Here is a 57,671-nt window from a genome sequence, read left to right as displayed (position 1 = left end):
CGGATCCCGTCAACTGCGCGCTGTCCTTCGGCTACACGATGCTGGAGGTCGCCACCAGGGGAGCGGTCGACGAGGTCGGGCTCGACCCGTTCATCGGGTACCTGCACGACGTGCGGCCAGGCAAGGCGTCGTTGTCCCTGGACCTCATGGAGGAGTTCAGGACGATGCTGGTGGACCGCCTCGTCATCACGCTGTTCAACAAGAAGCAGCTGAGCGAGCGGGACATGGAGACCCTGCCCGGAGGGGAGGTCAGGTTCACGGAGGAGGGACGGAAAGCGTTCCTCTCCCACTGGTCCACGGCGCGGGACCGGATGTGGCACCACCCGGTCCTGGACCGGGAGGTTCCCGCGTCCACCCTGCCGCTGCTCCAGGCGCGGTTGTTGGCCCGGCACCTCCGAGGTGACACGCCGACCTACACCCCGTGGTCGGCGGGCTGAGGGGTGGAGTTGCTGATCAGCTACGACGTTGAGACCGCTACGCGGGAGGGTCAGCGGCGGCTGCGCAGGGTGGCGAAGATCTGCGAGGGCTACGGGCACCGGGTGCAGAAGTCCGTCTTCGAGGTGGTGTGCCGGCCGCAGGACTGGGTGTTGATGAAGCACCGCCTGGCAGAGGTGATCAACTCCGAGCGGGACAGCATCCGCGTCTACCACCTCGACCGGGGTTCGTTCTCCCGCGCGGAGCACATGGGGGCGTCGCGGCTGGCGCCGCACGAATCGCCTCTGGTGTACTGACGGTGCTTTCCGGAGACTGGACAGGAAGGGCAGTCGTGACAGGGAATTCCGCTGGTGCGCTCGCAGGCCGGCCGAGCCGGCCCCAGGGTGGTGCGGATCCGCGCCGTGTGCGGTGTGGAGTTCGCGCGGATCGGAAGCGTCACACGAAACGCCTGGACTCTCCTAAGCAAATCCCGGGCGTGTCGTCATCTTTGTCTGGTTTGCGGGAAGCTCGTCGCAACACGAAATGGGAAAACCGCTGTTCACGCAGCGTTGCACCGGGCCTCCGGGCCCGGTGAGGATCGCAACAGCAACATGCTGAGGTAGTCGATCGCCGCGCCCCGCGTTGCACCGGGCCTCCGGGCCCGGTGAGGATCGCAACGAGTCGGCGACCTGGGCGACACGGTCGGCGGCGGCGGTTGCACCGGGCCTCCGGGCCCGGTGAGGATCGCAACCGCAACGTAGTCACCACCGCGTGGGACGGAATCAAGTTGCACCGGGCCTCCGGGCCCGGTGAGGATCGCAACCCACACCCCCGTGATGCGCGGCTCCAACAGGACCTGGTTGCACCGGGCCTCCGGGCCCGGTGAGGATCGCAACTCTTCGGACAATCCCCCAAGCAGGTAGTTCACTGCGGTTGCACCGGGCCTCCGGGCCCGGTGAGGATCGCAACGCCCACGTCACGCCTGGCAGGTCGCAGGGTAGGCTCGTTGCACCGGGCCTCCGGGCCCGGTGAGGATCGCAACTTGCGGCGCTCAGCCAGGCTCGGCGGCTCGCTCCCTGTTGCACCGGGCCTCCGGGCCCGGTGAGGATCGCAACTTGCTCTGCCGGACACGGAGCCCGCCGGTGTTGCAAGTTGCACCGGGCCTCCGGGCCCGGTGAGGATCGCAACCTGAGCTGCTTCGCACCGATCGCATCCCTGCGGGCAGTTGCACCGGGCCTCCGGGCCCGGTGAGGATCGCAACACCGAACGCCTCTACGGAACCGGGAGGTACCCCAGGTTGCACCGGGCCTCCGGGCCCGGTGAGGATCGCAACGATGCCCCGGTGGTGGCGCTGAGCCAGCTGAACCGGGGTTGCACCGGGCCTCCGGGCCCGGTGAGGATCGCAACCACGGCAGTAGCAGCGAAACAAGCCGGGCGGCACTGGTTGCACCGGGCCTCCGGGCCCGGTGAGGATCGCAACCCTCGCACAGACCGCGGTTCGGCGGATCGCGTACGACGTTGCACCGGGCCTCCGGGCCCGGTGAGGATCGCAACCCTTCATGAGACTCGGGACGCGAAGCGCCCATCTGATGTTGCACCGGGCCTCCGGGCCCGGTGAGGATCGCAACCCCGGCCCTCGCCGAGCACGCGAACTGGTCGGTCCGTTGCACCGGGCCTCCGGGCCCGGTGAGGATCGCAACCATTCGAATATCGGCCATGCGTCCCGCCGCGCCCTCGTTGCACCGGGCCTCCGGGCCCGGTGAGGATCGCAACGCCGTGGCCGGCACTGACGGAGCGGCCTGCGCGGCCGGTTGCACCGGGCCTCCGGGCCCGGTGAGGATCGCAACTCGCTACCTGCGGGTATGTGCTGAGCGAGATCATGACGGTTGCACCGGGCCTCCGGGCCCGGTGAGGATCGCAACCCCAGTCGGCGCGTGGCGCGTCGGCGGGGAGTACCGTTGCACCGGGCCTCCGGGCCCGGTGAGGATCGCAACGTCGGCGAGGACGACGCCCAGCGGACCCGCGCCGCGTTGCACCGGGCCTCCGGGCCCGGTGAGGATCGCAACGCTACGCCGTCAAGGGGGGGGCGGCGCCGCCACCCCGGTTGCACCGGGCCTCCGGGCCCGGTGAGGATCGCAACCTCGGGCGTGGGGTCGGTGGTGGGGCGGGAGGTCGCCAGGTTGCACCGGGCCTCCGGGCCCGGTGAGGATCGCAACCTCGCGGCCAGCCAGGTACTCGTCGATTGTTTCCAGGGACTTGCACCGGGCCTCCGGGCCCGGTGAGGATCGCAACGCTGCGGCGGACCGCAGGTAGGACCGGGCGATGTCGAGTTGCACCGGGCCTCCGGGCCCGGTGGGATCGCAACTTGTTGATGCTGCCTTGGTGACTACTAGGTGCGCGCGTTGTACCAGTCTTTTCCTGACGGGACTGCGAGGCGCCGAGGCGCCCTCCAAAGGCACGACACGGTGCCTCGCGCTTTTTCGTGCGGATCGTCGTAGGCGTCAGACCCCCTCCGCTGCCCTCGCGATGAACTCTCCCGCCTCCTTCGGCGGGGTGAGCTGCGGGTCAGCAGGGAATGCGGCCGAGCAGGCGGCAGGTAGGACGCACACGAACTGATCACCACCCACCACCACGGTCACCGCTTTCCCGCCCAAGGCGGGCAAGGTGCTGACCATCAGCGATGCCACGGGTTCCGGCCCAGGCACGATCGCCGTCACGACCGCTTCCCCGTCCGCCACCAGCAGGGCACCGGCGACCCGTCGGGCCTGCATCACCGGCAGGCCCACGGGTTCCTCGGGCGCGTGTTCAGGGCGCAGGACAACGCCGAGCCGGCTGGTCTCCACCAGCACGGACACCGGCCCACACCGGGCGGGCATCCATCCGGTGATCCGTCCCAGCGCGTTCCCCGGCACGAGAAGCACCGGCTCCGATGTGGTCACCGCGCACCCCGCCTCAGGTAGGGCCGTACCCGGCTGGAACGACGAGGGAGAACGTAGGCACGGACTCGGCAGGACCGTGCTGGCGGAATGCGGGGAAGCACCGTGGTCACCGACTCCGCCACATCGACCGGGTTCACGCTCACCACCCCCGCCGGCATCGTCCGGCTGCCTCGTCCAGCACTCGCGCCAACTGACGCACCGGGCGGGGACCCAGCAGTAGCGGCCACCCCCACCCATTGCCGGCCAGCGCCAGCCGGGCGCCCCCGGTACCCGCACCGGGAACGGCGAGGGACGTCATCGCCAGGCGCAACACTGAGGACCCGACGTGCAGGGGGATCGCGAGATTCCGGCGATGGAGCAGGGCCGTGGAGAACTGTCGGGCGGCGTGCGGCGCCACCAGCCCGACGGTGCCGGCGGCGAGCAGGACCGCCGCCGACTCGTCAGCGGTGAGGGTGAGCACGACGGTCGTGGGTTGTCCGGTGGGTGCCACTGCGGCGACGCTGGCTCGCCAGGCGTCTCGGGGCAGGGTGCGGTGGGGACTGGTCACGGGCTGGGCTCCGTCCAGATGGGAAGGACTCCGGTCAGGGCCGGGATGGGGGCGGTGGCCGCGGGATCGGGGGGAGGTGCCACCGCCCCCGGCCGTCGCCCGCGCGTGCGCGGGGCGGGCGACGACCGTTCCCGGCGCGCGGCGGCGGGGCGCACCGTCGCCGCGCGGTGCCGGCCCCCGAGGGGAGGTGGGGCCGGACGGTGGAAGGGGGCGGCGGTGGTGTCGGGGTCCGCCGCCCCCGGCCGGGCGCGCCTCGGGGAGTCGGGCGGCGCGTCCGGCCTGTCCTGGGCTCGCGTCGCGAGCAGTACGGCTACGGGGATCGCGTGAGTGGGTCGGGAGGAGTTGTGTGGAGGTGTGCGGTAGTGCTGTCGCCGATCGTCTCCACGTTCTCCCTTACGTCCGATGAGGATCGCGGTGATGACCAGGAGACCGGCGATTCCCAAGACAACCGTCCCTGTGAGTAGCAGGAAGGAGGGAGATCCGGGCATGGAGTAGCCTCCTGGTCTGGCGATTTGGTACTTGAACCGACAATCGGATCAGGTCTGGTTCATGGAACATTGTTCCACTTGTTCCACCATAAAATCCTGTTCCGATCGGTGGAGACAATCGCCCGATGAGGTGGAAGGCGAACGTGATCACGCCGCGTACGCTGCCAACATGAAGCGGACTTCCAAGTTGCGTACGCCGAGGGCTCGGGCCGTTGGGCACGCGCTCAGGACCGCGCGCGAGGACGCAGGAGTCGGCGTGCGGGAGTTGGCCCGCCGGCTGAGTACCTCACACACCTGGGTTGGCCGTGTGGAGCGGGCGGAAGTCATCCTCACACCCGAGCTCGTGGCGACAATCGTCGGAGCGCTGGAACTGCCGCGTGACCAACGGGAGGCGCTCATCAGCCAGACCCGGGACCTGCCAGCCGCGTCCCCGTGGACCCCTTCAACGTCCCTTCCTGGGCAACTTGCGACACTCATCGACTACGAGCGCGAAGCAGCTCGAGTTACCTCCGTCGCCACCCTGATTCCCGGTCTCCTCCAGACTCGGGACTACGCACACGCGATGATCTCAGCGGGCACTGGATCGTACTCGTCGAAAGACCTGGTGCTGACTCGAATGGGCCGGCAGGAGGTGCTGAGAGGAAAGAACGCCCCGGAGTACACAGCGTATGTGGACGAGTCGGCGTTGATGCGCCGCGTCGGCGGGCCAAGAATCATGTACGACCAGCTTGATCACCTTATCGAGCATCCACATGCCACGATACGGATCGTTCCCCTCACGATGGGCCCACAGCCTGGGCTTCCGGTCGGAGCGATGGGAAATTTCGGCCTGCTGGAGTTCGTGGACGCTGCGCCCGTCGTGTACCTGGAGCATCTGACGACGGGAACCTACCTCGATCGTCGAGCTGACACTGACGCCTACGCGACTGCGGTCGATACGCTGGCTGGGGTGGCGTTGTCTCCTGACGACTCGGTCAAGACCATCGCCACATACCGTGACCAGTACGAAGGGCAGGCAGAATGACCACGCAGGAACTCACCGGGTGGCGGAAGGCGCGAGCGAGTGGCCCACAAGGGGACTGCGTCGAGGTGGGCGGGGCGCCCGGCGTAGCGGGTATCCGGGACAGCAAGAACCGGGGTGGTGGTGTTCTGGTCGTTGATCGTCAGGTCTTCGCGGCGTTCATCGACGCGGTGAAGCGGGATTGGGTGTGACTCGGCGGGGCGCCTGTGTGGGTCCCTTGCTGTTCTGGGGGAGCTGCGTGTGGTGCTCGGTTGGTTGATCGAGAAGGGTGGGCTTCATGGTGCGGCAGGGTATGACCGGGTGGCGTAAGTCAACTCGCAGCGATGACCAGTCCAATTGTGTTGAGATTGGTGGGGCGCCGGGCTTGGCTGGTATCCGGGACAGCAAGAACCGGGGCGGTGGTGTTCTGGTCGTTGATCGTCAGGTCTTCACGGCGTTCATCGACGCGGTGAAGCGCGACCGTCTCTGACCCCGCGAACGACGTTCTCGGCGCGGCCCTCGCACTCCTCGTGCGGGGGCCGCATCCCGTTCCGCCTCCTGGCCAGCCGTCCCGAGCGGACGGGAAGGACGGGAGGAACGGGAAGGTTGCGCTCGCTGCCGACGCCGTGCTGCCGGGCCGGGAGAGGCGTCGTGGTCCTCAGGATTCGGCGGTTCCCGGTGCTGCGACGCGCCGAGCGCTATGGCGGGCCTGGGTCCCACGCCGCCCGTCGAGCTGTCCCCGAGGTCCGTCGGCACGGAGGTCCATCAGCCCGGCTACTCGGCCCGGGGTGGGCGGTGCCCGGTAGGAATGCGAACGGGGTGTGGACGGTGAACCCGTCCACACCCCGTCTCGGCCGTTGTCAGCGCGTGGGGCGCACCAGGCGGTCGGTGCCCACGCGGTCCCGCAGTACCTCGGGCACCAGCACCGAACCGTCCTCCTGCTGGAACTGCTCCAGGATGGCGGGCATCAGCCGGCTGGTGGCCAGGGCGGACCCGTTCAGGGTGTGCACGAACTGGGTCTGCTTCGCCTGCGGCGCGCGGAAGCGGATGTTCGCCCGCCGGGCCTGGTAGTCGCCGGCCCAGGACACCGACGACACCTCCTTGTAGCCGTTGGCGTGCGGCATCCACACCTCGATGTCGAAGGTCCTGCGCATCGTGGCGCTGGTGTCACCAGCGGCGAGCTTCGACGTCCGGAAGTGCAGGCCCAGCCCGCGCACCAGTGCCTCGGCGGCGTCGACCATCGACTCGAAGGCCTCGGCGGCGCCGTCCGGGGTGGTGAACTGGAACAGCTCGACCTTGTTGAACTGGTGTCCGCGCACCGTGCCCCGCTCGTCGGAGTGGGTGCCGGCCTTCTCCCGGCGGTAGCAGGGCGTGTAGGCGAAGACCCGGCGGGGGAGCTCCGCCTCGGTGAAGATCTCGTCCTGGTGGGCGGCGAGGAGCGCGGTCTCGGAGGTCGGCAGCAGGAACTGCGGGCGGTCCGACACCGGGTTGGCGATGTGGTAGACGTCGTCGCTGAACTTGGGGAACTGCCCTGCGGCGAAGCCGGCGCTCTCCAACAGCATGTGCGGCGGCAGGACGAAGGTGTAGCCGGCGGCGTTGTGCTGGTCGATGAACCAGTTCAGCAGCGCCCATTCCAGACGGGCGCCGTAGCCGGTGTACATCCAGTAGCCGGAGCCGCCGAGTTTGGTTCCCCGGTCGAAGTCGACCAGCCCGTACTCCTTGGCGACCACGGTGTGGTCGATGAAGTCCCCCAGGGCCGGCTTCTCGCCCCACACCCGCAGGACCTCGTTGTTCTCCTTGCCGCCCGGCACGACGTCGTCGGCGGGCATGTTCGGCAGGCCGGCCATCTCCTGGCGGAGTTCCGCGCCGACGTTCTCCAGCTCGCTCTCGAGGGCGAGCAACGCCGCCTTGGTGTCCGGGGGCGGGGGCAGGGGCTCGCTCGACTCGCGCTTGGCCTTCGCGTAGGCGCGTGAGGCCTCCTTGCGCTTGCGGCGCTCCTCCTCGATCCGCTGGAGCAGCTGACGGCGCCGCGCGTCGAGGTCGACGATCGCGGACAGGGACCGATCCACCTCGGAGCTGTCGAGTCGTTTCGACAGGGCGGCCGCGACGGCCTCCCGCTCACGGCGGATCAGGTCCAGATCAAGCATGGCGTTCCTTCGTCAGCTCAGGTGCGAGAGTGCGTGAACTCGCCTTCAGGTGGCGGAAGCGGACCAACCGGGCTCCCTACCATGTCGAACGATCGGAAAGTCTAACGGGAACACCGCTCAGGTCCGGCGGCGGGTTGAGACCGGGTACCCGATCACCGGCAGGGTGGTTGACCTCGGCCAACGCCGTGGTCCAGGCTTCGCGTGGCTGGCGTCTGCCGCCGCGCTGGGGCCCCCGAGTGACGGGGCCGGCGGCAGGCGGTGCCGGGTTGCCCCGGACTCCGGGCGGGTCGGTCTCGCGGCCCGACGGATCCGGCTGGCGCGTCCGCTGGTGTCTCAGTCCAGCGGGTTCTGGGCGAGGAAGTCGAGGACGGTGTCGCTGGCGGCGGGGCGGGCCTCCAGGTGGACCCCGTGCCGGGCTCCGTCGAAGATCCGGACCCGGGCGTCGGGGACGCGTCCGGCGATGCGGTGCGCGTTCTCGGGTGGGGTGAGGGCGTCGTCGCCGCCGTGCAACACCAGGGTGGGAGCGGTGATCCGGGGGAGCAGGTCCCATCCTCGGTGGTCGGTGCTGGCGATGAAGTGGCGGCGCTGCGACCGCCGGGAGTTCGACGGGGTCACGCTCTCCACCAGCTCCGCGTGGTCCCGGACCCAGTCCGGGGTGAAGAACAGTTCGGTCAACGCGGCCCGTCCCGCCGGGGTGGATACCGTTCGCAGTGCCTCGTTCGCGGCCTCGGACCGGGGGACCTCCTCGGTTCCGCCGGGGCCGGTGGCGGCGAGGACGAGCGCGCCGATCCGGTCGGGGGCGAGGGTGGCCAGGACCTGCGCGATCCTCCCGCCCATGGAGAACCCGTAGACGTGGGCCCGGTCGATGCCCTGGTCGGTGAGCACGGCGAGGGCGTCCCGGGCGAACAGGGCGGTGGAGTAGTCGGTTTCGGCGCCGTCCTCGCTGCGGCCGGTGCCCCGGTTGTCCATCAGGATGACGCGGTGCCGGGCCGCCAGGTCCGTGGCCAGCGGGCCCCACATGCGGGAGTCGAGGGACTGGCCGGGCAGCAGCAGCACGGGGTCGCCGTCCCCGTCGCCGTCGTACCAGATGCGGGCGCCGTCAGCCGTCGTCGCGTGAGCCACGTCGGGACAAGGTACACGGCCGCACCCGTGTTCCCGGTGGCCCGGGAGGAACGGGAACGGCCCGGCGCCGGGCGGGAACACCGACCGCCTTGCGCGAGGTGGGGGCCGTGACGTCGGCTGGACCGGCGCCCGGAGGGGCTGGTGTGGACGAGGGCCGGGCCGTCCGAGCGGTGGACGGGGTTCGCTGGTGACCCTCACGTGCTGACCGCGCTGGTCCACCAGCGGCTGTGGACGCGGACGTCCGTCCGAAGGCGGGCCACGCGGGCACCGACGGGATCGACCCGAAGGCCGGGCTGCGGTGGGGGAGCCGGACTCAGGTGGCGCCTGGTGGGGAGTCGCCGAGCACGGCGTCCAGGTCCCGCAGGGCGTCCGCGCCGGCCACCGCAACTGAGGACGTTCCCGCGTCGAATTCGGCGGCGAACCGGTCGGGGCCCAGGGCTCCCCTGGCCCGGGTGGTGATGCGGTCCACGTCGAGGCGCTCCGCCGCCGGGAGGGGCGTGCCGATTCCGGCGCGCAGGCCGGTGGCCACGCCGAGCAGGCGCGCCGCCCGGGTGGCGTTGCCGGCGAGGGAATGCCCGCCGGCCAGGCCCTCCAGGGCGAGCGCGGTGGCCCGGGGGTCGGCGAGCCGCCTGGCGGTGGTGAGCCCCTCGGCGTGCAGGCGGAGCGCCGCCGCCGCGTCGCCGCGCTGTTCGGCGACGAAGCCGAGTTCGGCGAGGATCAGGGTGCTCGCCGGTTCGAAACTCGTCGTGCGGTGCCAGTCCGCCAGGTCGAGCAGCAGGCGTTCGGCCTCGTCCCAGCGGCCTTCTCGGCGCGCCCCCAGCGCCAGGCCCGTCTCCGCGTACAGCCGGCCCGGGGTGAAGTCCTGTTCCAGCGCGACGGTCCTGGCCCGTTCGTGGAGGTCCCTGGCGCGGGTGTGGTCGCCGGTGAGCAGGGCGATCCGGCCCAGCCAGGACAGCTGGTAGGAGACCTCAGGCCACAGCCGGAGCCCCTCGGCGCCGCGCAACCCCTCCTGGTGCAGGCGTTCGGCGCGGGGGTAGTCGCCGGCCAGCTCGGCCAGGGCGCCGAGCACGAACGCGCCCTGGAGCTGCCCCCAGCGGTCGCCGAGCCCCCGGAAGAGTTCACGGCTGCGGGTGGCGGCGGCGTGGGAGGCGGGGAAGTCGCCCCGGCCCATCCGCTGGTTGGCCCGGTCGGCGAGGGCGGCCGCCACACCCCAGGTGTCGCCCCGCGCCTCGATCAGGGTGAGCGCCCGGTCGGTGAGCTGGCTGCCGGCGACCAGGTCGCCCAGGGTGGAGGTCACGTAGCCGAGGAACCACAGCGCCCGGCCCCGGGCGAGGAGCGCGCTGCCCGTCGTCGCCGGGTCCTCGGAGGACACGGCCGGTGCGGCTTGCCCCGCCGGGTCGGCGTCCCCTGGTGGGCCGGCCGGCACGGCTCGACCGGCCGGGTCGGCCTCGCCTGACGGGCCGGCCGGTGGTAGCGGTGCGGGGCGGCGGGTGCCGTCGGCCCGGTGCGCGGGGTCAGGGCGGGCGGGTGCGGTGCCCGCCGGCGCGGGCGGTGCTGGTTCGGGGTGAACGCGGGCCCAGCCGGGGCGGAGCCCGGGGTCGACGGGGTGCCCGTCGAGGTCGAGCAGGCCGGCCAGCCAGGCCGACGCGGTCTCCCCGGCGGGGTGGTGGTCCGCTCCGGGCACGGCCAGCGCGGCCCGCAGCGAGCGCCGGGCCTCCGCCGTGCGCCCCCGGAGGAACCAGGACCAGACCAGGGAGGTGACCAGGCGCAGCGCGGTGTCGACGTCCCCGCAGCTGGTGGCGGTGTCCAGGGCGTGGCGGAGGTTCGCCGTCTCCGCGTCGAGCCGGTGCAACCACCGGCGCTGCTCCGGGCCACGTACCCCGTCGTCGGCCCGTTCGGCCAGGCCCAGGTAGTGGGCGGCGTGCCGGCGGCGCACCGCGTCGAGCTCGCCGGCCTCGGCGAGCCGGTCGCGCCCGTAGGCGGCCACCGACTCCAGCAGCCGGTACCGGGGGAGTCCGGTGCCGCCGTCGACGGGGGTGACCAGGGACCGGTCCACCAGGGTGGTGAGCAGGTCGACGACCTCCTCGCGGGCGACGGTGCCCCCGGGGCCCACGTCCTCGGCGGCGGCCAGGTCGAACCCGTCGCGGTGGACGGCGAGTCGGCGGAGCAGGAGGCGTTCCGGCTCGCTCAGCGGTTCCCAACTCCAGTCGAGGGTGGCGCGGAGCGTGCGCTGCCGGTCGGGTGCGTCGCGTGGGCCCCGGGTGAGCAGCCGGAACCGGTCGTCGAGGCGGCGCAGCAGTTCCTCGGGGCCGAGTGCGCGAATCCGGGCGGCGGCCAGTTCGAGCGCGAGGGGGATGCCGTCGAGCCGGGTCGCGACGGCCGCCAGGGCGCGGGCGTTGCCGTCGGTCAGGGCGAAGCCGGGCGTGGTGTCGGCGGCGCGGTCGACGAGGAGGCGCACCGCGTCGCTCCGTTCGGCCCCGGCGCGGACCTCGATCTCGGCGGCCGGGGCGCTGGCCGGGGCGGGCAGGCTGAGCGGGGGGACCGGCCACACCCGTTCCCCGGCGAGCCCGAGCGGTTCCTGGCTGGTGGCCAGGACGCGCAGCGAGGGCACCCGGGCCAGCAGCAGCGCGGCGAGGTCGGCGACGGCGGCGACCAACCGTTCGCAGTTGTCCACCACCAGCAGCCAGTCGCGGTGGTGCAGCGCCGCCGCCAGCCGTTCGCCGGTGCGCGGGTGGTGGGGCTCGTCGGAGGCGCCGCCGAGGACGTCGCGCAGTCCGAGAGCCGAGGCCACCGCCTCGGCCACCCGGTCCACCGGGTCCCCGTGATCAGGGCCGGGAGCGTCCAACCCGGCCAGTTCGACCAGCCGGGCGGTGACGGGTGCCTCGGTGTCGGGGTCCTCGGCGGGTGCGGCGGGTGGCGGTCCGCTGGTGGGGTGGACCGGCGGCGGGTGGTCGGGGTGCTGGGTGGACAGTCGGCGGGCCACCTCGATCGCCAGCCGGGTCTTCCCGACCCCGCCCGGTCCGGTCAGGGTGACCAGGCGCTGCTGGCGGAGGACGGCGACGAGCTCCGCGACCGCCGCCTCCCGACCCACCAGGGTGGTCAGCGCGGTCGGGAGGGGCGCCGCCGTGCCCGCCGCCGGCGCGGGTGGGGAGGGCGCGGCGAGCGCGGGGTCCTGCCGGAGGATCGCCCGGTGCAGCGCGGCCACCGGTGGGCTCGGGTCCACGCCGAGTTCCTCCCGCAGGCGGTGCCGCAGCTCCTCGTAACCCGCCAACGCCTCCGCCTGCCTGCCGGCCCGGTAGAGGGCGATCAGGTGCCGTTCGCGGAGCCGTTCCCGGGTGGGGTGGCGGGCGACCGTCGGCGTGAGTTCGACGGCGAGCCCGGCGTGGTCGCCGAGCCGGAGCCGGGCCTCGGCCCACTCCTCCGTCGCGACCAGCCGTTCCTCCTCCCACACCGACGCCGCCGCCACGGCGGCGGGTTCCGCCGCCAGGTCCGCCAACGCCGGCCCCCGCCACACCGCCAGCGCCTCCCCGAGCCGGCCGGCGCGGACCTCGGGGTCCCTGGCCGCCCGGGCCTCGGCGACCAGGCCCCGGAACCGCCGCAGGTCCAGGTCGGACCCGGCGACGGCCAACAGGTAGCCGGGGGGTTGGCGGACGACGAGGGCCCCCGCCCCGGGCTCCGCCCGGTCCAGGGCGCGGCGCAGCTGGGACACCTTGGTCTGGACGGTGTTCACCGGGTTGCCCGGGGGGCGGCCACGCCACAGCCGCTCGACGAGCGCGCTGGTCGGCACCGGCCGGCCCTCGCCGAGCAGGAGCACCGCGAGCAGGAGCCGGACCTTCGCCTCCGGCACGGTCACCGCCGTGCCCGCGTCCGTCCACACCGCCAGTGGCCCCAACACCCCGAAACGCACCAGCGGACCCTAGCCGTCGTCCCCGTCACGACCGGGTCGTGCGCGCACCCGGGGGAAACCGTGCGCGTGGGCGACGAGGGTGGTCGTCGAACCGGGGAGGGCATGGCTCCACCAGGACCACCCGGGTGCGGTGTGGACGGACGAGGCACACCGCCCTCCCCGGCGCCGACACGACGAACGACGAGGACGAGGACCATGAGTGACGAGCGGAGCACGCCAGCCCCGGTGACCCTGATCGGGCTGGGCCCGATGGGGCGGGCGATGGTGCGGAGCCTGCTGCGCGCGGGGCATCCGGTGACCGTGTGGAACCGCACGGCGAGCAGGGCCGACGAGCTGGTGGCCGAGGGGGCGACGCTGGCGGCCAGCCCGGCGGAGGCCGTCGCGGCCAGCGAGGTCGTCGTGCTGAGCCTGACCGACTACCAGGCCATGTACGAGGTGCTGGCGTCGGCGACCGGCGCCCTGGCGGGGCGGACCCTGGTGAACCTGAGTTCGGACACCCCGGAGGTGACCAGGGAGGCCGCCCGCTGGGCGGAGGGCCACGGCGCGCGGTTCCTGACCGGTGGGGTCATGGTTCCGGCAGTGATGGTCGGCACCGACGCCTGCTACGTCTACTACAGCGGCGAGCGGGACGTCGTCGACCGGCACCGCTCGACGCTGGCCGTCATCGGGGAACCCCGGTACGTCGGGCAGGACCCGGCCGCCGCCCAGCTGTTCTACCAGGCCCAGTTGGCGGTGTTCCTCACCGCGCTGGCCGGGCTCCTCCAGGGCACCGCGATGGTGCGCTCCGCCGGGGTGAGCGCCGCCGACTTCGTCCCCCAGGCGTTCGGGACGTTGACCCAGCTCCCGGCGATGGTCGCCGGGACGGACGAGGAACTCGACTCCGGTTCGTACCCGGGAGACCAGAGCACGGCGACGATGATGGGCGCCACCGCCGACCACATCCTCCGGACGAGCGCCGCGCTGGGCCTCGACCTCGCGCTGCCCGGCGCCGTGCACTCCCTGTACGAGCGGGCGATCGCCGCCGGTCACGGCGGGGACAACTGGACGAGCCTGTTCGAGATCGTCCGAGGCACCTCGGCCTGAGCGGCAGCAGCGGCGGCGTCGGGCGCCCCGTGGCCTGGGGGAGGGGCCCGGTCAGCGGACGGTGGGGAACCTCGTGGTGGGCTCCTCACCCCACTCGGGCGGCGGCTGCTGGCCGCCCGGCGGGCGACCGGGTGGGGGACCGTCGACCACGCGACCCTCGCGCGGGGGGCCGCCGTCCCCGGGCCGCCCGCCGCGGGGCTGGCCGCCTTCCACCGGGCGCCCGTCCCGCGGCGGTCCACCGGGCCGGCGCTCACCCCGGCCGGGCTCGCCGGGCTGACCGCGTCGACCATCAGGTCGTCCGCCCGGTGCCCGGTCACGGCCCGGGCGGACGACCGGCAGGTGCACGGTGTCGGCCTCGGAGTCCTCGACGGCGGGCCGCCGGGGGGCCGGGCGGCCCAGCGCCTCGGTCACGGCCTCCTCCGGTCCGGGCGGTGGGGTGCGCAGGGCGGTGGTGGGCGCCGCCGACCCCGCGGGGGTGCGCAGCGCGGTGGTCGGCGCTTCGGGCGTGGGCTGGGCGGGGAGCGCGGTGGTGGCGTCCTCGTCGGCCGGTGGCCTGGGCATCGCCGTCGTCGGGGCGGCCGGGGGCGGCACCGACGACACCGGCCGTGGCGGGGTCGGCTCGGTGTGCTCGCGGGACGCCGGGGCATCGCCGGCACCGGCCGCCTCCTCGGCGGGAGAGGGGGACACGGCGGCGGGCACCGGCCCGGTGGCCACCGCCCACCGCAGCGCCGGCACCCCCGCCGCCCAGTCGGTCAGCTTGCCCATCGGCGCGACGCCGAACCGCATGACCAGGTAGGCGACGAGCGTGCCCAGCACCAGTCCGGCGATCACGTCGTGCGGGTAGTGCGCGCCGACGAACACCCGGGAGAACGCGGTCACCACGGCGGAGACCAGCACCCAGGTCGCCACCCGTCGCCAGGCCATCGCCAACCCGACCGCCGCCGCCGTGGCGAAGGTGGTGTGGTTGCTGGGGAACGAGTAGTCGCCGATGGGATCGCAGGCCACGATCATGACCACGTCGATCGACTGGCAGGGTCTCTCCTGCCCGACCCCGGTCTTGATCGCCTCGCTCACCAGGTAGGAGAGGGCCGTCGCCGCGAGGGCGAGCAGGGCCAGCGGCAGAGCCCGGCCCCCGGCCCCCCTGGCCCGCCACCAGTTCAGCAGGAGCAGCACGACCAGCATGATCGGCAGCCCGTCGGTGATGATCTCGGAGGCGAGGTGCACCCAGTCCGGCGTTCCGGACGCGAACTCGACCAGCCCCCGGTACAGGCTCGCGCTGATGCCGGGGACGCCGTCAGGGGTCTGTGCCATGCGTGTCCGTTGTCCAATCTCGGTCGGGCGGCGGTCCGCGCTACCGGCGGGGGCGTGGAACGGGGCGGGTGCGGGACCCGGCCGATGATCTTGACACAGTCGTGGGTGCCGTCTCGGCGGGCGGGGTTCTGGTGCTCCTCGTTCTCCGGGGGACGCGTGTCGTCGTCCCGACGTTGCCCGCCCCGTGCGGTGCCTGGGGCCGCCGGCCCGGGCCGCCGACCTCTCCTCCCAGGATCTCGCGCTTGCCGGATCGGTGGTCGGCGGGGTCGCCCAGCGTGAGCGGGCTGGCGGGCCGCCGCCCTCGTGGGTGCCAATCCCGTCGCACGGACGGGGGTGGGCGGACGGCCCGTGGTGTCCGCAGGGGAGGCCGAGGTGCGGCGGCCGTCTCCCCTCCGCCGCGCGCCGCACCTGGCGGGTGGGGATGCTCGGCCCGGGCCGCCGCACCGGTGAGGGGATCAGTGCTGGGCGTCGGCGAGGGTCAACAACAGCGAGAACGTGAGGTTCCCGGTCGCCAGGAGTCCGCCGAGCACGGCGGTCCAGTCGACCCGGTACTCCCGCCCGGTGAGGGCCGACAGGACGGCGCACGCCAGTGCCGAACCCGCACTGACCAGGGAACCGACCGGGAACACCCAGCTGGCCACGGCGAGACCCAGCGCCACCGGGCCCAGCCAGGCCCCGCGCCCGGGGCGTTGCCCGGCCGGCCGTACCCGGGTTGCTCCCACGATCCGGCCCCCTCCACCTGCGGTTCCCCGCGCCCGGTTGGAGCGGGGTGGACGTCCTCGGCGCCCCACCGTGGCGTCCCGGGCGGGGAGCACGGCGGGCGGAGGCGTGCGTCTCGCGGTCGGTCCGGCGAGCGTCGTCGCGAGTGTCCGCCGCCGGGGATGGGGTCGCGGTGAGGGCACGCGTGCTCCTCGGCCGATGACCTCCACCGGGTGGTGGGTTCCGCCATTCCGGGGGGTGGGTGCGGGTGCCGGCCCGGCGGTGTGATCGGCGATCGGCGGGACGACGACACCCGAGTGGCCGGCCGGTGGCGGAGCCGGGGGCGAGCGGTTCCGCGCTTCCACGGCCCCCGCCGGGCGGGCCACCGCCGTCCACCGCACCGGCTCCCAGGGGCGGCGCGTGTCCCCGTCCGGACGTCGGCCTCGTGGCCAGGGTGTGGGGCGAGGCCGGTGGGAGCGGCCCGCTCCCGTGCGGCACCGCCGGGTAGTCCGGGCCCGCCGGGGAGCCGGCGTGTCGGTGTGCCGCCGCGTCCCGGGAAGGGGACCGTGCCCCCGGCGAACCCGGCGAACCCGGCGAACCCGGCGAACCCGGCGAACCCGGCGAACCCGGCGAACCCGGCGAACCCGGCGAACCCGGCGAACCCGGGGACCCGTGGGGCGGGCGGGGCCGGAGCATGATGGAGGCCGACGTGCTTGTTCGGCGCCGACCACCGGGACGACCGGTGCGGTGCCAGCCCCGGAAGGTGACGGGAAGGGGACCGCGATGGCCGTGGACTGGCGGGACTACGACCGGGACGAGTTGGCTCGGCAGTACTCGCCGAGCTCCCGGGTGGACGACATCGGGCCCTACCTCGCCGACTACGCCCGCCGCAGCGACGAGGCCCGCCGGGACCTGGTGGTCCACCGCGACCTCAGCTACGGGACCGACCCCGAACAGGCCTTCGACTACTTCCCCGCATCCAGGGCGGGCGCGCCGCTGCACGTGTTCGTCCACGGCGGGTACTGGCAGGAACTCAGCCGGCACGACTCGGCCTTCCCCGCCCTCGACCTCGTCCCGGCGGGCGCCGCCTTCGTGGCACTCGGATACGGGCTCGCCCCGGCCCACGACCTCGCCGAGATCGTCGCCTCGGTCAGCCTCGGCATCCGTCGCCTCTGCCAGCACCGGTCCGAGCTCCCGGGGACCCCCTCGGAGGTCCACCTGAGCGGGACCTCGGCCGGGGCGCACCTGGTGGCCAGCGCCCTGCTCGACGTCGAGGGCTGGCGGCGCGACGGTCTCGACCCCTCGCGGGACGTCGCCAGCGCCACCCTCCTCAGTGGCGTGTACGAGCTGGAGCCGTTGCGCCACACCTACGTCAACGACGCCCTGGGCCTGGACGCGGCGGCCGCGGCCGCGCACAGCCCGCTCCTGGCCCTCCGCTCGCCGCTCCCGCCCCTCCTCGTCGCCCTCGGTCGGAACGAGACGGAGGAGTTCGGCCGGCAACACCGGGAGTTCGTCGACCGCGCCCGCGCCGTGGGCACCGAGGTCACCGACGTCGTGGTGCCCGGGCGCGACCACTTCGACCTCCCCCTCGACCTCGGCCGGCGGGGCACGGTCGTCGGGGACGCGGTGCGGCGGCGGATGCGGTTGGGCTGAGCCGGACCGGCGAGCGGTGCTCCGCTCGGGTGGCGCGGAGTCGCGTCGTACCGGGGGCGGCGGATCGGCCCCCGGGGCGCACCGCTTCCGGCGCCGTGGAGCGGGCCCCGCACCGGCCCCGGTCGCGCCAGGGCGGCCTGGGTGTCGCCCTGCCGGATCGAGGCACGGATGGCGGGTGGGGTCGGGGTCGGGTGGACCTGGCCGGGTCCGGTCCTGCCGCCCGCCACCGGGAACCGCCGCCAACCGGAACCCCTCCGCCGGCCGCCATGCCACCCGGCCGCCGCCTCGGGAGGTGATCGGCGCCGCGCGGATTCGCCAGAAGCCCCGGGATCTCGCCCGCGCACCGTCGACGCGGGCCCGCTGGGCGCCTCGGTGGGGGCGATGGTGGATCGCGGCACCACGGCGCGGAGCGGGGGCGGTGTCATCCGCCGCCCGGCGTCCCCGGCGGGGCGTGTGGGCGTGGAACGGCTCGGGACCGGGGGCCAGGGCGCGGCGAGGTGGTGGTGTGGAGTTCGGTGGCTGGTTCCCGTCCGCCATGTGACGCAGCCCTCATGCGGACGGCTCCGCCGAACGGCCCACGCCGGCCGGTGGCGGGGCGAGCGGGCGGGGGCCGGACGGCGGTAGGGCTGCGGAGAGCGCGGATGGGCCGTTGTGGTCAACCTTCGACGCCATCGGGGCCACGCCAGGGTGGTCCGTTCGTTCGACCACCGGCCGAGGAGCGTGAGCCAGCGGTGCCGGCGGTGGGGAACCGCCGATCCGCGCGTCGGAGTGCGAAAATTGGCACCCATCATTTGTCCAGATGAAACAATAAATTTAGCGCATATCTAATCTTGACGTTTGGGAGCGCTCCCACTTACGCTCGGGCGGCCGTGTGGCGGCACGGATCGGAGGTGGCGACCAGCGGACTTCCAGCACATTCAAGACCCTCGCGATGCGTGGTTCACCCCTGGGTGAGCCGTCCTCTGGAACCGGTTCGGCGTTCTGCGGTCAGGGTGTTGACGTGACTGGCCATGCGGACCCGGCGACGTTGCTGGGAGGCGGGATTCGTTCGACGACCGCATTGGTGCTGACCGGGGCGAGGGGGAAAGTGGTGACCGTGGTTCTTCCTGACGGTAGGGTTGCTGTTCTTGAGGGCTTGAGTCCGAAAACCGAATTCACCGTCGAAATCCAGGACCTGCTCGCCAGGTACCTCCGGACGAGCGACCGGGAGAGGTGGGGAACCGAGGTCGGGGCAGTGGTCTCGGAGGTCCTGCCACCCCTGCGCGAATTCGTCCTCCGAGGGCGGCCCATCCCGCCCGGGGTGCTCCGCCGCATCGAGATCACCTCGGACGGGCTGGTCGAGGCCGGGGTGCCCCGGGGAGAACTCGCCGACGTCAGTCGCCGTGTCGCCGCCCGAGGAGCGGGGCGGCTCATCCACCGGGGCGGGGGAGTCCCCCGGCGGTTCGTCACCGAGATCTGCAGCCGAGTGGTGGTCGCCATCCACGACGTCATGTGGGCCATCCTCGGTGGTCGGGCGCACCCGCCGGCGCCAGCCCCGCGCCGGCCGGAACTCCGCGAGGTCGACGGCCTGGAGCTGCGCATCCTCGCGATGGTCGCCCGAGGGTTCTCCACGGTGGAGACCGCGAAGGCGCTGCACTACAGCCGCCAGGCGGTCAGTTACCACCTCGGGCGGTTGATGGCCCGCTTCGACGCCCCCAACCGCACCGCCCTCGTCGCCGCCGCCTACGAACACGGCCTGCTCCCCCGAGGAGCCGCCGGCCGAAGCCGGCGGTACTGAGCGGGACCCGACCGGCCGCGAGGGGGCGGCCGGTCGGGCTCCACCCCCGCCTCAGGCGGGGAGGACCGCTCCTCCGCAGTGCGCGAGCGCCCGACTGACCGCCGCGAGGTCGGCGCACCCCTCGCCGGCCATCGTCTCGGCCAGCCTGTCGTGGAACCGCGACAGCAGCGCCGCCGCCTCGACCTCGTCCACCCGGCCCCTGGCCAGGGCCGTGGCCAGCGCTCTGGTGAACCCGTCCGCCGTCACCTGCGCCGAAGCCCAGTAGAACGCCGCGCCCACCGCCGCCCGTGTCGCCGAGCCCGCCGTCGTCGACGGCACCCGGTACCCCGCCTCGGTGTCCCGGAGGAACGCGAAACCCGTCCCGGACGCGGACATGCGCAGCCACGTGTGGTCGTCCTCGGCGACGTGGGTGGCGGGGAACGGGCACCGCGTCGCCAGGTCGATCCGCGTCGAGACGGTGGAGGTCAGGCTCGTGTAGCCGAGTTCGGTGCCGATCCTGATCCAGGCGTCCGGTCCCTCCGGCGGCCCCTCGCGGTGCGAGTCGAGGATCTCCCGGATCGACGGGGTGACCCGCTCCTCGGGGACCGGTCGGCCGTGCTCGTCGATGACGGTGAAACCCGAGTACACGAAGTCGACGGTGGGCCGCTCGGCGAAGACGCGGCGGGTCCTGCGGAGCCGGTGCGGGTGGGCGAGGTCGTCGGCGTCGAGGAACAACACGAACGGGGCTCCCCTTGCCGCCGCCCAGGACACGCCCCGGTTGCGGGCCGCCCCCGGCCCGCCGGTCGTCTCCGCGCGGAGCACGACGAGGCGCTCCGGATCCCCCGCCCGAACCGCCTCCAACCGTCGCCCCACGTCCGGGTCCGGGGAGGCGTCGTCCACGATGACCGCTCGCCAGTCGCGGTCGCTCTGCGTGAACAGGCTGGCGACGGTGCGTTCCAGATACTCCCAGGACTCGTCGGACCGGGCGTGGTGCGGGATGACGAAAACCGGGCTCGCGCCGAGGTCGACCATTTCCGATGCTCCCGAAATACCTGTTTCCTGGGGGTGGGAGCACAACCTACGGGTACTCGGTGTTCCGCTGTCAAACAACGTTAACAGAAGCTCTAACCTTCGCCTTCGGCTGCCCTTTCCCGGTGCCGGCCGACCTATGGTGGGGCGATCGCCGGTTGAACCGCCCCAGGAGGAGGAATCGTGACGCACCGAATCTGGGAAATGACCGGTGTCGATGCCATTCTGTTCGACCTTGACGGTGTCCTGGTGAATTCGGCGCGCGCGATCGACGTCGCGATGCGGCGCTGGGCCGTCGAGCGCGGGCTGGACCCCGACGCCATCGCGTCGTTGGCCCACGGCCGCCGTGACGAGGACCTGGTCCGCTTGGCCGCCCCCCACCTGGACGTGGACCCGGAGGTCGACCGCATCGCCGAACTGGACTTCGAGGTCATGGACCAGGTCACCGCCATCCCCGGCGCCTCGGCGCTCATCGGGCTGCTGCCACCCCTGCGGTGGGCGGTGGTCACCTCAGGGGCGGCCTCGATCGCGTCCGCGCGACTCGCCGCCGCGGGCCTGTCCCGCCCACCCGTGGTGGTGACCGCCGAGCAGGTCGCGAAGGGCAAACCCGACCCGGAGGGATACCTGCTGGCCGCCGAGCGACTGGGTGTGGAACCCACCCGCTGCGTCGTCCTCGAGGACGCTCCCGTCGGGTGGGACGCCGCGACGGCGGCCGGGATGAGGTGCGTCGGCGTCGGCTGGGAACTCGCCCGGTCGCGACCGGAACTGGCCGCCTGGGTCGAGGACCTGAGCCCCGTCCGCGTCACGGAGGAACCGTCCGGCCTGCGGTTGACGGGTAGGTCGCCGGCACCGGCGACCGCCGGACGGGCGGAGGACTGAGGAGGCCGTGGTGGATGACGTGGTCGACCTGCTGGTGGTGAAGGTGGGCGGGAGCCTGGTCTCGGAGAAGGCCCGGCGCGACCACCTGGACCACGACGCCCTGGCGGGGTACGCGGCGCAGATCGCGGACCTGCACGCCGCCGCCCCCGGGCGCGTGGTCCTCGTCGTGGGCGGCGGATCCATCGGGCACGGGGCCGTGCGGCACCTCGACGCCGACGACCCCCTCGCCCCGTTGCCCCTCACCCGTGCGACCTTCGACGTCAAGTGGTCGTGGGTGCGGGCGTTGCGGGACCTCGGCTCGCGGTGCTTCCCCGTCCAGGTCGCCGCCATCTGCGTGCTCGGCCCCCGGGGGCCGGAGGTCAGCTTCGGGACCGTGCGACGCCTGCTCGACCACGGCATCCTCCCGGTGCTGGCCGGTGACAGCGTGCTCTGCGCCGACGGTGCGCTGCGGGTGTTCGGCAGCGACCACGTCCCGGCCGTGGCCGTGCGTGGCACGCCGGGTCGGACGCGGGTCGCCGTGCTCACCGACGTCCCGGGAGTGCTGGCTGGCGGTCCCGGCAGCCAGGAGGTGATCCCGGAGATCACGCCGGGGTCCTCGGCCGAGGCGTTCCGGCGGATCTGGCCGGCGGCGGCGCACGACACCAGCGGATCGATGGGGGGCAAGCTGACGGCGCTCCTCGACCACGCCCGCGACGGCGCCGAGTGCTTCGTGCTTCGAGGCGATCCGACGGCGCCGGACCTGCGGTTCCTGCTCGAAGGGCGCGGCAGGTGGCCCGACGTGCCGCACACCCGGATCGTCGCCGACACCACCGGTTGAGCCGTCCCGTCAGGTGATCACCGGGCGCGGACGCGTGTCCTCCCGGGAGGGGTGCGACGCCGGTGCCGACGCGGCGCGCGAAGCGGAGGCACCCCCGACGGCGAGGGGCCGGGCCGGCCCTGGCCATCACCCGGTGGGGAAGGGCTTCTCGAAGGATCCGACGACAGCCCCGGGAAGGCGGATTGGTGGGGCACCGCCCACGGGCGACGGCACCCCACCCGAGCGGGGCGACCTCAACGGACCGCGTCCACCGCCTTCGCCGAACCCGTCGCGCGAGCCGACCGCACCGCCGTGACCACGCGGTCCACCACGGTGTCCAACGGCAGGGTGGCGTCCACCTCGACCCATCCGTGACGGGCCGACCACTCGTCCAGCAGCGACAGGATCGCGCCCTGGTGGCGCAGGAAGTTGTCCCGCCCGCAGTCGGGGTCCATGCCGCACTCGTAGGGCACCAGGTCGTGTTCCTTCCGCCGCCACGCGGCCTCGGGCTCCAACCGGAGGTAGAGCACGAGGTCCGGCACGGGCAGCCCGGCGACGACCGACTCCACCCAGCCCCGGTCCATGCCGTAGACGATCTCGCTGGCGGCGTGCTTCATCCAGTAACCGTCCAGCACACCGACGGCCTCGTCGCCGGCCTCGTCGCCGGCCGGGGGCTGGCTCCGTTCGCCGAGCAGGGCCATGCCGATCGACCACATCAGGAACAGGAACCGGGGCGGATTGGGCATCTCGGCGACGCACAGCCGCAGGTCGGACACCGGCGGCCGGAGGAACCGGGTGGCCGGGTAGTCGGGGTTGTCGACGATGCGCCACCGTTCGACGAGCTGCGCGGGTTCACCCGCCTCGACGAGCCGGTCGACCGCCAACGAGGTCACCGTCGACTTCCCCGCGCCGTCGCTTCCCACAACCGCGATGATCATCGTTTCTCCTGCCGTCAGTTCCAGGGGGTGAGCGTGGGTGGCCCCTCCGGGCGGTCGGCGCGCAGCGAGGGCGCGTCCCGACCCGCCAGCCAGGCGGCCAGATCGGTGGCGGTCCCCGTCACGGTGACCGGGTCCTCATCGCCGTACGACCAGGTCCGCCCGCCGTCCGAGGGCACCAGTCGCACCGCGACGCCCTCGGGGAGCCGCCAGGTCATGAACTCCACCAGGTGGTCGGTGAACGCGGGCGGCCACTCGCTCGTCCGGTACCCGCAGTCGAGGTCCACGAGGTGGATCTCCACCTCACGCCACACGGCGAGGGCGGTTCCGGCGAGGTCCCCGTCCCGGTAGCGGACCGGCCGGGCCCAGTCCTGGGGGGACACCCGGTCCCAGGCCGCCAGCAGCCGCCGCAGGCCGGTCGCCAGCGTGTCCCGCACCTCCCGGTCGGTTCCTCGTGCGGCCGCCTCGATCGCGGCGTCCCTGCCCGGACGACCCCCGTCGTAGACGTCGACGAGTTCGTCGCGCAGCGCGTGCTCGGCCTGCCGTCCCATCGCCGAGGTGAGCTGGCCGAGGTGGACCAGGACGTGGGCCCGTGACCACCCGGGGAGCGCGCTCGGGGCCCGCAGGTCCGCGTCGGACCAGCCCTCGCTGAGCGCGATCAGGAGTTCGGCCCGCCGCCGCAGCCACGGGACCAGCGCCGAGGGCTCACCGTCGCGCGGGGGGTGGACCTGGCCGTCGGGCGGGGCGGGCCGGGTGGAGGGGCGTTCGGCGGACGGGCCGGTCGTGGTCATGGGTTCTCCCTGGTCGGTCGGGGATGCGGGGCGCGGGTCCTGGGGAGGGACGAGGTGGCGCGCGGTCCTCGTCGCGCCCTCGCCCCGATCCCCGTTCCCGGCGGCGCCAATCTCGCACGAGCCTGGACCGGGCTCCGAGCCAGCCCGGGTTCGGCCGTCCAGAGTGGCCGGTGCGGCCATGTCCCCGTCGTCGCCGAGGAGGACCGCCCGGCGAACCGGTGCCGTTCGTCGCCGACCGCACGCCCGCGCGGCACGGTCCCCGTGGCACCGCCGGACCAGCCGGGTGGGGCGACCGACGGCGTCGCGCCCTCCGGTCGCCAGCCGTCGGCTGGGCAGGAGCGGACCGGCTGCCGCATCCGCCCCCCGGGCTCCGAGGAGCAGCAGTGGATGTCGGGGACACCGGGGCCCGGGTGGCGCGTCATCCCGGGTCCGCCGGGTGGCGGGCCGGCGCGGCGGGCCGCCCCCGTCCCCGGCCGGGGGACCGCGTCGCCGAGTCCGCATCGGGCTGTCCTCCGTCGTCCGCGCCAGGGGGGTCCGCGCCATCGGAGGAGGCGGTGGGTCGGCGGCCTACCAGCAGGAGCACCGTCGCCAGCGCGCAGAAGCCCACGGCGATCAGGAACACGGCGGGGCTGTACCCCGGGACCACCAGCGGTGCGAGGATGCCGACGGTGGAACCGACCTGCACCAGCGCGGTGTACAGCGCGGCCCCGCCGCCCATGCCCGACGCCAGCGCCTCCCCCAGGATCACCAGACCGATGCTCTGGAAGCCGGCCGCGAACACCGCGTAGACCACCTGGGACAGGACCAGGACGGGGTAGCCGGCGTCGACGACGATCATGAGGAACGACGCGAGCCCGACGAGCGAGACCACGACCAGCGCGGGTCTGCTGCCGAACCGGTCGCTGGCGGCGGCGATCGGCACGAGGACCGCGAACTCCACGACGGCGGTCACCGCGAACAGCGCGGACACCCCGCTGGAACCGATCCCCGCGTCGTTGGCGTACAACGGCAGGTACACGCCCCGCAGGCTGTCGGCGGCCCGCAGCGACAACACCGCGATCGCCGCCGTCACCACCAGCGCCCGGGAGGGACGCCACCGGGCCCCGGCCGCCGCCGGACCGACCTGGTCCGCCTGCCGCTCGGGAGTCGGCCGTCCGGACAGCGGGAGCCAGGCGACGGCCACGTTGAGCAACGCCAGGCCGACCGCCACCCCCACCGGCCCCAGCAGCGGGCTGGTGGTGACCCGTTCCGCCTCGGCGGCCACCGCGAACACCCCGAGGCCGGCGACGTACCCGGCGACGTACCGGATGCGCAGGGAGCTGACCGTCCGCGCCACCGAACGCGACGAGTAGTGGTGCGCCATCGCCACGTACTGCGGGTACACCAGGCTCATCGCCATCACGGCCATGCCCGCCGGGTAGCGGGCCGCCGTCTCGGCGGTCACCGCCAGCGCGACCAGGCCCAGGGCGGAGACCCCGGCGCTGCCCGCCACCGCCCACCGGGAGGAACCGCGGCGCAGCACCCGGCCGACGGTCAGGTTCAGCACGGCGGCGGCCAGGGCGTTGAGCACGAAGAACAACGCGATCTCGCCCTTGCCCGCTCCACGGTCGGCCAGGAACAGGGGGAGGGCGACGCTCACCAGGCCGGTGAAGGTCGCGTTGGCGAGCAGCCCGATCCCCACCGCCGCCGGCAGCGCGCGCCCGACGCGGGTCCCGCGCATCAGGCCGGTCCGACGTCCAGCCGCAGCGGGAGGATCGCGGCGCCGTCCGTCTCGGCCCACCCGAGGCGTTGCCGGCGGATCCCCGCCAGCAGGACCATCCCCCGGCCCGGCCCCGGACAGCCGCCCAACCGCCGCCACGGGATCCGCACCCGCAGCACGTCCCGGCCACCGGTGCGCTCCGCCGAGCGGCCGACCGGTTCGGCGTCCGCCGGGGAGGTCAGCGAGTAGTCGTCGAACCGGAGCTCACCGGTCGCGGCGGTGTGGAAGAACTCGAAGCGGTGGTCGCCGAAGTTCAGCGACAACGCGGTCATGTGGCCGTCGGCCGCGGCGGGGGTGGACAGCACCACCGACAGCGCCCCGTCGTCGGCCGACAGCTCACCGACGACGTCGAAGGGCCCGGTCCGGCCAGGGCGGAACACGCTGCGGTCCAGGTCGGTGGACGTCCCGGCGCCCACGCTGATCCTCGTCGGCTCCGAGGAGCGCGGCACGGCGACGGTGGAGCCCCCGATCGCCGCCAGCACCTCCTCGTGCTCCCGGGTGCGGACGACGAGCTCAGCCGGCCGCCAACCGGGGTCGACGAGGAACCCCTCCACACCGTCCCACCACAGGTCCACGGGGAAGAACCGGTCCGAGGGCGCGGGCAGGGAGCAGCCCGGGGGCACCGGGTCCCGGCCCAGCAGGTCGACGGAGAGCGCGCGGACGAAGGACACCACGTCCTCGGCGCCGAACCGCGTGACCAGCTCGGCGAACACGGCGACGTCGAACCCTGGGAGCGCGCACATGTCGGCGACGGCGGCGATCTCGTCGAGGCGCACGGTGCCCAGCGGCACCGGGAGGACCGCGCGGATGTAGTCGCCGTAGAGGTGGCACGCCTGCACCACCACCGCCGCCTCCGGGCGCAGCACGCGGGGCGCACCCGGCATCCCGGTGCCCTCCACCAGGTGGTCGACCAGGTCGCCGTGCAGGATCCGGTGTTCCCCCAACGTCTCGTGGTGCACCCACTGACCGGGGTGGGCTCGCGGGTCGCAGTCCTCCGGCGTCGTCCTGGTGCGCCACCTGGGCACCGGGTAGTAGGAGTGCACCTCGACCATGCCGTGTTCCGGAGCGACCAGTCGCGCGTACTCGTCGAGGATCTCCCGAGGGCCCTTCGGCACCAGGCCGAACCGGTCGGCCGAGGTGACGAAGCCGGCCGGGTCGGCGACGACGACGTCGAGGTCGCCGCTGTGGCGCACCGCGCGTTCCTCGCCGGTCAACGCGAGCAGGGTGAACCCCTTGAGGGGGACCATCGAGCGGGAGCGGTCCCGGCCCGCGGTGGCCTCGTCGAGGACCGTCGCCAACGCGGCCCGCCGGTCCATCGCGGCCCGGATCCCGGTCAGCCGGTCGGTGAGCGCCGAGACCAGGTCCGGTGGCACGCGCACCGACTCGACCCGCACCCGGTGCAGGAACCGGGCGTCGAGCCGGTGCGCGTGCAGCGCATGGGCGAAGGCGGTCGTGTCGACGTCATCGAGGGTGGGACGCGGTACGTCCCCGCCAGCCGACCAGGCCAGCGCGTCCACGAGGGAATTCCCGGAGCTCACCGTCGCAGCGTTCCCCGGCGGGGCGGACGCGGTCAATTGGTGCGGTGAGGTGTTGGAGAATCGCTCAATGTTCGTGGAGCCCGACTACAGCGACGCGGCGTAGAGTTCCTCGACCAGGGTGGCGTCGGGCCGGTCGATCGGATCGTTGGCCAGGTTTCCCGAAACCCCCGAGACGAGGGAGTCCAGATCGGATTTCCGGAATCCGTGGTCGGTGAGCCGGGACGAGATACCGATTCTCCTGGTGAGTTCGCCGACGGCGTCGGGAACCGAATCCGCCGCCACGAACCGGGCCAACCGGTCGAACCGTTCCGGGGCGTGCGAATAGGCGCGTTCCATCCAGGCCGGGTACACGCAGGCCAGTCCTCGGCCGTGCGAGATGTCCACCCGGGGCACCGCCCCCATGCCCTGTTGCAGCCGGTGCGGCAGGCAGGTGCTCGCCGTGGCGACGTTGCACCCGCCGAGCAGCGAGGCCAACGCGAGCCCCTCCCGCACCTCCGGGCCGGTGTCACCGGCCACCGCCTTCGGCAGGTGTTCGGTGATCAGCTCCACCGCCGCCTCGGCGAACCGGTCACTGATCGGGTTGGCCCGGCGGGCGACGTAGCTCTCCACCGCGTGGGCGAGGGCGTCGAACCCGGAGTCGGCCACGACGGCGGTGGGGGCGCTGACGAGGAGGTCGGGGTCGACGATCGCGGAGACGGGGAAGAGGTCGTCGCCCCGGACACCCGACCGGAAGGAGACGGCCTCGTCGGTGATGATCGCGCCCTTGGTCACCTCGGAACCGCTGCCGGCGGTCGTGGGGACCGCCACCACGGGCAGGCTCCCCGGGGTCCTGGGCAGCACCGACCCGATCAGCGGGCGGACCGAGGTGTGCGGGACGGTGACCGCCGCGGCCTTCGCCGCGTCCAACGCGCTGCCCCCACCGAGACCGACGACCACCTCGCACTTCTCCCGCCTGGCCAGCCGCGCCGCCGCGTCCACCTCCGCCGCCAGGGGGTTGGGGGAGACCCCGTCGAACAGCACCACCGACACCCCGGCCGAGGTGAGGCTGTGCAGGGCGCGGTCCAGCACCCCGTGTCGGCGCATGGCCGTCCGGCCGCACACCAGCAGGGCCTGGCGGCCGTGCGCCGAAGTGATCTCCCCCAGTTCGGCCAACCGGCCCCTGCCGAAGGCCACGGAGGTCGGCACCAGGTGGTCGAAGGTCAGCATCTCATCTCCCGTCGTCGTCATCCCGCAGCGCGTCGAGCACCGCGCAACCGCCCTCGGCCAGGTACCGCAGCGCCGAGCCGCCGCCCGTCGACGTCGGCCCGGACCAGGGGAGCTCGGCCACCGTGTCCCCGCCCAGCAGCACCACGTCGTCCCGAGCTCCGGCGAGCCGGGTCAACACCTGGTCGCTGGCCCGCCGGTGCCCGGCCCGGTAGGCGCTGGGGGGACCCGCGACCACCGCGCGCCCCCCGCCCCCCACGAGCCGGTCCAGGGCGGCGAGCGCCCAGGGCAGCACCGTGAAGTCGACGACGGCGTACCCCGGGGGCACGCCGTCGTCCGGGCGGCGCGGGTCGAGCCGCAGCCAGCGGGCTTCGCCGTACCCCCCGGAACCGTCGGGCCGGGCCACCGCGACCTCCTCGGGCAGGTGCAGAGCGTCGGGGGCGGCCGCCGCCAACACCTCGGCGGCGACCTCCACCGCACGGGCGGGGGAGTCGCCGAGCACCGACTCGGCCACCGGGTGGCCCCGCGCGGCCAGCAGGCAGTTCAGCACGGCCCCGCCGGGGATGACCAGGTCGTAGGCGCTGCCCAGCCGGCGGAGGCCGACCTCCACCTTCTCCTGCTTGCGCCCGCCCACGACGGCCACCGAGAACCGGGTGGGATCGCGGCCAGCCCACGGTCCGAGCAGCGTGAGCTCCCGGACCAGGCTGTCGGCGGCCCAGCCGGGCAGCAGACCGAGGAGGCCGGTGGTGGAGGCGTGGCGGCGGTGCGCCTTGGAGAACCCACCCATCGCCACCCGCTCCCCGAGCGCGGCGAACTCCACGGCCAGGTCCGGGTCGTTCCGCTCCTCGCCGGCGTGCAGCCGCGTGTTGCCGAAGAGCGCGATCTCCCCGTCCCGGAGCGCCGCGACCGCCGCCCGCGCCTCGGGGCCGGTCGACCAGGGCAGGTACCGCACCGGGCAGCCCAACCGGCCGCCCAGGTAGGTGGCGAGGTCACCGAGGTGCCGGGCGCTGCCGTCCGCGTGCCGGCCCTGGTGGGTCAGCAGGGCGACCCGGGCGCCGGCCCCGCTCAGCCGAGCCAGGTCCGCCAGTTCGGTGTCGACCCGGCCCAGGCCGCCCGGCCCGTCGGCGACGTTGAAACCGGCTGAGAAGATCCACCGTTGACCGGCGGCGAGCGGTTCGTCCGCCAGCAGGCGCACCCCGGCGAGCCCCGGTGGGATCGCGGAGGCCCCCGAGGTCACGGCGCGTACGCCCGGAGCCCGGTGGTGTCCGGCAGCCCCACCATCACGTTCATGTTCTGCACGGCGGACCCCGCCGCCCCCTTGCCCAGGTTGTCGATCACCGACACCACCTTGATCACCGACCGCGCCGGGTCGTGGTCGACGCCGAGGTGGCAGTAGTTGGTGCCGACCACGTTGGACAACCTCGGGTAGGCGCCGTACTCCTTGGCGTTGGCGCCTCCCCGCTTCTCCAGGTCGTTGACCAGCACGAAGTGTTCCCCGGAGTGGTCGGAGCCGTACCGGCCCAGGTACCGCGCGGTCAGCGCCTCCCGGCTCAGCCCGTCGCGGTGCTCGGGTGGGACGAGGACGGTGATCTGGGCCAGGATGCCGCGCGCGAAGGCGCCGTGCGCCGTGCTCATGACCACGTCGACCGGTCCACCCGCCAGGCGCCCCAGGTGGAGCTCGAGCTCCCCGCTGTGCCGGTGGCCCTCCAGGCTGTAGGGCAGCATCGACCCGAACACCTCGGCGTGGTGCAGGTCCCGGGTGGGTTTGGCGCTCGCCCCGGTGGTCCCGTTGACCGCGTGGACGTGGACGGAGCCGGCGGACCCGAGCAGTCCCTCCTCGGCCAGGGGCAGCAACCCCAGCAGCACCGAGATGACGTAGCACCCCGGGTTCGCCACCAGGCGGGCCTCGGGGAGGCGGTCGCGAACCAGTTCCGTCACCCCGAACACCGCCTCGGGCAGCAGCTCCGGGCTGCTGTGCGGGCGGGCGTAGATCCGTTCGTACAGCGCCGGGTCCGGGAACCGGAAGTCGGCGCTGAGGTCGACGACTCGGGTACCCCGGCGCAGCAGTTCGGGTGCCATCCCCATCGCCTCGCCCGCCGGGACGCAGAGGAACACGACGTCCAGCGCACCGGCCCGTTCGACCAGGGCGTCGAGGTGGACGAACTCCAACCCGCTGCCCAGCAGGTTCGGGTGGACGGCCGCGAACGACCGCGTGGTGTCCCTGGCGGCGGGGACGATCTCACCGACCTCGGGGTGTCCCAGCAGCAGCCGGCACAGTTCCCGTCCCGCCCAGCCGGTGGCCCCGACGACCCCGACCCGCAGCCTGCCTGTCACCGCGACATCACCCTTCCCTCGTCCCTGTCCTGATCACGACCTTGCCGACGGTCCCGTCCGCCCGGTCCGCCAACGCGAACGCCTCCGCCGCCTCCGCCAGCTCGACGGTGTGGGTGACCAGTGCGCGGGGATCGACCAGTCCCCGCTCCACCCAACCGATGACCTCGGCGAAGTCCTCGGGCGTGGACAGCGCGGACCCGGTCACGGTGAGTTCCCGGCCGACGAGCGCGTTGGCGTCGACCGCCGCCGGGCCGGGGAAGTAGCTCACCACCACGACCTGCCCACCCGGCCTGGTCATCGCCGCGGCCTGGTCCAGCACTCCCGGGTGGCCGGAGGCGACGAAGGTGACACCGGCCGGGCCGGCGCGTTCCGCTACGGCCGCCTGGTCCTCCTCGGCCGCGTCCACGTAGCGGTCCGCGCCCACCGCCCGCGCGAGCCGTCCCTTGGCGGGGCCCAGGTCCACGCAGGTCACCGTCGCCCGCCACGACCGGCGCACGGCCAGCACGCAGGCCAGACCGATCGACCCGGAGCCCAGGACCGCCACCGACGGGTCGGGACGCGCGAGACCGACCGCGTGCCGACCGATCGTCAGCGGCTCGACCAGGGCGCCCGCCACCGGGTCGACGTGCTCGGCGAGCCGGAAGGTCATGTTCTCCCGCAGCACGACGTACTCGGCGAGGGAACCCTCCCAGCCCCGGTGGCTCAGGTTCGCGCGGTCGGAACACAGGTGCGCCGCCCCGCCCCGGCACGCCGCGCACCGGTCGCACGGGGAGAAGGCGGCGGAACAGACCAGATCCCCCGGGGCGAAGCCGGTCACCTGGGCACCGACCTGTTCGACCACCCCGCAGAGCTCGTGCCCGAGCACGACGGGGGCGGTCTTGTAGGGGTGCGTGCCCCGGTAGGCGGCGAGGTCGGAGCCGCACACACCGCTGGCGAGCACGCGGACCAACAGCTCCGCCGGGCCCATCGCCGGGATAGGGACCCTGCGGTTGCGGATGCTCCGCACCCCGTCGAGCACGGCGGCCCTCATGGTCGCCGTGGTCACCCGGGGACCCCGCCGCCCGCGGTGACGGCCGCCCCGGCCGGTAACGCCCCGGGCGCTGTTCCCCCGAACTCCTCGGTGGCCAGTTCCACCACCCGCTGACCGATGCGTTCCTGGGTGTCCACCGTCATCGCCCCGATGTGCGGGGTGATGACCACGTTGTCCAGTTCCCGCAGGAGCGTGCGGCCCTCACCGGCGGGCACGTCGGTCGCCGCGCCCGCGAGGCGGCCCGCCCGCAGGGCGTCGACGAGGTGGTCCTCGTCCACCACCCCGGCCCGCGCCACGTTGACGAGCACGGCGTCCCGGCGCATCATCGCCAGCTCCGCCGCCCCGATCAGCCCCCGGGTGTCCTCGGTCAGGGGCAGGGCGAGGCAGACCACGTCCGAGGTGGCCAGCAGCTCGGGCAGTTCGGTGAGGACCACCCCCAGCTCGGCCAGCTCGGCGGCCCGACGCGGACCGGGGCGGCCGACCGTCCCCAGCCGCCGCATGCCGAAACCCGCCCCGATGCGGGCGATCCGGGACCCGATGGCGCCGACCCCGACGATGCCGAGCGTCCGCCCACCCAGCTCCACCCCGAGCAGGTCGTCCTTCCGCCACGCGCCACCCCTGACCTGCCGGTCGGCCAGGGCCACCCGCCGCACCACCCCCAGCAGCAGGCCGAAGGCCAGCTCGGCGACCGCCTGCGCCGAGGCGTTCGGGATGTTGACCACCCGGACACCGGCGAGTTCCGCGGCGACCATGTCGATGTTGTCGGTCCCGACCCCGGCGCGGATCACCAGGCGCAGCGACGGCGCCGCGGCGAAGACGGCGGCCGGGAGCCGGACGCCGCTGCGGAGGACGACGACGTGGGCGTCGCCGACCAGTTCCCGCAGTACGTCGGGTTCGGGTCGCAGGCGGACGACGACGGTGAAGTCCTCCCGGAGCCGTCGGATCGCGCTGTCCGCGATCGGGTCGAGCACGAGGACGGTGGGGCGGGGCCCACCACCGCCGTGGTCGTCGGGAGCTGTGGGCACGGTCATGGTGGCCTCCCCTCAGACGCGGTACGCGCGCCGTTCGGCCTCGTCGATCTCGGAGTACTCCATCAACTCGAACACCTCCGCGAGGGAGGCCAGCTCGCTCTCGGTGCGGTGCACGCTCTGCTTGGCGAAGATCTCCCGGCACACGCGGCGCATGGCGCTGACCGCCGCCCGCATGCTGTGGTTGGCCCAGATCACCGCCGACACGCCGGCGGCCTGGAACTCCGATGACGGCGTGCTCGCGTAGGTCGTCGGCGCGATGACCAGCGGGAGGCGCTCCCCCCACTCACGGCAGAAGTCCAGGATCTCGGTGGCGTCGGACCGCCGGGAGTGGATGAAGATCGCGTCGGCACCCGCCTCGTGGTAGGCGTGGGCCCGGTCGAGGGCCTCCGGCAGACCCCGGCCGGCGATCAACGCCTCCACCCGCGCCACCAGCACGAAGTCCGAACTCCGCTGGGAGTCCTTGCAGGCCCGGATCTTCGCCGTGAAGTCGCTGACCTCGGCGAGGGTGTGGGAGTCGCCGACGAAGGAGTTCATCTTGGGGAAGATCTTGTCCTCGAGGCACACCCCGGCGACGCCGAGGCGTTCGGCCTTGGCCACGAACCGCCTGGCGGTGTTGAAGTTGCCGTAGCCGGTGTCGCCGTCCACGACGATCGGGACGGTCGTCGCCTCCACCATCGCCTCCACCACGCCGAGCAGCTGCGACCAGGACGCCTCGTCGCTGTCCCGCACCCCCAGCGCCGTGGACATCGACAGGCCCGACGCCCAGATGGCCTGGAAACCCTCGACCTCCGCGATTCTCGCGGAGAGCCCGTCGTGGGCTTCCATGAGATACGTCAGTTCCTTTTCCCGAATCATCGTCCGCAGTCGCGAAGCGCGACTCGACGTCCCGGTGTCCGTTCCGTTTTCCCGCACGCTCGTCATAGTCCTTCTCGCAGCCGCCGTCACGACGGCACCGGGTGGCGCCGACGCCGTACTCGTCTGATTCCGATTTCCGTCAACGGGATCGAGAAGGAATGTATGCCAGCTCGGTGGTTGGTGGATCAACATCTCGCGGAACGGTTTAGAAGGAGGTCCAACAGGTGTGGTGATCCCACGACGCGCGCTGGCAGAGTGGCCCTGCCGTCGAAGGGCGCCCAGTTCCCGACGGCGATCACCCCCCGGGAGTTCCGAACGGCCCACACCGGGACACGTCGCCCGCACGGAGGAAACCGATGACCGTCCGCGCCACCGAGATCCCGGCCACCGCGGCCACCGCCAGGACCACCCCGCCGCCGCACCAGGTGTTGCTGAACCCCGGCCCGGTCAACGTCCACGACCGGGTGCGCGCGGCCCTGGCCTACCCCGACGTCTGCCATCGGGAGCCGGAGGCCGCGGAGCTGCTCGACGCCGTGCGGGCCAAGGCCACGGCGGTCTGCGGCGGGGACGAACGCCACACCAGCGTCCTGCTCGCGGGTTCCGGGACGGCCGCGCTCGAAGCGGTCATCTCCTCGGTGGTACCCGAGGGCGGAACCCTGCTCGTCCCGCACAACGGGCACTACGCCGAGCGGGTCGCCAGCATCGCCGAGGCGCACCGAATCCCCGTGCGGCGGCTCGAGTTCGGCTGGGGCCAGCCGATCGACCTGGCCGCCGTCGACGCCGCCCTGGCCGAGGACGCCACGATCAGCCACGTCGGACTGGTCCACCACGAGACCAGCACCGGGATGCTGAACCCGCTGGCCGAACTGGGGGAGATCGTCGCCCGCCACGACCGGTCCCTGATCGTCGACGCCATCAGCACCCTGGGCGCGGAACCGCTCGACGTGGTCGCCGACCACGTCGACTGGTGCGTCGGGACGGCCAACAAGTGCCTGGAAGGGCTGCCGGGCACCAGCTTCGTGTGCGCCCCCCGGTCGTCGCTCGACGGGCTGTCCGAGGTGCGCCCCCGCACCTACTACCTGGACCTGCGCGCCCACCACGTCGCGCAGGACCGGGACCGGGCGCCGCTGTTCACCCCGGCCGTCCAGGCGCTGTACGCCTTGGACGTCGCCCTGGACCTGACCCTGGAGGAAACGGTCGCCGTGCGGTCCCGGCGCTACCGGAAGCACGCCGACCGGGTGCGGACGCACCTCGCCCGCCACGGGTTCGAACCCCTCGTGCCCGACGGGCACCGCGCCAGCTCGGTCACCGTCTTCCGGCTGCCCGACGGCGTCGAGTACCAGCACCTGCACGACCGGCTCAAGGCCGACGGCTTCGTCATCTACGGCTGCCCGCCGCGCCTGGGGCGCGTCTGCCGCATCGCGACCATGGGGCAGCTCACCACCGACCAGATCAGCGCGTTCCTCGCCGCCTTCGACGCGGCCCTGGACGCGCCGCACCCGACCGGCGCCGCGACGCCGTCGACGTCGCGCGCCTGAGCGGACGTCTCGAACAAGGAGGACGCGACATGCGCAAGGTCCGACTCGCGGTGGTCGGTGCGGGACCCACCTGCACCTACGTGGTGGAACGGCTCGCCGCCACCCTCCCCGACCTGGCCGACGAGCTGGCGCTCGACATCCACGTCTTCGACCGGGGTGGGCGGTTCGGGGCGGGAGCCGTGCACAGCGACACCCAGCCGGAGACGAGCTTCCTGAACCGCATCGTCGGCCAGGTCGCCTTCGCCGCGGACGAGAGCGTGCTCGACGCGGGACCCCTGCTGGAGCCGAGCCTGCGGCCCACGCTGTACGAGTGGTGCCGGCGCCGCTTCGACGAGACCGGGGACCCCGTGTTCGACGTGACGAAGGAGGACTGGCCCAAGCGGTACGTCCACGGCCTCGCCCTGCGTGAGGTCTTCGGCTGGTATGTCGACATCCTGCGGGCACAGCCCCACGTGGACGTGCACCTCCACCAGGCGGAGGTGCTCGACGTCACCGAGCGGGGCGAGCGGCTGGAGGTCGAGGTCCGCGCCGTCGACGACGACGGGGGTCCCGGCTCCTCCGAGGTGGTCACCGTCGACTCGGTGCTCTTCCTGACCGGCCACTCCTGGAACGACGCCTCCCGCATCGCCCGGCTGCGACCGCTGCTGCGGTTCGCCGAGGACCACGACGTCGAACTCGTCCCCACCGCCTACCCGCTGGAGGACACCCTCACCGAGCGGGTCGCGCCGCCGGGCAGCGCGGTCGGCTGCGCGGGAATGGGGTTGACCACGATCGACGTCATCCTCTGGCTGACGGAGGGCAGGGGCGGGCGCTTCGACAGGACCGAGGGGCGCCTCACCTACCAGCCCTCCGGGAGGGAACCCGCGACGATCGTCCCGGTCAGCGAGGCCGGGCTGTTCACCTTCGCCCGGCCCTACAACGCCAAGCAGGTCGATCTGGAGCGGTTCGAGCACCGAGGCGTCTTCCTCACCGAGTCCGCCGTCGACCGGCTCCGGGCCAGCGTCGGCCGTCCCACCTCGGTGGGCCTGACGGGAGCGCAGCGGCAGCTCGACTTCACCGAACACCTCTTCCCGCTGGTGCTGCTGGAGATGGCGCACCTGTACTACGTGACCCTGCTCGGTCCCGACGTCGGTCGTCGCCTCGCCGAGGCCGTCGGACCGACAGTGGACACCGCCCTGGACAACCCGGCCGGACCGCGCACCCCGGAAGCGCTGTTGGACCCGGTCTCCTCCGTCCTCGGGGCGGCGGTGACGCTCATCGACGGGGTGCTCCAGGGGACGGTGCCGCACGTGGAGGCGCGCGCCGCCACCGACGGCTGGTCCCTCGACGCGGCCCTGTCCCGTTTCCTCGAGGTCACGGTGGGACCGGTGGCCCGGGACGCCATGCTGGCCAGGGTGGACGACCCGGCCGGCCTGGCCGAGGAGTTCGCTCGGGCCCGCCGCCCGTGGGGTCACCAGCCGCTGCTGTCGGACAACCTCTTCGACTGGCGGTCGACCATCTCCCCGGTGCCGCCGGCGGACCGCACCTCGCCGGAGCGCTACCAGGCGGCCGTGGTGGAGTTCATGTGCCGCGACCACCTGTGGGCGGAGCAGGACAACCTGACCAACCCGGCGAAGGCCGCGGCGGACGGGGTGTGGCGCGACCTGCGGCCGGTGCTGGGGTACGCCGTCGACTACGGTGGTCTGACCGCCGCCTCCCACCGCGAGTTCCTCACCGTCTACATGCGGCACCACAACCGGCTGGCCAACGGCGCGGCCCTCGAGGTGATGGAGAAGATCCTCGCACTGGTCGAGTGCGGGATCGTGGACGTCTCGGTCGGCCCGGACGTGACGGTCGCGGGAGGGCCCGGCGGCCGGTTCCAGGTGAACGGCCCCCACACGGGCGCGGTCCGCGAACTCGACGTCCTGGTCGACGCCCGGGTGCACTCCTTCGACCCGGAACTGGACACCGCACCGCTGTACCGGCGGCTCCTCGACCGGGGGCTGGTGCGGAAGTGGCGCAACCCCGCCGAGGACGGGGACCACTTCGAACCGGGCGGTCTCGACCTCACCGTCGACTTCCACCCGGTGCGACGGGACGGGACGGTCGACCGGCGGTTGACGTTCCTCGGGCCACCCAGCGAAGGCGTCATGTTCTTCCAGCTCGGCGCGCTGCGCCCGCATCACAACCACCACGTGATGCGGGACGTGCTGACCTGGCTGCGGGAGTTCCTGCCCCGGGGTGGCGCACCCGTGGCCGAGGAGGACGTCGCGACACCGGTCGGCTGACCCAGTGCTGGCGGGCCCGCGTCCTCCGCCGGGGGCGGGCCGGGGCGGCCTGGTTGACCTTCCGGCCCCGCCAAGCCGGAGCGCGGGGCGGGGTCCGAAGTGCCGGCGGCCCCGAGGTGGGGTCGCCGATGGTCACGGCGAGGAGGAACGAGCGGGGGAGCGGTTCCCCGCCGCGCGGGGGCGCTGGCCGAGGCGGGCGCTCCGGGGCGGTCGGGTCCGCTCCCCTCGGCGGCGTCCGCGATGTCCTCCGTCGGGTGCGGCCCGGGGGTGGACGCACGCCGTGGCCGGTCCGGTGCGGCGCACCCGGCGGATCAGGCGGGGTCCGCCATCCCAGAGACGCCGGACCTCCCCTCCCCGGGCGGGCGGGTGGTCGATGTCGACGGCGAGCACGAGAGCCTGGCCGAGGGGCAAGCCTTCGGGCAGTGGCGGATCGCCCCGGCCGGGCGCGTGGCGGTCGGGCAATGCCCTGGGCGGAGCCGCCGACGTTCCTCGGGGCGTCCTCGTCCCGCATGCCCGGCACGGGCGTCGCGCGAGGTCGGGCATCGGGAGGGGGAGCGAGCCGACCGCCGACCGCACGGCGAGCGCGGGGCGCCGGGTGGGAGCCGTGGGGACTCCCACCCGGCGCCACTCGGGTGCTGGCCGACGACTCGGGCGGGGCTGGGCTCAGTGCACCAGGACGCTGTTCGCCGGGAAGTCCACCGACGACAGGCTCGACCCGCCGCGGACGGGGAGCTGGGCCCCGGTGCAGTCGGTGCCCTCGAACAGGACCGCCTGCCGGCCGTGCGTGTTGACGGCCGACCGGATGCGATTCCCCCACCCGTGCTCGACCAGGTCCACGCACGCGCCCGCGTCCGTGTTCCACGCCATCGCCGTGAACCGGGTCCCCTGGAAGCCCGTCTCGTCCCAGGCGCAGAACGTCCCGCTGAACTCGCAGGCTCCGGTGGTGCTCGAAACCACGGCCGTCGGAGTGCCCCCGGACGCGGCGGCGGCCACCCCGGACGCGACGGCCGAACCCACGACGACCGTGGCGACACCGATCGCGGCGGTCAACGACCTTCTCGCGGACTTCCTCACGAAACACCTCCACACGAAAGGGACAGAAAAGGAAACGGGACCACCGGTGGTTCCTCGTCGAGGACGGAACCATTGTCCGGCGGAAATCCCCTGCCCAAAACCTAGGAAAACCGGGGAGGTGGAACAAGTGATTCGATTACCCCTTAGAGGGGCGACTAGTGGTCGTGAATTCCGGATGACGGGGAGGTGTCCTCCTCCCGTGCCCGGTCCGCGCTGGAACGCGCCCGCGCCGGGGCCGGGACGCGGGGGCGACCCGGTGGTGGCGTGGCTGACGCGTCCGTCCGCCGGGCCGTGGGACTGGTCACCCCGCAGCGGAACCCGGCGGCCCGCGCGGCGGTCGATGACGCGACAGAGGCGTCGGGCGAGGGGCCAGGCAGGTCCGGACGGCCGGCGACGAGGTCACCTCCGAGGAGGTGACCTCAGGACCTGCCCGTTCCCGCCGCTGTCCCGCCCGCGCGTCAGGGCTGGAGGCGGCGGTGCGACCACCCGCCGTTCTCCCGGGAGTAGGAGAGGCGGCGGTGCAACCTGCTCGCCTTCCCCTGCCAGAACTCGATCTCGGTGGGCAGGAGGCGGTAGCCACCCCACCCCGCCGGCCGGGGCAGCGCGCTACCGGCCTCGATCAGCTCCTGGGCCCGGGTGTGCAGCTCGCCCTCCGCCGCCAGCGGAGCGCTCTGCGCGGACACGACCGTGGTGGCCTGCGCCGCGAGCGGCCGTTCCGCGAACAGCTCGTCGGACCGCGCGGCCGGGAGGGCCTCGACCGGACCCGCCAGCGTGATCTGCTGGAGGGACTCCCGCCAGTAGAAGTTCATCGACGCCCACGGCTGGACGGCGAGATCCCGCCCCTTCCTGCTGCCGGTGTGGCTGGTGAACACCAGGCCACCGTCGACGACCTCCTTGATGAGGACCACCCTGCTCGACGGGCGTCCCGCAGCGTCGACCGTGGCCAGTGACACGGCGAGCGGTTCCCGAACCCGGTACTCCTCGGCCAGCGCGATCCACCGGCGCAACAGGACGAACGGATCCGCTGGCGGTACGTCGAACTCGGGGAGGACGAGGCTCTCGTCGCCGCTCAGGGTGTTCGCGGGGCGGGACTCCTCGACCCGGCCCGCCTGGGTGGTGTCACTCACCGATCGCCTCCCGCGCTCGTCGCACCGGCCCCCGGTGCGTTTCCCGAATCCGCATGATCGCACGAGCGGGCGATGCGGGGAAAAGGGGCGGGTGCCGTCGGGAGTGGGCGCCAGAATGGTTCGCGGAAACACTTCCGGTCGGGTCGGACGGCGGTTCCGGGGAATCGGGTGCTCAGCGGCCGCCCCCGGGTGGTGGTGGCCGAACGGGGTTCCGGAGGGTGCCGCCGCGGCACTCGGGGTATCCCGTCGAACCGCCTTAGAAATTCCTCCAAAAAAGAGCAACGGAATCCGCCTACCATTCGGGAGGCGGCGCCCGCTGGTCCTCGGCGGGACTCGGCCGCCACGACTCCGACCACCGCCCCTCCCGCCGCTCGTCGGACGGAGGGGCGCCGCTCCTCGTCCCGCCCCCGGCCCGGCCGCCCGCTCACCCGAGCGGTCGACCTCCGGGCCGGGGCGCCGACGACGGGCGGACCGCGACCTGGGAGGCCGAGACCACGGTTTCCCGGCCACGACAACGCCACTCCGGAGAACGGGAGATCGACTGTGCGCGAGAAGACCCAGGTGCTGGTGATCGGCGGTGGACCCGCCGGATCGACGACGGCGACCCTGCTCGCCCGGGAGGGCGTGGAGGTGACCGTGCTCGAGCGCGAACGCTTCCCGCGCTACCACATCGGCGAGTCACTCCCGGTGTCGGTGCTCAGGATCCTCGACCTGCTCGGCGCTCGGGAGAAGGTGGACGCGGCCGGTTTCGTCCGCAAGCACGGCTCCTACTTCGAGTGGGGGGACGAGAAGTGGGACCTCCCCTTCAGCCACCTCGACGGCATCGACAAGTACAGCTGGCAGGTGGAGCGTTCGGAGTTCGACAAGATCCTCCTTGACCACTCGCGCAGCGTGGGGGCACGCGTCATCGAGGAGGCCTCCGTCCGGGATGTCCAGTTCGACGGCGACCGGGCCGTCGCCGCCCGCTACCGGGTGGGTGGCGAGGAGCGGCACGTCGACTTCGACTTCGTCGTCGACGCCTCGGGCCGCGCCGGCGTGCTGTCCCGGCAGCGGTTCAGGAACCGTCGCTTCCACGAGGTCTTCAAGAACATCGGCGTGTGGTCCTACTGGAAGGGCGCCAAGGACCTCGGGCGCGGCCCGAGGGGCGCGGTGGCGGTGTGCTCGGCGCCGGGCGGCTGGTTCTGGCTGATCCCGCTCAGCGGAGGCGTCCTCAACGTCGGCTACGTGTCCGCGAAGACCTGGTTCGACGACCAACGCGCCCGGCACCCCGACCTGAGGTCGCTCTACCTCGCCGCCGTCGAGCAGTGCCCGTTGGCGGTGGAGGTGTTGGCGGGCGCCGAGATGGGGGAGGAGATCAAGGTCGAGACGGACTACTCCTACGTCGCCGACAGCTTCTGCGGGCCCGGGTACCTGCTGGCCGGGGACGCCGCCTGCTTCCTGGACCCGCTGCTGTCCACCGGCGTCCACCTCGCCAACTTCAGCGGCCTCGTCGGCGCGGCCAGCATCGGCAGCGTGCTGCGCGGTGAGGTCGCCGAACCCGACGCCCTGCGCTTCTACGAACAGGTCTACCGCCACTCCTACCAGCGGCTCCTCGTTCTGGTGTCCCTCTTCTACGAGGCGCACCGGGCCAGCGACGACCATTTCTACAACGCCCAGACCCTCACCCGGGCCGAACGCAACGGTCTGCGGCTGCACGACGCCTTCCTCAACATCGTCGCCGGGGTCGAGGACCTGGCCGACGCGAGTTCCGACCAGGCCTACGAGTTCATCGCCAACCGGTTCACCGGACGCGACGGTGGGTCGGCGAACCCGCTGACCCACCACAACACGTCCAAGGACAACCCGCCGATGGCCCCCGACGAGGCGGTCGCCGGTCTCTACCTGGTCCAGGAGCCCCGCCTGGGTCTCCGGCCCGCGAACCTCCCCGTCGGGACGTCCACCGCCCGCTGAACGGGCCGAGGAGGGGGCACGCTCGGCCCTCAGCCCAGAACCCGGAAGTGGGTGGTGAGGTGCCGGCCGGTGAGCAGGTGGAGGGCGAGCGCCGGAGGCGCCTCCGAGGTCACCACCGCGTCGTCCCCGGGTCGGGACTCGAAGGGGAGCACCAGGGTGGACGCCACGCCGGGTCCGAGCAGCACCGGCACTCCCGCGACGGTGCTCGCCCCAGCCGTGTGAGCGTGCCCGACCAGCACCGCGACGACGGCGGGATGCCGGGACAGGACCTCACCGAAGGGTGCGGAGTCCGCGAGGGCCACGCCGTCCACGAAGGGGTGGCCCACCGGGACCGGCGGGTGGTGCGTCGCGACCACCGTGGGTGTCGCGCCGGCCCCCGGGTCCGCCAACGTGCGGTCCAGCCAGGACAGCCCCTCGGCGCCGAGCGCCCCGCCCACCTCGCCCGGCACGGTCGTGTCCAGCAGCACGAACCGGACCCCGCCGAGGACGACGCACCGGTGCGGCGAGTCGGACGAGGTCCCCGCCTCGTCGCCCAGCGCGGCGGACAGGGCCGAGGGGTCGTCGTGGTTGCCGGGCAGCGCCAACACGGGGGCGGTACCGGCGAACAGGGCCAGGACCTCCTCGTAGTCCTCCCGGCGGCCGGAGTCCACGATGTCCCCGCACAGCAGGACCACGTCGACCGGCCGGGTGAGGCCCCGCAGGTAGCGGGTGACCCGGGCGACCCGGTCCGCGCGTTCCGCGCTCCCGTCGACGTGCGGATCGCTGACATGGGCGATGACGAACACGGGTCCTCCTCGCTGTTCCACCCCGCGCCACCCGGGCGAGGCCCAGCAGGACCAGCACCCACCTGACCCGGGCGTCCTGCCACGGACGGTACGCGGCGCCGCGCGCGGCGGACCAGGACCGGACGCCCCAGGAGGTCGGATGTGGACGATCCTCTCAACCCCCGGCGGCACCAGGTCCGGACCGGGCGTCCGGAGCCCGCGTTCCGCGTCCTCGCGGGGAGAGCCCGGAGCCGGCGCGTGGGTGGATCCGTCACGACTCCGCCGGTCCCGTGGCGAGCGCACGCCGTCCGCGGTGGGCGAACACCTCGGCCCACCCACCCCGACGGGCGGTCCGCCGCGTCCGGAGCCGACCGCACGACGAGCGCCCGGGAACTGTGCCGGGAAACGAGCGGGACGCGACCTCCGCCGTCCTGCTCCCGGGGCTGCGCGGGCGTCGGGAGCAGCAGCGCGCACCGGCCATCCGGAGGGACTTCGGCGCCGGGCACGTGCTCCCTCCCGCACCCCCCCGGCGGAGCCCTGACGGCGCGGCGGACACCCCTCGACGTCCGCCGGACCGCGCCCGGATCAGCCAGCCCCGCCCTCCTCCCGCTCCCGGTGCAGGCGGTCGCGTGCCAGCGTGGCCAGGAACAGCGCCTGGTCGGCGAGGACCCCGTCGTCGAACACCGCGCGCGGGGAGTGGTTGCTCGCCGGCCGCCCACCGGGATCGGCCGGCGCGGCCCCCAGGAACCCGTAGGAGCCCGGGACCCGGCCCAGCACCCGGGAGAAGTCCTCCGAGCCCGTCAGCGGGTTGTCGAGGTGCCGGTACCGGTCCGCCCCGAAGAGACCGACCGCCGTCCGCGCGTAGAACTCGGCCTCACCGGCGTCGTTGACCGTCGCGGGCAGGACCTCCTCGAAGGTGACGTCGGCGGTCAGACCGTGCCCGACGGCGATGCTCCTGACCAGCTCGGGCAGCTCCCTGCCCAGCCGCGCGGCGTTGTCGGCGCTGAACCAGCGGACACCGGCCCGCAGCCGGGCCGAGTCGGGGATGATGTTGGGCGCGGTACCGCCGTGGAACTCCCCGACGGTCACCACGACCGGGTCGAACACGTCGAACCGGCGGGTGACGAGGGTCTGGAGCGCCGTGACGACCTCGGCTCCGACCTGGATCGGATCCAGGGCGTGGTGCGGGCGGGAAGCGTGCCCGCCGCTGCCCCGGACCGTGACGTCCAACCGGCCGAACGCCGCCATCATCGGCCCCGGCCGGCTCGTCAGCACCCCGCGCGGCATGTCGGCCGCCACGTGCACCCCGTAGGCCGCCACCGGTTCCGCGCCGGCGGCGGTCAGCACACCCTCGTCGAGCATGACGCCCGCGCCGTCGTAGCCCTCCTCGCCCGGCTGGAACATGAACACGACCGTCCCGGGGAGGGAATCCCGGACCCCGGCGAGCAGCCGGGCCGCGCCGACCAGTGCGGCCGTGTGCAGGTCGTGGCCGCAGGCGTGCATCGCCCCGTTGGTCGAGGCGAAGGTCAGCCCGGTCAGCTCGTCCAGCGGAAGCGCGTCCATGTCGCCGCGCAGCAGGACCACCGGACCGGGACGGCCGCCACGCAGGACCGCGACGACCGACCCCAGCCGCTCCCCGGTGGTGATCTCCAGCCCCAGCCCGTCCACCGCGTCGAGGACCCGCCGCTGGGTGCGCGGCAGGTCCAGGCCCACCTCGGGGTCCGCGTGCAGGGCCCGTCGCAACCCGATCAGGTCCCGGGCCAGTGCGTCGTCGACGACCAGCCGCCTCGGAGTGGGTGTCATCAGTGCCTCCGGTTCCGTCGCGCCCCCCGTTCCCCCACCCTTCCACCGAGGACCGGCGGCGAGAAGCACGGGGCACGACGGCGTACCCGTGACCGGCGGATGGGCCGCGAGCACCGCGCGGTCCGGGCCGCGCTGGCGGCCAGCCGCCCCCGGGGACGGCGGACCGGACGCCGGCGCGCCCCGGGAGCGGGCAGGGCCTCGTGCGGGGTCGACTCCTCGGACGCGCCCAGCCGCGCCCCGACGTCCGATACCGGATACCGGATACCGGACGGATGCCGGATAGCGGCCGGCGGTCAGCCGGTCACCTGTCGCCAGCCGGTTGCGAGCCGGTCCACCGCGGCCTTCCCCCGACGGCGGGCGCGGTGTTCCCGAAGACGAACGGGTCGGTCTCGCACTGGCTGATGAAGTCGGTGGGGAAACCGGCCTCGAACCCGGTCGCCGCCTCCAGGCGGTCGACCACGTCGTCGGGCAGCACGAGGTCCACGGCGCCGAGGCTGTTCGCCAGTTGGTCCGCGTCGCGGACCCCGACGATGGGCAGCACCGGGGCCCGCCGCCGCGTCCAGGCGAGCGCCACCTGGGCGGCGGAGACGCCGAGTTCCCCGGCGACCGCCCACACGGCCTCGGCGACGGGGCGATCCTTCGCCGACAGCGACTCCGGGGCGGCCCGCGTCGAGGTGCCCGTCAACGCGCCCCCACCCAACGGCGCCCACGCCGTCACGCTCATGCCGAACGCCTCGGCCATCGGCAGCAGTTCCCGTTCCGCGTCCCGCCAGATCAGGCTGTAGGGGACCTGGAGACCAGCGAACGGGGTCCAACCCCGCCAGTCCGCCAGGGTGTTCGCCTGGGCGACCAGCCAGGCCGGGGCGTCCGACACCCCCACGTAGAGCACCTTGCCGGCCCGGACGACGTCGTCCAGGGCCCGCATCGTCTCCTCGATCGGCGTGTGCCGGTCCCAAACGTGCACCCAGTAGACGTCGACGTGGTCGGTGCGCAACCGTCGCAGGCTCCGCTCCAGGGAACCCACCAGGTTCTTCCGGTGGTTCCCCGAGGCGTTCGGATCGTCCCGGTCGTGGGAGACCGTGTACTTGGTGCCCAGGACGAAGCGGTCGCGGTCGGTGAGCACCGCACCCAGCAGATCCTCGCTCCTGCCGTAGCAGGAGGCCGTGTCGACGAAGTTGCCGCCCGCCTCGGCGTAGGTGTCCAGGACCCGCCGCAGCTCCCGCTCGTCGTCGAGGATCATCGTCCCGAGGACGACCTCGGAGACGCGCAGTCCGGTCCGCCCGAACAGTCGGTACCGCATGGTCACCGCCACCTCCTCGACCTCGGCGGTGCGATCGGACGGGGAGCTCGTGCGTGCTCCTCGGCTGTGCGGGACCGCCGCGGCTTGCGTGGTCCTTCGTGGAAATCGTTCATCCCACACACCCTGGCCTGGGGATCCGGCGTGAGGGAGACCCTCCCAGGGCCCCGCTACGGCCCGCTGGCGACCCTAGGATGAAGCGTTATGCCCGAGAACGTTCTGGGGGCCTTCCTGCGGGCCCGCCGTGAGGCCACCGCACCCACCACCGCCGGCATCTCCCCGGGCGGGAGACGACGCACCCCCGGTCTGCGCCGAGCCGAACTCGCGGATCTCGCGGGTATCAGCGTCGAGTACCTGACCAGGTTGGAGCGGGGGCGCGACCGGCATCCCTCCGTTCCGGTGCTGCGGGCGCTCGCCGACGCGCTGCGGTTGTCCCCGGAGGAACACGCGCACCTGCACCGGTTGGCGAAGTCGAGTGACATGGCGTGCGCCCGGACGCCGAGCCCAGCCACCCCGCCCCCGCCGGTCGCGCCGGTCCGCCCGACGCTCCTCGCCCTGCTCGACCAGCTCGAACCGGCGCCGGCCCTCGTCCTGGACGCGCGGACCACCGTCCTCGCCCACACCGCCGGCTTCCGGGAGCTGGTCGCGTCGACCGGGCTGCTCGACGACCCCCGACCGAACCTGGTCCGATACCTTTTCACCGACCCCCGGGCCAGGCTGACCTATCCGGACTGGCCGGTGGTCGCGGACGCCCGGGTGGCCGCGTTGCGCGCCTCAGCTGACCTCGGCGACCAGGACACCGCCGCGCTGGTCGGGGACCTCGCGGCCACCGTCGGCGCGGAGTTCGCCGAGCGGTACGCGGCGTCGGCGGGTCTGCCGAGCGCGACCGGCACCGAACGGTGGAGGATCGGCGGCCACGAGATCACGATGGCCTACGAACGCCTGTCCCTGCCCGGTACCGGCCAGTCGCTGCTCGTCTACCTCCCGGACCCGGCGGCGGTGGAGCGGGAGGACCACCCCGCGGCGTAGCGCCAGGCGAGCTCGGGCCGCGGCGCTCGGGGCCGTCGGTGGCCGAAGAGGGAGGGCACGGCGTGCTGCACGGCTAGGTGCCGGATGCGACCGGCGGTGTCGTCCACGGCGGCCCCCGATACCTGTCCTGGTCGCCGGCTGGCTCTCCGTTCTGATGGCACCTCCAGCTGCTCGGGCGACCAGTCGGATGTCGCGAGGACCAGGTCCGGTCCACTCGGGACCTCCGGCCGGCGGACCTGGCCGCACGGGGGCCGCCCGCCGCGCGGTGACTCCTCACGCGGAGCACGGCGGGGTCCTCGGAGGTCAGGCGACGCGCAGTGACAGCTCGTTGCCCCGACCCCCGTCGACGGGGACGGTCAGGGTCAGGTACCCGCCGAGGGCGTCCCGCACGTGCTCGCGGTAGTCGGTCACCGCGTCCAGCGCGTTCTCCGCGATGACGAGCGCGCCGGGTCGCAGACGCGGTTCCACCAGCCGCAGGACGGGCAGGTAGAGGGAGAAGGCGCCATCCAGCAGCACCAGGTCGACTGGCCCACCGAGGTCGTCGCGCAGCGTCTCCAACGCGTCTCCGATGCGGAACTCCACCAGGTCGTCCAGGCCCGCCTCGGAGACGTTCCTCCGTGCGTAGGCCGCCTTGCCGGGTTCCAGCTCGGTGGTGATCAGGCGTCCGCCCCCGTTGTCCCGCAGCGCCGCGGCCAGGTACAGCGCCGAGACGCCGAAGGACGTGCCGTACTCGACCACCCGCCTCGCGCCGGCGATCCTGGCGCAGACGTAGAGGAACTGCCCGAAGGTGGGGGAGACGCAGAAGTAGTTGTCGGCGTACCGGCGGTACAACGCCCGGTAGTCCCGGCCCTCCTCCTCGAGGGTTCGCCGGATCAGGTCCTCCTCGGACAGATCCCCACCGGAGAGGCCGTCGATCAGAGGCTTGTCCGCGGCGTCCGCTTCCCGGTGCAGGCGGCTGAGGACCTGGGCGACGCGGGCGGACGTCAGTGAGTTCATCGAGGCTCCTTCGTCGACTGTGCGGGTGGCGGAGGCGGGCGGGCCGCCGGTGCGGTGGCCGGGTACGCAGCAGGAGCGAGCGGGTGCCCTGACCCGCTCGTCCGTGGTCCGCGTGCCCGCGCCCGGGTCTCGTCGAGCCGCCCGTCCGGCCGGCGACGACGGGTCTCCGCGCGTACCGCGCGTGGTGGGCGGTGGTGTGCCGACCGCCTCGTTGGCACCTCACTGGTCAGACGATTCCGCGACACGCTCGTCGGCTCCTGGTACCGACGTCGACGGGAGCTGGGGGCCGCTCACGGGTGCGCGGGCGGGTCGGCTGGTTCCGGTCCCCGCGCCGCCGCCCCGGCTCCCGTGGACCCGAGGTGTGCGTCCGTGGAGGGGGCGCGAGCCCTGCACGCCGTGTGCCGGGCCGGGCGGGCCCAACCGGGGGCTCGTGGCCCGCGGTCGCGGTCCCTCCACGGCCTGGCGGCGGTGCCCTCCGCGCTCATCGCCCGCGCCGTGCACCCGAGGTCACAGCGGCGGGATGCGCATCGGTCGACCCGCCGCCACACCGCCGTCGACGGGGATCGAGACCCCCGTCAGGTAGGAGAAGTCCTCGGAGGCGATCGCGAGCACGGCGGAGGCGATGTCCTCCGGCGTGGCGATCCGCCCGAGGCCGTCCACGTTGAGCTGGCCCAGGCCCACCTTCGCCTGTTCCCAGAGCGCGTCGTCGAGCCCGGGTGGCCGGATCATCGCGGTGTCGGTGATGCCGGGGAGGATCGCGTTCACCCGGATCCCGGCGCCGCCGTACTCCAGGGCCGCGGAGCGGACCAACGCCTCCTGGGCGCGTTTGCTCGCCTGGTAGGCCGAGAGTTCGGGGCGGCCCACGACCGAACCGACCGAGGAGTTCACGATGATGTGCCCACCGCCGTGGGCGATCATCGGGGGCAACTGCGCCCGCATCGCCAGGAAGGTCCCCCTGGTGTTGGTGTTCATCGTGTCGTCCCACTGCTCGAGGGTCATCTCGTGCAGCGGCGCGGTGTGTTGCACACCGGCGTTGTTGAAGGCGATGTCGGGCGGTCCGAGGTTCTCGATCGCGCGGTCGACGAAGGCCTGCGTGGAGTCGGCGTCGCGTACGTCGGCCCGCAGGTAGACGGCGTGGCCCCCGGCTCGGCGGATGCGTCGTTCCACCGCGCGGCCGTGGGACTCCCGGCGTCCGCAGAACGCCACCCGCGCGCCCTCGGCGGCGAAGGCGGCGCAGGTCGCCTCGCCGATCCCGGAGGTGCCGCCGGTGACGAGGACAACCTTGCCCCGGAAGCGCCCCCGTCGGCCCGTGGCGGTGCCGCTGCCGGCGGCGTTCGCCGAGCCGGCGCCGAGCATTCCCAGTCCGAGCGCTCCGGCCCCCGCCGCGGCTCCCAGGATCGCGCGCCTGCTGTGGGTGGCGGCACCCGTGGTGCGGGAGGTGTGCGTGCTGGTCATGGTCCTCCGGTTCCTGTGGCCTGGTCGCGGGGCTGGTGCGGACGGGTCCAGCGCGGACTCGGACGCACCGAAAGAAACGCGACTAATTGCTCGCAAAAAAATACGAGGATTGGCTCGTGAAGTCAAGGGGTCCGTGGAGCGGCACGACCCCGCCCCCGTCACCGACCGGTGGGCCGAGGGGCGACCAGCCCGCCACCCCCGGCGTCGGGTCCGCGCGATCCCGCCGGCCACCGGCTGGGACGGCGGCGGAGGCCGGCCTTCCCGCGGGGGCCACCATGTTCCGTTCCCTCCCCGGTCCGCGGTCGGCCTCGCACCGGCAACGGATGCCACCCCCGCCCGCCGGGACCCGGGGGCAGGACCAGGCCGGTACCCACCGAGCCGGCGGGAGGCCGCGACACGTCGTCCACTCAGGACGTTGCCGAGCGGGACCGCGGCGGACGGCAGGCCACCACACGCCCCGCCCCGAGCATCGGTGACTGGCCGGAGCCGCCCGGGTGGGCGAGGCACCCCACGGTCGGACCGCTCCCGCCGACCAGCACCGCCGCCGGCGACCGGGTGGGAGGACCGCCCCGGCGGGCGGGCGGGTGACTCGGTCCGGACCCGGTGGCACCCGACCGGGCAGGCCACCCGGAACGTGGACCCCGACCAGATCGCCCCGCACGGTCCCGCGCTCCCGCACCGGAGTCCTCCGCGCCGCCCACCCCCCGGCAGCTGCCCGGAGGCGGGCGAGTCGACCCAGTGGCGCTCCGAGGTCCTCGCCGCCCGCCGGGGTCCAGTGCGCACGGACGCGCGGTGAACCGGGAGCAGGGCAACCCCCGGGCACCTCCGCCCCGAAGAAGGGGCATGAGGGACCACGAGAGCGTCCACCCACCCCCGCGAGGAACGTCCTGCCTGACCGGGCTGCTGGCCGTGGCGGCCGCGCTCGGTGCCGGTCACCTGCTGGCCGGGCTCACCGGTTCGCCCGGGTCCTCGCCCTTCCTCGCCGTCGGGAACTCCGCCATCGACCTGGCGCCGGAACCCGTGAAGGACTTCGCGATCGCCGCCTTCGGCGAGGCGAACAAGACCGCGTTGCTGGTCGGGATGGGCGTGGTCCTCGCGGTGCTCGGCGCCGCCGGCGGCCTGGCCTCGCGCGGCGGCCCACTCCCTGGCCTCATCCTGGTCGGGCTCGGGGGGACGGCCGGGGCCCTCGCCACACTGGGCCGACCCGACCTGCCCACCTGGGCCGTGGCCGTGCCGCTCTCGTCGACCGTGGTGGGTGGCGTGGTCTTCGCGCTGCTCTGGTCGGCCTCCCGCCCGCGCGGTCCCCGGAAGGACACCGGGGAGGACCCGGCCCTGACCGGGACCGGTGCGGGCCTGGGGCGCCGGCGGCTCCTGGTGTCCACCGGCGCGGTCGCGTTGGGCTCGGCGACGGCCACGCTGGGCGGTCAGGCGCTGACCGGTCGAGGCGGGCTGGAGGAGTCCCGACGCGCGGTCACCGCCCGCCTCCCGCCCCCCTCGCCGCCACCGGGCGGCGCCGACTTCGTCGACCAGGGGACCCCGACGTTCATCACGGCCAACGACGACTTCTACCGGGTCGACACCGCGCTGCGCGTGCCGGCCCTTCGCGCGGAGGACTGGCGGCTGCGCGTCCACGGGCTGGTCGAGCGGGAACTGTCCCTGAACTTCGACGACCTGCTCCGCCGACCCTGGCGGACCGAGACGATCACCATGACCTGCGTCTCCAACGAGGTCGGCGGTCCCTACGTCTCGACGGCCGAGTTCGTCGGCGTTCCCCTGCGGGACCTCCTGCGGGAGGCGGGAGTCCGGGCGGGGGCCGAGCGGGTGTTCGGCACCAGCGTGGACGGGTACACCGCCGCGACCCCGGTGGAGACCCTGCTCGATCCCGACCGGGTGGCCCTGCTCGCCTTCGGGATGAACGGGGAGGCCCTGCCACCCGAGCACGGCTTCCCCGTTCGCATGGTCACCGCCGGCCTGTACGGCTACGTGTCCGCCACCAAGTGGCTGGTCGACCTCGAGCTGACCACGGGCGACCGCCGCACCTACTGGGAGGAGCGGGGCTGGGCCGAACGAGCGCCGATCAAGACGCAGTCCCGCATCGACTCGCCCCGGGGGTTCGAGACGCTCCCCGCCGGCAGGACCACCGTCGTCGGGGTCGCCTGGGCCCAGACCACGGGAATCGACTCGGTCGAGGTGCGGGTGGACGACGGGCCGTGGCAACCGGCGACCCTGGCCCGGGAGGTCAACCCGGACACCTGGCGGATGTGGCGGGCCGAGGTCCACCTCGTTCCCGGTGGCCACCGCATCTCCTGCCGGGCCACCGACCGCGACGGCCACACCCAGACCGAGGAACGGGTCGGCACCGTGCCCGACGGGGCGACGGGCTGGCATGCCGTCGTCTGCACCGCCGAGTGACCGCGCGGAAGAAATTCACGATCCGGGGCAATACCTCCGGCCGCACGTACCGAAGACCCCATGAAGTCCCAGAAAGAGACCGAGGAGGAACGATCCGATGAGGACCACGCGACGCACCGCCCTGGCTGGCGGCATCACCGCCTCGGCCCTGCTGCTCGCCGCCTGCGCCAACGGCGAGGAGGAAGCCCAGGACCCCGGGCCGGGAACGGACGGGGGCACGGTGACCAGCGCGCCGGAGCGACCGGAGGAGGACACCTCGCCGGAGGACGGGATGGCCGGTGACGGGGTGACCACGGCCGCCGACGTCTACGGGCCCGGCTGTGACCAGGTCCCCACCGACCCGGAGGACCCGGGGTCGGTCGAGGGCATGATCGACGACCCGGTGGGCACCGCCGCCAGCAACAACCCGCTGCTGACCAACCTGACGGCGGCCGTCGAGGCGGCCGGGCTCGGGGACACCCTCAACGACACCGGCGCCAGCTACACGGTCTTCGCGCCCGCCGACCCGGCCTTCGAGGCGATCCCCGAGGACGAGCTGACCGCGTTGCTGACCGACCCGGACCGGGCGGACGACCTCACCGGCGTGCTGACCTACCACGTCGTCCCGGAGCGGTTGGACGCCGACGGCGTCGCCGAGTGGGGAACCCTCGACACCGTGCAGGGCGGCCAGCTCACGGTCGAGGGCTCGGGCGAGGACCTGACCGTCAACGGGGCCAGCGTGCTGTGCGGGAACATCCCGACCGCCAACGCCACGGTGTTCGTCGTCGACGAGGTGCTCATGCCCCAGGAGTGACCTCCGGCCAGGACGGCCTGGCGGGGGGCTGGTGACCACGCGGGACGGGGTGACCACCGGGACCGGCGGCGGTCGGTGCGCGACCGACCGCCGCCGAACCCCGGACCGGGTCGACCCGGATCAGCTCAGGGTGCCGCTGAGCTCGTTGGGGGCCGAGGGCAGCGACCCGGTCGCCGTGATCTCACCGGACTCGAGGTCCACGGCGTGGATCTCGGTGGCGCTGGGGTCGGTGACGAACGCCGTGCCACCTCGGACGAAGATCGCCGGGCGCGGCTGCTGCCACTCCAGCGGCTCCTCCCACTCGTCGATCACCGGGATGGTGTTGACGACCTCGGCGGTCTCCGGGTCGACGACGTGGATCGCGCCGTCGGTGCCCAGGACGAGGGCCTCGCCCTCCGGGCCCCGGGCCAGGGAGCGGAAGGTGTAGCTGGTGCCCAGCTCGACGAGCTCCACGCTCGCGTCCTCGGTGTCGATCAGGGAGATCTGGGTGGGGCGTTCCAGCTCCGCGTCCGGGTCCTGCTTGTAGTCACCCAGGGTGATGCTCGACTCCTCGGAGCCGGCCTGGTTGCCGATGCGCCCGTAGTCGGTGGGGCTGTCCACCTTGGTGATCTCACCGTCGCGGTAGATCAGCACACCGGTCTCACAGCCGATCACCACCGCCTCGTCCCGCGCGGTGGCCTCACCGTGCACACCGGGGCAGTCCTCGTTGCGGGCGATCTCCTCGCCGTCGCCGTCGAGCACGACGATGCCGGGGCGTTCGTCCTCGTTGCCCAGGGTGGTCACCAGTTCGCCGGTGGACAGCTCGACCGCCACGCCGTGGTGCGGCTCCGGGGTCGTGTGGGTGTCCGCCTCGGGCAGCGAGTCGCCGAGGGAGTCGGTGTCGAAGATCAGCACCTCACCGGAACCGTCGAAGAACAGCACCGTCCTGCCCGCGTGGCGCACCACGTGACCGGGCTTGGGGCCCTCGAACTCCAGGTCCGTCAGCTCCGGCGTGGCCGCGTCCAGCACCTGGAAACCGGAGGACGTGGACACGAAGAGGTGGCGGTCGTCGCCGGCGGGGTTCAACCGGTTGAACCCGTCCAGGGCGATGTCCTCGACGACCTCCAGGGTCGTCGGGTCCAGCACGTAGAGGCCGCCGTCGTAGGTGGTGACGATGGGGTCGACGACCGAGGGCGTGGCTGCACCGGTCGACGCCTCGGCGTCGGTCGCCTCGTCGTTCTCGGTGGACCCGCCGCACGCGCTGAGGGTCAGCGCGGCGGCGAGGGCCGGCACGGCCAGTGCTCTCACACGTCCGGCCGGGGTGCGTGGGGAGGTTCGCATCTGTGTTCGCTCTCTGTTCTCGTTCGGTGTTCCCGGGCCGGCGGTCACCGGCCCGGTGCGGTGTCATGGGTGGTCAGAGCTGCCCGAGCAACCCCTGGGAGATCGAGTCGGTGTTGGCGCGCATCATGTCCAGGTAGGTCTCCGCCCCCTCGCCCTCCGCGCTCAGCGATTCGGAGAAGAGCGGGACCACCGCCACGTCCAGACCCGCGTGGTCGGCCAGGACCTGGGCGAGGCGGTCCGGCTGGGAGGAGTCGGCGAAGATCGCCGGCACCCCGGCGTCCCGCACCGCTCCGGCGAGGGACTCCAGGTCGGAGGCGCTGGGGGAGGCGAGTGTCGTCCCGCTGGGGATCACCGCGCCGACGACCTCGAAGTCGTAGCGTTCGGCGAGGTAGCCGAACACGTGGTGGTTGGTGACCAGCTGCCGCCGGTCGACCGGGATCTCGGCGAAGCGTTCCGCCATCTCCTCGTGCAGCGCCTCGAGCTCGGCGCGGTAGGCGTCCGCGTTGGCCCGCACGGCCTCCTCGTCGACGCCGTCGACGTGCTCGACGACGCGGTCGGTGATCTCCTCGACCACCGCCACGACGCGCACCGGATCCGTCCAGAAGTGCGGGTCGGGTTCCCCCCGCGACTCGTCCGAGGTGTAGTCGATCGGGTCGGCGTGGTCACCCGCGGAGACGACCGGCACCCCGGACTCCTCGGCGGCCGCGACGTGGCGGAGCATCCCCTCCTCCAGGCCGAGGCCGTTGTGCACGAGCAGCCCGGCCCGCTCGACCAGAGCCGCCTCCCGGGCCGAGATCCCGAAGGAGTGGGGGTCGGCGTTGGGCCGCATCAGCACGGTCACCTCGGCCTGGTCACCGATGATGTTGCGGGTGATGTCGCCCAGGATGTTGGTGGTGACCACGACCTCGCCGTGGTCGGCGTCGGCGGTGGAGCACCCGGTGGCCGCCACCACGAGTCCGGTGGCCAGCGCGAGCAGGGAACCGGCGAGTCGGTGTGCGCGGGGGCGCGCGCCTCGGCCGCTCATCGTCCCGTCTCCACCATGTGGCTGGCCAGCCCCGGCACCTCGAGGGTGCGGGCGACCCGCAGGTCGTCGTTGTAGTCGATCTCGTGGATCTCACCGGAGGTCGGGTCGTTGACGTAGGCCCTGGTGGTGTCGACCTCGATGACCGGGGCCGGTGTCCCGGCCGCGGCCCCCGGCTCCAGCAGGGACACCGCGGCGGTCTCCTCACCGGTGTCCGGGTCGAGCCCCCGCAGCACACCGTCGGCGGTGAGGACGAGGACGGCGGATCCCTCGCCGGCCGTGTTGGCGGCCACGACGGGTTCGGTGGTCGCCCAGTGCCGCCACGTCCGTTCGGTGACGTCGAGGAGCCAGCCCCCCGCATCCCCTGCGGTGCCGACCAGCGTCGTGCTGCCAGGGCGGTGGCGGAAGGTGCTGATCCGCTCCCCGTCCTCGACCGGCTCCGGGTAGGCGATCAGTTCCCCGTCGAAACGGCCGTCGTCCTCGGTGACCAGCAGCGCGCCGTCGGCGCAGCCGAAGACCACGCCCCGGCGGGTCAGCGCCTGCCCGCGCGGGTCCTCGCAGGTCACGTCGAGGGTCGACACCGCTTCCCCGTCACGGTCCCGGATCTCGACGGTGCCGTCACCGGCTCCACCGCCGGCCGGCGCCAGCAGGTGCTCCCGGTAGGGGACCGTGGCGGAGGTGCCCGCCACCGGGACCTCCTCGACGCGGGGGACCACCGTCCCGCCGTCGAGTTCGGCCCGGTCGAGCACCAGCGTGCGACCGTCGGCGGAGGAGACCGCGGTCACCACGGGATCGCTGAAGGCGTCGGTGAGCTCCACGCCGTCGACGGTGCCGACGTCCCGGACCTCGGCCCGGTAGTAGTGCACGTGGTCCCCGTGGTCGACCATCCAGGAACCGCTGTCGATGACGTGGACCGCGTCGTCGGCACCGGCGACGTAGCCGAAGCGGCCGTCGCCGGCGATGTCCTCGACCCCCTCGACCTGGCCGACCTCGTGGACCTCCTCGTCGATGAGGTCGAGGACCCTGACCCCTCCGGTCTCCGCGTCCGCGATGACCAGCCGGGACTGCGCCTCGGCGGTCTCCTCCGCGCCTTCGACGTAGCCGTGGGGCACGTCCTCCTCGACGGTGGCCGGGCTCTCCGCCGGTGTCGTGCTGCCGCAGGCCGCGATCAGGACGGACACCGACGCGAGCCCAGCCGCGAGCCGGGCGGCCCGCGTGTGCTGTTGCCGTGTCACGGTTGGTACTCGGTCCTTTCGTGGTGGTCGTTCGGGGACGGCTCGGCACGGGGCGCGCGCCGGACGAGGCGGGCGGCGAGTGCCGAGAGGAAGAAGAGCAGGACGGCGGCGGCGACGATGGTCGCTCCGGCGGCCGTCCCGAAGTGCCAGGACACCAGCAGCCCCACGACGTTCGCGGTGACGCCGAGCGCGGCGGCACCGGCCATGATCGCCGGCACTCGCCTCGCCCACAGCGCGGCCGCCGCCGGCGGCGCGATGAGGAGTCCGAAGACCAGCAGGGTGCCCACCACGTGGAACGACGCGACGATCGCGAGCGTCACCAGGCCCAGCAGCAACCCCTCCGCCAGGCGTGGCCGCAGCCCCAGGGTGTGCGCTTTGCGGGGGTCGAAGGTCAGGGCGAGGAACGCCCGGTACCCGAGTGCCGAGACCAGGCCGGCGACGGCCAGGGCCACCGCGAGACCCACGAGGTCGCCGTCGCGGACGGCCAGGACGTCCCCGAAGAGGAACCCGGTCAGGTCGACGGCGAAGGACCGGGAGTGCGAGACGATGATCACGCCCGTCGAGAGCATGCCGACGAAGAGCATCCCGATCGCGGTGTCCCGGGAGATGCGGCGGGTTCGTCCCAACGCGTTCACCCCCAGCGCCATCACTCCCGCGCTCAGCGCGGCCCCGATCAGGGGACTCCCACCGAGCAGTGAGGCCAGGGCGACGCCGGGGAGCATCCCGTGCGACATCGCGTCCCCGAGGAACGCCATGCCGCGCAACACCACCCAGGTGCCCACGAGCGCGCACACCAGCGAGACGAGCACGCCCGCCACCAGAGCCCGCTGCACGAAGGCCACCTCGAACGGCAGCAGAATGTCCATGGCGACGCACCTTATAGTGATAACCATTTTCATCAAACCGGGAAGGGGTGCCATGAGCGATTCAGTGCCAGGGATCACAGTCCGTGAGGTCTCGGCCGGGTACGGCCCCGTTCGAGTGCTCGACCAGGTCACGGCCGAGATTCCCCACCGACGAGTGACCGCCATCCTGGGACCCAACGGCGCGGGCAAGTCGTCGCTGCTCAACGTGATCGCCGGCACCCTGCCGGCCACCTCGGGCACCATCCTGGGCCTGGGCCCGCGCCCACCCGCCTACGTGCCGCAGCGCAGCGAGGTCTCGGACGCGTTGCCCATCACCGTGCGTGCCACCGTCGCGATGGGGCGGTGGGCGCACCGGGGCCCGTGGCGCCGCCTCACCCGAGCCGACCGGGCCGTCATCGACGACTGCCTCGCCGAACTCGGCATCTCCGACCTCGCCGAGCGGCAGCTCGGCGCGGTCTCGGGCGGCCAACGGCAGCGCGCCCTGGTCGCCCAGGGACTCGCCCAGCAGGCCGACCTGCTGCTGTTGGACGAACCCGCCGCCGGCCTCGACCTGAGCGCGCGGTCCCTCATCGACGAGGCGCTGCGCGGGGCGCGGGACCGGGGGACGACGGTCGTGCGGGTCACCCACGACCTCGAGGCCGCCCGCGAGGCCGACCACTGCGTCCTGCTGCGCGAGGGCCGGGTGATGGCGCAGGGCGACCCGGCCACCGTGCTCGACGCCGACACCATCAGCCTGGCCTGGAACGTGCCCACCCCCGGGCGGCCCGCCGCCCGCCGGGGCACCCCCGCCGGCTGAGGACGACGCGGCATCGCGGTCGGTCGAACCGGTGCCCGCCCGGCCGCGCCACCGGCCTCCCACCCGGTCCGCGTCGCGGGTTCCCGTCCGTGGAGTCCCGGCACTCCCCACCGCGCATGGGGAGCGCATGCCGGCGCCGTCGGCCCCGGGAACCCGGGACGGCGGCGGGCGTCCCCGGCCCGACGGGCGCGGCGAGCGGGGGCGCCGGGAGGGAGGACGCGGCGCTGGGGGACCACCACGGCACCGCCCGCCAGCGTCGACCGCGATCGGCGGGGGGCGGGGGGCGTGACGGCCCCCGGGGCGGGACCGGTTCTCCGACGTCGCGCGGAGGAGCCGCCGGCGTGCGCCCACGTCCGACCGCCGGTGCCACGGGGACCGCCCCACCCGCTCCCGCCCGACCGAACCCGACACCGCTCCGGTGCCGCCCGCCCCTCGGACCCCTGGCGCCAGCCCGGTCACCGACTCCCCGAGGTACCCGACGTCGCCACCGGCACCGCCCACCGCGTTCCCCGGCGGCCGGCCCGCCACCAACCGCCGTGCCGACGTCCCCGGCCCCGCCGAAGTCAGAACAACCGGACGGGGTTGACGATGTCGGCCGTGACGGTCAACACCATCACCACGGCGCCGATCAGGACCAGCACCAGAGTCACCCCGGTCAGCCGGTTGTAGTCGACGGGACCCC

The 57,671-nt window shown here is 73.5% G+C and carries 47 protein-coding genes and 1 CRISPR repeat array (2 of these 48 running past the window's edge); of the genes, 17 read left to right on the top strand and 30 right to left on the bottom strand.

Annotated elements, in window-relative coordinates:
* Both cas1 and cas2 read left to right on the top strand, forming a co-directional pair.
* Positions 1 to 437, top strand: the end of a protein-coding gene (gene cas1, locus ACOJVX_RS14770) for a CRISPR-associated endonuclease Cas1 (RefSeq protein ID WP_418153791.1). The gene continues 580 nt to the left of window position 1, outside the view; the window shows 437 of its 1,017 coding nt (coding positions 581–1,017); its start codon lies off the left edge, out of view; its stop codon occupies positions 435 to 437.
* A gap of 3 nt (positions 438 to 440) precedes the next feature.
* Entirely contained in the window at positions 441 to 731 is a 291-nt protein-coding gene (gene cas2, locus ACOJVX_RS14765) for a CRISPR-associated endonuclease Cas2 (protein WP_016696754.1), read from the top strand.
* A gap of 251 nt (positions 732 to 982) precedes the next feature.
* Positions 983 to 2,706: a CRISPR direct-repeat array (repeat unit 37 nt; unit sequence GTTGCACCGGGCCTCCGGGCCCGGTGAGGATCGCAAC).
* Positions 2,707 to 2,915: 209 nt separating this feature from the next.
* Here cas2 and ACOJVX_RS14760 read toward each other — a convergent pair.
* Complete coding sequence (locus ACOJVX_RS14760; protein ID WP_422646848.1) at positions 2,916 to 3,353, bottom strand: hypothetical protein; 438 nt, start codon at positions 3,351 to 3,353, stop codon at positions 2,916 to 2,918.
* 139 nt (positions 3,354 to 3,492) lie between these two features.
* Positions 3,493 to 3,900 (bottom strand): hypothetical protein, encoded by a 408-nt coding sequence (locus tag ACOJVX_RS14755; protein WP_418153793.1) that lies wholly within the window; start codon positions 3,898 to 3,900, stop codon positions 3,493 to 3,495.
* A gap of 549 nt (positions 3,901 to 4,449) precedes the next feature.
* Here ACOJVX_RS14755 and ACOJVX_RS14750 point away from each other — a divergent pair.
* From ACOJVX_RS14750 to ACOJVX_RS14740, 3 genes are all read left to right on the top strand, one after another.
* On the top strand, positions 4,450 to 5,412 hold the full coding sequence (locus ACOJVX_RS14750) for a helix-turn-helix domain-containing protein (RefSeq protein ID WP_103056194.1): 963 nt from the start codon (positions 4,450 to 4,452) through the stop codon (positions 5,410 to 5,412).
* A complete protein-coding gene (locus ACOJVX_RS14745; protein WP_103056195.1) occupies positions 5,409 to 5,600 on the top strand; it encodes a DUF397 domain-containing protein in 192 nt (63 codons plus the stop codon). The genes ACOJVX_RS14750 and ACOJVX_RS14745 overlap by 4 nt, the downstream gene beginning before the upstream one ends.
* An 86-nt stretch (positions 5,601 to 5,686) precedes the next feature.
* Entirely contained in the window at positions 5,687 to 5,878 is a 192-nt protein-coding gene (locus tag ACOJVX_RS14740; RefSeq protein ID WP_418153794.1) for a DUF397 domain-containing protein, read from the top strand.
* A gap of 370 nt (positions 5,879 to 6,248) precedes the next feature.
* Here ACOJVX_RS14740 and serS read toward each other — a convergent pair whose 3' ends face one another.
* From serS to ACOJVX_RS14725, 3 genes are all read right to left on the bottom strand, one after another.
* On the bottom strand, positions 6,249 to 7,535 hold the full coding sequence (gene serS / locus ACOJVX_RS14735; RefSeq protein WP_026420657.1) for a serine--tRNA ligase: 1,287 nt from the start codon (positions 7,533 to 7,535) through the stop codon (positions 6,249 to 6,251).
* Positions 7,536 to 7,868: 333 nt separating this feature from the next.
* Positions 7,869 to 8,657, bottom strand: coding sequence for an alpha/beta fold hydrolase (locus ACOJVX_RS14730; RefSeq protein WP_030227211.1), 789 nt, complete (start codon positions 8,655 to 8,657; stop codon positions 7,869 to 7,871).
* A 313-nt stretch (positions 8,658 to 8,970) separates the two neighbouring features.
* Positions 8,971 to 12,564, bottom strand: coding sequence for an ATP-binding protein (locus ACOJVX_RS14725; RefSeq protein WP_422646847.1), 3,594 nt, complete (start codon positions 12,562 to 12,564; stop codon positions 8,971 to 8,973).
* Positions 12,565 to 12,759: 195 nt separating this feature from the next.
* Between ACOJVX_RS14725 and ACOJVX_RS14720 the strand changes: the two genes are divergently transcribed.
* The gene (locus tag ACOJVX_RS14720; protein ID WP_026420654.1) at positions 12,760 to 13,647 is read left to right on the top strand and encodes an NAD(P)-dependent oxidoreductase; all 888 of its coding nucleotides are present in this window, start codon (positions 12,760 to 12,762) and stop codon (positions 13,645 to 13,647) included.
* A gap of 51 nt (positions 13,648 to 13,698) precedes the next feature.
* Here the strand turns inward: ACOJVX_RS14720 and ACOJVX_RS14715 are convergent, their stop codons facing one another.
* Together ACOJVX_RS14715 and ACOJVX_RS14710 are read right to left on the bottom strand one after the other, a co-directional pair.
* The gene (locus ACOJVX_RS14715; RefSeq protein ID WP_051314395.1) at positions 13,699 to 14,958 is read right to left on the bottom strand and encodes a phosphatase PAP2 family protein; all 1,260 of its coding nucleotides are present in this window, start codon (positions 14,956 to 14,958) and stop codon (positions 13,699 to 13,701) included.
* A gap of 455 nt (positions 14,959 to 15,413) precedes the next feature.
* Positions 15,414 to 15,680: a hypothetical protein gene (locus ACOJVX_RS14710; RefSeq protein WP_103056590.1), complete on the bottom strand. Its 267-nt coding sequence runs from the start codon at positions 15,678 to 15,680 to the stop codon at positions 15,414 to 15,416.
* Positions 15,681 to 16,404: 724 nt separating this feature from the next.
* Between ACOJVX_RS14710 and ACOJVX_RS14705 the strand changes: the two genes are divergently transcribed.
* Positions 16,405 to 17,310: an alpha/beta hydrolase gene (locus ACOJVX_RS14705; protein ID WP_245588980.1), complete on the top strand. Its 906-nt coding sequence runs from the start codon at positions 16,405 to 16,407 to the stop codon at positions 17,308 to 17,310.
* 1,135 nt (positions 17,311 to 18,445) lie between these two features.
* Positions 18,446 to 19,087 (top strand): helix-turn-helix transcriptional regulator, encoded by a 642-nt coding sequence (locus ACOJVX_RS14700; protein ID WP_418155651.1) that lies wholly within the window; start codon positions 18,446 to 18,448, stop codon positions 19,085 to 19,087.
* Positions 19,088 to 19,138: 51 nt separating this feature from the next.
* Here ACOJVX_RS14700 and ACOJVX_RS14695 read toward each other — a convergent pair whose 3' ends face one another.
* Positions 19,139 to 20,098 (bottom strand): glycosyltransferase family A protein, encoded by a 960-nt coding sequence (locus ACOJVX_RS14695; protein WP_051314393.1) that lies wholly within the window; start codon positions 20,096 to 20,098, stop codon positions 19,139 to 19,141.
* Between the two features lie 180 nt (positions 20,099 to 20,278).
* Here ACOJVX_RS14695 and ACOJVX_RS14690 point away from each other — a divergent pair, with 180 nt between their 5' ends.
* Positions 20,279 to 20,974 (top strand): HAD-IA family hydrolase, encoded by a 696-nt coding sequence (locus ACOJVX_RS14690; protein ID WP_245588979.1) that lies wholly within the window; start codon positions 20,279 to 20,281, stop codon positions 20,972 to 20,974.
* 10 nt (positions 20,975 to 20,984) lie between these two features.
* Positions 20,985 to 21,791: a hypothetical protein gene (locus ACOJVX_RS14685; RefSeq protein WP_026420650.1), complete on the top strand. Its 807-nt coding sequence runs from the start codon at positions 20,985 to 20,987 to the stop codon at positions 21,789 to 21,791.
* A gap of 233 nt (positions 21,792 to 22,024) precedes the next feature.
* Here the strand turns inward: ACOJVX_RS14685 and ACOJVX_RS14680 are convergent, their stop codons facing one another.
* The 10 genes from ACOJVX_RS14680 to aepX form a co-directional block, all read right to left on the bottom strand.
* Positions 22,025 to 22,708 (bottom strand): thymidylate kinase, encoded by a 684-nt coding sequence (locus ACOJVX_RS14680; protein ID WP_030227221.1) that lies wholly within the window; start codon positions 22,706 to 22,708, stop codon positions 22,025 to 22,027.
* Positions 22,709 to 22,722: 14 nt separating this feature from the next.
* Positions 22,723 to 23,496 carry a maleylpyruvate isomerase family mycothiol-dependent enzyme gene (locus tag ACOJVX_RS14675; protein WP_418155654.1) on the bottom strand — a complete coding sequence of 258 codons (774 nt, stop codon included), beginning with the start codon at positions 23,494 to 23,496 and terminating at the stop codon, positions 22,723 to 22,725.
* Between the two features lie 418 nt (positions 23,497 to 23,914).
* Positions 23,915 to 25,216 carry an MFS transporter gene (locus tag ACOJVX_RS14670; RefSeq protein WP_418155655.1) on the bottom strand — a complete coding sequence of 434 codons (1,302 nt, stop codon included), beginning with the start codon at positions 25,214 to 25,216 and terminating at the stop codon, positions 23,915 to 23,917.
* Positions 25,216 to 26,793 (bottom strand): nucleotidyltransferase family protein, encoded by a 1,578-nt coding sequence (locus tag ACOJVX_RS14665; RefSeq protein ID WP_418155656.1) that lies wholly within the window; start codon positions 26,791 to 26,793, stop codon positions 25,216 to 25,218. Before ACOJVX_RS14665 ends, ACOJVX_RS14670 begins: the two co-directional genes overlap by 1 nt.
* A gap of 84 nt (positions 26,794 to 26,877) precedes the next feature.
* Positions 26,878 to 27,999, bottom strand: a complete 1,122-nt coding sequence (locus ACOJVX_RS14660) for an iron-containing alcohol dehydrogenase (protein ID WP_418155657.1) — start codon at positions 27,997 to 27,999, stop codon at positions 26,878 to 26,880.
* Position 28,000: 1 nt separating this feature from the next.
* Positions 28,001 to 29,233 carry a phosphoglycerate kinase gene (gene pgk, locus ACOJVX_RS14655; RefSeq protein WP_422646846.1) on the bottom strand — a complete coding sequence of 411 codons (1,233 nt, stop codon included), beginning with the start codon at positions 29,231 to 29,233 and terminating at the stop codon, positions 28,001 to 28,003.
* Complete coding sequence (gene argC / locus ACOJVX_RS14650) at positions 29,230 to 30,330, bottom strand: N-acetyl-gamma-glutamyl-phosphate reductase (RefSeq protein ID WP_026420646.1); 1,101 nt, start codon at positions 30,328 to 30,330, stop codon at positions 29,230 to 29,232. Before argC ends, pgk begins: the two co-directional genes overlap by 4 nt.
* A 7-nt stretch (positions 30,331 to 30,337) precedes the next feature.
* Positions 30,338 to 31,375, bottom strand: a complete 1,038-nt coding sequence (locus ACOJVX_RS14645; RefSeq protein ID WP_035293180.1) for a zinc-dependent alcohol dehydrogenase — start codon at positions 31,373 to 31,375, stop codon at positions 30,338 to 30,340.
* Positions 31,372 to 32,391, bottom strand: a complete 1,020-nt coding sequence (locus ACOJVX_RS14640) for an NAD(P)-dependent oxidoreductase (RefSeq protein ID WP_026420644.1) — start codon at positions 32,389 to 32,391, stop codon at positions 31,372 to 31,374. The genes ACOJVX_RS14645 and ACOJVX_RS14640 overlap by 4 nt, the downstream gene beginning before the upstream one ends.
* 12 nt (positions 32,392 to 32,403) lie before the next feature.
* A complete protein-coding gene (gene aepX / locus ACOJVX_RS14635) occupies positions 32,404 to 33,246 on the bottom strand; it encodes a phosphoenolpyruvate mutase (protein ID WP_081715742.1) in 843 nt (280 codons plus the stop codon).
* Positions 33,247 to 33,602: 356 nt separating this feature from the next.
* Between aepX and ACOJVX_RS14630 the strand changes: the two genes are divergently transcribed.
* Together ACOJVX_RS14630 and ACOJVX_RS14625 are read left to right on the top strand one after the other, a co-directional pair.
* Positions 33,603 to 34,784: a pyridoxal-phosphate-dependent aminotransferase family protein gene (locus tag ACOJVX_RS14630; RefSeq protein ID WP_418155664.1), complete on the top strand. Its 1,182-nt coding sequence runs from the start codon at positions 33,603 to 33,605 to the stop codon at positions 34,782 to 34,784.
* Between the two features lie 29 nt (positions 34,785 to 34,813).
* Positions 34,814 to 37,051, top strand: a complete 2,238-nt coding sequence (locus ACOJVX_RS14625; RefSeq protein ID WP_422646845.1) for an FAD/NAD(P)-binding protein — start codon at positions 34,814 to 34,816, stop codon at positions 37,049 to 37,051.
* A 663-nt stretch (positions 37,052 to 37,714) separates the two neighbouring features.
* Here ACOJVX_RS14625 and ACOJVX_RS14620 read toward each other — a convergent pair.
* Together ACOJVX_RS14620 and phzG are read right to left on the bottom strand one after the other, a co-directional pair.
* Complete coding sequence (locus tag ACOJVX_RS14620; RefSeq protein ID WP_422646844.1) at positions 37,715 to 38,125, bottom strand: peptidase inhibitor family I36 protein; 411 nt, start codon at positions 38,123 to 38,125, stop codon at positions 37,715 to 37,717.
* Positions 38,126 to 38,583: 458 nt separating this feature from the next.
* On the bottom strand, positions 38,584 to 39,252 hold the full coding sequence (gene phzG / locus ACOJVX_RS14615) for a phenazine biosynthesis FMN-dependent oxidase PhzG (protein WP_051314388.1): 669 nt from the start codon (positions 39,250 to 39,252) through the stop codon (positions 38,584 to 38,586).
* A gap of 543 nt (positions 39,253 to 39,795) precedes the next feature.
* Here phzG and ACOJVX_RS14610 point away from each other — a divergent pair.
* On the top strand, positions 39,796 to 41,202 hold the full coding sequence (locus tag ACOJVX_RS14610) for an NAD(P)/FAD-dependent oxidoreductase (protein ID WP_103056600.1): 1,407 nt from the start codon (positions 39,796 to 39,798) through the stop codon (positions 41,200 to 41,202).
* 29 nt (positions 41,203 to 41,231) lie between these two features.
* Here the strand turns inward: ACOJVX_RS14610 and ACOJVX_RS14605 are convergent, their stop codons facing one another.
* The 3 genes from ACOJVX_RS14605 to ACOJVX_RS14595 form a co-directional block, all read right to left on the bottom strand.
* On the bottom strand, positions 41,232 to 41,987 hold the full coding sequence (locus ACOJVX_RS14605; protein ID WP_030106146.1) for a metallophosphoesterase: 756 nt from the start codon (positions 41,985 to 41,987) through the stop codon (positions 41,232 to 41,234).
* A gap of 564 nt (positions 41,988 to 42,551) precedes the next feature.
* Positions 42,552 to 43,769: a M20 metallopeptidase family protein gene (locus tag ACOJVX_RS14600; RefSeq protein ID WP_026420636.1), complete on the bottom strand. Its 1,218-nt coding sequence runs from the start codon at positions 43,767 to 43,769 to the stop codon at positions 42,552 to 42,554.
* A gap of 301 nt (positions 43,770 to 44,070) precedes the next feature.
* On the bottom strand, positions 44,071 to 45,069 hold the full coding sequence (locus ACOJVX_RS14595) for an aldo/keto reductase (protein ID WP_030227238.1): 999 nt from the start codon (positions 45,067 to 45,069) through the stop codon (positions 44,071 to 44,073).
* A gap of 201 nt (positions 45,070 to 45,270) precedes the next feature.
* Between ACOJVX_RS14595 and ACOJVX_RS14590 the strand changes: the two genes are divergently transcribed.
* On the top strand, positions 45,271 to 46,095 hold the full coding sequence (locus ACOJVX_RS14590; RefSeq protein ID WP_103056602.1) for a helix-turn-helix domain-containing protein: 825 nt from the start codon (positions 45,271 to 45,273) through the stop codon (positions 46,093 to 46,095).
* 303 nt (positions 46,096 to 46,398) lie between these two features.
* Here ACOJVX_RS14590 and ACOJVX_RS14585 read toward each other — a convergent pair whose 3' ends face one another.
* Both ACOJVX_RS14585 and ACOJVX_RS14580 read right to left on the bottom strand, forming a co-directional pair.
* Positions 46,399 to 47,091, bottom strand: a complete 693-nt coding sequence (locus ACOJVX_RS14585; RefSeq protein ID WP_103056603.1) for an O-methyltransferase — start codon at positions 47,089 to 47,091, stop codon at positions 46,399 to 46,401.
* 507 nt (positions 47,092 to 47,598) lie between these two features.
* Positions 47,599 to 48,546, bottom strand: a complete 948-nt coding sequence (locus ACOJVX_RS14580; RefSeq protein WP_103056604.1) for an SDR family NAD(P)-dependent oxidoreductase — start codon at positions 48,544 to 48,546, stop codon at positions 47,599 to 47,601.
* Between the two features lie 843 nt (positions 48,547 to 49,389).
* On the opposite strand from ACOJVX_RS14580, the gene ACOJVX_RS14575 reads away from it, so the two are divergent.
* Positions 49,390 to 50,958 carry a molybdopterin-dependent oxidoreductase gene (locus ACOJVX_RS14575; RefSeq protein ID WP_422646843.1) on the top strand — a complete coding sequence of 523 codons (1,569 nt, stop codon included), beginning with the start codon at positions 49,390 to 49,392 and terminating at the stop codon, positions 50,956 to 50,958.
* A 97-nt stretch (positions 50,959 to 51,055) separates the two neighbouring features.
* Positions 51,056 to 51,751 (top strand): fasciclin domain-containing protein, encoded by a 696-nt coding sequence (locus ACOJVX_RS14570; RefSeq protein WP_418155498.1) that lies wholly within the window; start codon positions 51,056 to 51,058, stop codon positions 51,749 to 51,751.
* Positions 51,752 to 51,871: 120 nt separating this feature from the next.
* On the opposite strand, the gene aztD is transcribed toward ACOJVX_RS14570, so the two are convergent.
* The 4 genes from aztD to aztB all read right to left on the bottom strand — a co-directional run bounded on the left by aztD (position 51,872) and on the right by aztB (position 56,193).
* Positions 51,872 to 53,071 (bottom strand): zinc metallochaperone AztD, encoded by a 1,200-nt coding sequence (aztD, locus tag ACOJVX_RS14565; RefSeq protein WP_026420627.1) that lies wholly within the window; start codon positions 53,069 to 53,071, stop codon positions 51,872 to 51,874.
* Between the two features lie 73 nt (positions 53,072 to 53,144).
* Positions 53,145 to 54,095, bottom strand: a complete 951-nt coding sequence (gene aztC, locus ACOJVX_RS14560) for a zinc ABC transporter substrate-binding protein AztC (RefSeq protein ID WP_026420626.1) — start codon at positions 54,093 to 54,095, stop codon at positions 53,145 to 53,147.
* A complete protein-coding gene (locus tag ACOJVX_RS14555) occupies positions 54,092 to 55,327 on the bottom strand; it encodes a hypothetical protein (protein WP_103056606.1) in 1,236 nt (411 codons plus the stop codon). The genes aztC and ACOJVX_RS14555 overlap by 4 nt, the downstream gene beginning before the upstream one ends.
* On the bottom strand, positions 55,324 to 56,193 hold the full coding sequence (gene aztB / locus ACOJVX_RS14550; protein WP_026420624.1) for a zinc ABC transporter permease AztB: 870 nt from the start codon (positions 56,191 to 56,193) through the stop codon (positions 55,324 to 55,326). The genes ACOJVX_RS14555 and aztB overlap by 4 nt, the downstream gene beginning before the upstream one ends.
* A 52-nt stretch (positions 56,194 to 56,245) precedes the next feature.
* Between aztB and aztA the strand changes: the two genes are divergently transcribed.
* A complete protein-coding gene (aztA, locus tag ACOJVX_RS14545; protein ID WP_030106160.1) occupies positions 56,246 to 56,989 on the top strand; it encodes a zinc ABC transporter ATP-binding protein AztA in 744 nt (247 codons plus the stop codon).
* A gap of 563 nt (positions 56,990 to 57,552) precedes the next feature.
* Here aztA and ACOJVX_RS14540 read toward each other — a convergent pair.
* Positions 57,553 to 57,671: the end of a M50 family metallopeptidase gene (locus ACOJVX_RS14540; protein ID WP_026420622.1), read on the bottom strand. 1,099 nt of this gene lie beyond the right edge of the window; 119 of the gene's 1,218 nt are visible here — the last part of the coding sequence; its start codon lies beyond the right edge, outside the window — the gene reads right to left on this strand; it ends in the stop codon at positions 57,553 to 57,555.

Source organism: Actinoalloteichus caeruleus, from assembly GCF_049311605.1.
GTDB classification, from domain to species: Bacteria; Actinomycetota; Actinomycetes; order Mycobacteriales; family Pseudonocardiaceae; genus Actinoalloteichus_B; species Actinoalloteichus_B caeruleus.
The sequence above is the reverse complement of the archived record's forward strand: the minus strand, read 5'-3'. Positions and strand labels throughout refer to the sequence as shown.

Coding starts and splice junctions, on each gene's coding strand:
- ACOJVX_RS14750 (WP_103056194.1), top strand. CDS start 4,450: ATGGAACATTGTTCCACTTGTTCCACCATAAAATCCTGTTCCGATCGG.
- ACOJVX_RS14745 (WP_103056195.1), top strand. CDS start 5,409: ATGACCACGCAGGAACTCACCGGGTGGCGGAAGGCGCGAGCGAGTGGC.
- ACOJVX_RS14740 (WP_418153794.1), top strand. CDS start 5,687: ATGGTGCGGCAGGGTATGACCGGGTGGCGTAAGTCAACTCGCAGCGAT.
- serS (WP_026420657.1), bottom strand. CDS start 7,535: ATGCTTGATCTGGACCTGATCCGCCGTGAGCGGGAGGCCGTCGCGGCC.
- ACOJVX_RS14720 (WP_026420654.1), top strand. CDS start 12,760: ATGAGTGACGAGCGGAGCACGCCAGCCCCGGTGACCCTGATCGGGCTG.
- ACOJVX_RS14715 (WP_051314395.1), bottom strand. CDS start 14,958: ATGGCACAGACCCCTGACGGCGTCCCCGGCATCAGCGCGAGCCTGTAC.
- ACOJVX_RS14695 (WP_051314393.1), bottom strand. CDS start 20,098: ATGGTCGACCTCGGCGCGAGCCCGGTTTTCGTCATCCCGCACCACGCC.
- ACOJVX_RS14680 (WP_030227221.1), bottom strand. CDS start 22,708: ATGATCATCGCGGTTGTGGGAAGCGACGGCGCGGGGAAGTCGACGGTG.
- ACOJVX_RS14675 (WP_418155654.1), bottom strand. CDS start 23,496: ATGACCACGACCGGCCCGTCCGCCGAACGCCCCTCCACCCGGCCCGCC.
- ACOJVX_RS14670 (WP_418155655.1), bottom strand. CDS start 25,216: ATGCGCGGGACCCGCGTCGGGCGCGCGCTGCCGGCGGCGGTGGGGATC.
- ACOJVX_RS14660 (WP_418155657.1), bottom strand. CDS start 27,999: ATGCTGACCTTCGACCACCTGGTGCCGACCTCCGTGGCCTTCGGCAGG.
- ACOJVX_RS14640 (WP_026420644.1), bottom strand. CDS start 32,391: ATGACCGTGCCCACAGCTCCCGACGACCACGGCGGTGGTGGGCCCCGC.
- aepX (WP_081715742.1), bottom strand. CDS start 33,246: ATGATTCGGGAAAAGGAACTGACGTATCTCATGGAAGCCCACGACGGG.
- ACOJVX_RS14630 (WP_418155664.1), top strand. CDS start 33,603: ATGACCGTCCGCGCCACCGAGATCCCGGCCACCGCGGCCACCGCCAGG.
- ACOJVX_RS14625 (WP_422646845.1), top strand. CDS start 34,814: ATGCGCAAGGTCCGACTCGCGGTGGTCGGTGCGGGACCCACCTGCACC.
- ACOJVX_RS14600 (WP_026420636.1), bottom strand. CDS start 43,769: ATGACACCCACTCCGAGGCGGCTGGTCGTCGACGACGCACTGGCCCGG.
- ACOJVX_RS14595 (WP_030227238.1), bottom strand. CDS start 45,069: ATGCGGTACCGACTGTTCGGGCGGACCGGACTGCGCGTCTCCGAGGTC.
- ACOJVX_RS14590 (WP_103056602.1), top strand. CDS start 45,271: ATGCCCGAGAACGTTCTGGGGGCCTTCCTGCGGGCCCGCCGTGAGGCC.
- ACOJVX_RS14585 (WP_103056603.1), bottom strand. CDS start 47,091: ATGAACTCACTGACGTCCGCCCGCGTCGCCCAGGTCCTCAGCCGCCTG.
- ACOJVX_RS14580 (WP_103056604.1), bottom strand. CDS start 48,546: ATGACCAGCACGCACACCTCCCGCACCACGGGTGCCGCCACCCACAGC.
- ACOJVX_RS14575 (WP_422646843.1), top strand. CDS start 49,390: ATGAGGGACCACGAGAGCGTCCACCCACCCCCGCGAGGAACGTCCTGC.
- ACOJVX_RS14570 (WP_418155498.1), top strand. CDS start 51,056: ATGAGGACCACGCGACGCACCGCCCTGGCTGGCGGCATCACCGCCTCG.
- aztD (WP_026420627.1), bottom strand. CDS start 53,071: ATGCGAACCTCCCCACGCACCCCGGCCGGACGTGTGAGAGCACTGGCC.
- aztC (WP_026420626.1), bottom strand. CDS start 54,095: ATGAGCGGCCGAGGCGCGCGCCCCCGCGCACACCGACTCGCCGGTTCC.
- aztB (WP_026420624.1), bottom strand. CDS start 56,193: ATGGACATTCTGCTGCCGTTCGAGGTGGCCTTCGTGCAGCGGGCTCTG.
- aztA (WP_030106160.1), top strand. CDS start 56,246: ATGAGCGATTCAGTGCCAGGGATCACAGTCCGTGAGGTCTCGGCCGGG.